Source organism: Roseburia inulinivorans DSM 16841, assembly GCF_000174195.1.
GTDB classification, from domain to species: domain Bacteria; phylum Bacillota; class Clostridia; order Lachnospirales; family Lachnospiraceae; genus Roseburia; species Roseburia inulinivorans.
The window spans coordinates 1-53285 of sequence record NZ_ACFY01000095.1 but is presented as its reverse complement, the minus strand read 5'-3'; the positions used below and the strand labels follow the sequence as shown (position 1 = coordinate 53285).

Sequence of the window (53285 nt, the reverse complement as noted above, 5' to 3'; positions counted from 1 at the left end):
CAGGAATATCATATTTCGTCTGTACGATTTTTCGTTATAATAGCCAATAATATTGACTTGTTCTAGTTATCCCATAATAATCTTAACGTGAACCTCTTTTTTGCTAGCGTCCACAGGGATAAGATTTCCCTCAATTGCATTGCCATCCACGGTAACGGAAGCAATACCTTTTTCTACATGATTCGGGTTTTCAACCTCAATGTGGTAAGTCGTGCCACGGAAATCACGTTTTGCGGTGAAGCCGTCCATAAAGGAAGGAATACAAGGATCTACGATCAAACCATCATAATCAGGGCGGATACCGAGGATATACTGGGAAGCATTTAAGAATGTCCATGCAGCAGTACCGGTCAGCCAGCTATTTTTTGCCTCTCCGAAGTTTGGAGCGTCTTTACCGGCAATCATCTGGGAGTATACATATGGCTCTGTGCGATGAATTTCACTGATATCTTCGATATATGCCGGACAGGTTCTTGTGTAGACCTGCCATGCACGGTTTCCACGGCCAACAACAGTTTCTGCAATGGAGATCCATGGGTTGTTGTGACAGAAAATACCGGCATTCTCTTTGTATCCTGGTGGATAAGAAGAGATTTCACCGAGCTCAACATGATATCTGTGATAAGGTGGCTGCAATAATACAATACCGTATTTGGTATCCAGATATTTTTCAACAGATTCCATTGCTTTTAAGCAGTTGCCTTCTTTTAAGCCAATCTCTGCCATGACACAGAAGCCCTGTGGCTCAATGTAAATCTTGCCATCTTCGCATTCTTTGGATCCGATTTTATTTTTATAATGATCGTATGCACGCAGGAACCACTCTCCGTCCCAGCCGGCATCCAAAACTGTTTTTTCCATATCTGCAATGGCTTCTTCTGCAAGCGCAGCCTCCTCAGCCATGCCACGGTGTCTGCAGATTTCCACGTAATCTTTTCCATAGCGGACAAACATTCCGGCAATAAAAACAGATTCTGCATTAGGCCCTTCCGATGGACCAAAGGTCTGGAACGATTCGCCTGGCTCTGTAGAGAAGCAGTTTAAGTTCAGACAGTCATTCCAGTCAGCACGTCCGATCAGCGGAAGTTTGTGTGGACCACGGTGTTCCATGGTATAGTGGAAGGATCTGCGTAAGTGTTCCATAAGATCCGTTGCTTTGGAATCATCATTATCATAAGGTGTGCGCTCATCCAGAATGGAGTAGTCGCCGGTTTCTTTGATATAGGCGGCAGTTCCGGCAATAAGCCACAGTGGATCATCGTTAAAACCGCTTCCAATGTCCGAGTTTCCTTTTTTTGTAAGTGGCTGGTACTGATGATAAGCGCTTCCATCTTCAAACTGTGTGGAAGCGATATCTAAAATTCTCTGACGTGCGCGGTCTGGAATCAGATGAACAAAGCCCAAAAGATCCTGACAGGAATCACGGAATCCCATTCCACGTCCGATGCCGGATTCGTAATAGGAAGCAGAACGGCTCATATTAAAGGTTACCATACACTGATACTGATGCCAGATGTTTACCATGCGGTCAAGCTTTTCCTCTTTGGAAGAAACAGTAAAATGGCTGAGCAGTTTTTCCCAGTAAGCTTTCAGATCAGCAAGTGCCTGGTCTGCTTTTTCTGTTGTGTTGAATTTTTCTAATAATTTTTCAGCAGGAGTGCGGTTGATGATACCATCTTCCGGTCTGCCAACCCATTTTTCTGCTGCCAGATTCTCCACATAACCGAGAACAAATACATAAGTTCTGGATTCGCCCGGAGCAAGGGTTACATCTAACTGATGGCTGCCGACCGGAGCCCAGCCGCTTGCAACAGAATTTTTGCAGGAGCCGGATACGACAACGTCAGGAGCCGAATTTTCACCGTACGCACCAAGAAATGCATCACGACTTGTATCAAATCCGGCAATTGGAGCATTGACGGAGTAAACAGCGTAATGGTTTCTTCTTTCCCGGTACTCGGTTTTATGATAGATGGCGGAACCATGGATTTCAACCTCGCCGATGGAGTAGTTACGCTGGAAGTTTGTCATATCGTCCATTGCATTCCAGAGACAGAACTCTACATAAGAAAAAATGGAAAAATGTTTTTCTTCTTTACTGTGGTTGGTCATGGTCAGCTTATTGATCTCGCAGGTGCTTCCAATCGGAACGAAGTCTGTCAGCTCTGCGGCAAGATCATTTTTGTTTCCTTTAAAAATGGAATAACCGATACCGTGATGACATTCATAGGAATCCAGATCAGTCTTGGTTGGCATCCAGCCCGGATTCCAGATGGTATTTCCTTCTTTAATATAGTAGTAATGTCCGTTGCTGTCTCCGGGAACATTGTTGTAACGGTATCTGGTAAGACGTAACAGCTTTGCATCTTTATAAAAGCTGTAGCCGCCGCATGTGTTTGAAACTAATGAAAAGAAATCTTCACAGCCGAGGTAATTAATCCAAGGCAGTGGTGTTTTTGGGGAAGTGATGACATACTCTTTTGCATTATCATCGAAATATCCGAATTTCATATAAATCCTCCTTGTTTTGCGAAGCAAAATCCGAGTTCCTCTGAACGAGGAGAGGATTTAGCCTCCTTGTTTTGCATATTACTTAACGAAAACGATTAAGTAAATATTCCTTATCTAAAATTATATCTTGCAGAATTATAAAAAATCAACAAAAAATCCTTTAAAATAAGCAAAAACAGCACTTTCAACAAAAATTACAGCCTAATATGGAAGAAAGCAACAAAAGAGGGTTAAGCTGGATGATTAAACTTAAAATACGAAAACGTATAAGACTTTGCTGCGCAAACGGTTAAAAAACATAAGTAATCATAAAAAATGCACAAAAAATCAGAGAAAAAAATGTAAAATTAGCCGAAATGTCAAAAAAGTATTGCAATCCGTTTGCATAAGAGCTATATTAAAGATGCGAAAACGATTAAGTAAAAACTTCGAAAGACTTAAGCAGCAAGACAACAGGTCATACATAATAAAGTCTGGAAGAAGTACCTGGAGGATTCAATGGTATCTTTAAAAACAATTGCCGAAAAGTGTGGAGTATCAACTGCCACCGTCAGTAAGGCATTAAATGATCAAAAAGATATCAGTGAAGAGACAAAGAGTCGTATCCGGACGGTAGCAGAGCAATTAGGATATTTTCCGAATGCAGCAGCAAGATCACTTAAGACCAACCATTCATACAACCTCGGAGTTCTATTTGAAGAGGAAGCAGGAAGTGGTTTACAGCATGAATATTTTTCAGGAGTATTAAATGGTCTGAAAGTTCAGGCGGAGAAGCAGGGTTATGACATTACATTTATCAATACCTGTTTTGAAAACCGGAAGATGTCTTATCTGGAACATTGCAAATACCGGAATTTTGAAGGAGTTGCAATTGTGTGTGCGGATTTTAACGACGCTGGCGTCATGGAACTGATGAATAGCGAAGTACCGGTTGTTACCATCGACTACCTGCATCACAACTGCACGGCGGTCAGCTCGAACAACATTCAGGGCATGGAAGATCTGGTCAGATATATTTATTCTCAGGGACACAGGAGGATCGCTTACATCCACGGACAGCAGAATGGTTCGGCAGTTACCAAAGACCGGTTGACCAGTTTTTACCGGACAATGGATGAACTGAAGCTGGAAGTCCCGGATGAGTACATCCGCACAGCAGATTACCTGGAGACAAGGGAAGCGGCAAAACAGACGAAGGAACTTCTGAATTTGGAAAATCCGCCAACCTGTATCATTTATCCTGATGACACCGCACTGATCGGTGGAAGAAATGTCATTATAGAGATGGGACTTCGGATACCAAAAGACATTTCGGTAGCAGGATACGACGGAACAAGGATGTCACAGCTTTTGCATCCGAAGCTTACCACAATTAAGCAGGACACAGAAGAGATTGGCAGAGAGGCTGCAAAACGGCTGATCGGATCCATTGAAAAACCAAAAACAACTCTCATAGAGAGAGTCGTTATAGAAGGAATCCTCATACCGGGACAATCGGTAGGAAAGATTCCGGAACAAAAATAACAATGCAAACAAGGCGGAAGCCAAAAAATTAAGGAGGAGGGTTTTCTATGAAAAAGAAAATCATTAGCGCATTATTATGTGCATCCATGGTAGCAACTATGGTAGCAGGATGTGGTGGATCATCAGACACAACATCCACAGACAACAGCAACTCAGGTGCAGCAGCACCGGCAACAGAATCTGGATTTGATGCAGCGGAGACAGATACAACAGGTGATGAGGGAAAAGTTCTTAACATTTATTGCTGGAATGAAGAGTTTAAGAGCCGTCTGACAGATCACTATCCTGGATATGAGGAAGTGGATGCTACATCAGGTAAGATTGGGGATGTTACCGTAAAATGGAATATCACACCAAACGATGACAACGCATATCAGAACAATCTGGATGCGACATTATTAAAACAGGAATCAGCAGCAGCCGATGACAAGATTGATTTATTCTTAGTAGAAGCAGACTACGCATTGAAATATGTTGATACAGATTACACAATGCCAGTCGCAGATCTTGGAATCACAGATGCAGATCTTGCAAATCAGTATCAGTATACAAAAGATATCGTTACAGATTCTAACGGCGTATTAAAAGGTGTTTCATGGCAGGGCTGCCCGGGTGTATTATTCTATAACCGTGATGCAGCAAAAGAGGTTCTTGGAACAGATGATCCTGACGAAGTTCAGAAATATGTTTCTGACTGGGATACATTCAATGATACAGCAGAGACAATGAAAGCTGCCGGATATAAGATGACATCTTCCGTCAATGATACTTACCGTGTATATTCTAACAACGTTACTTCTAAGTGGGTAGAAGATGGCAAGATCAATATTGATGATAACATTATGAAATGGGTATCTGACTCAAAAGAACTTTATGATGCAGGCGAGACAGAAACATATGAACTTTGGAGTGATGACTGGAAGAAAGGCTTCTATCCGGAAGGAAAAGTATTCTGCTACTTTGGACCAGCATGGTTCGTGAACTTCTCTATGGCAGCTGACACCGAAGGATCTATCGGTTACAACGGTGGATGGGGCGCTACACCAGGACCTCAGGGCTTCTATTGGGGCGGTACATGGATCTGTGGAGCAACAGGTACAGATAACGCAGGTCTCGTAAAAGATATCATCTTAAAGATGACAACAGATGAGACAATCATGAAAGATATCGTAGTAAAAGATGATGATTTCGTTAACAATAAACCAGCTATGGAAGCAATGGCAGCAGATACAAGCTACCAGAGTAAAGTATTAGGCGGACAGAACCCATTGGCTATGTACTGTGCAAGTGTAGAAAAACTTGATTTAAGTAACCTTTCTGCATACGATCAGGGATGTAACGAAGAGTTCCAGAACGCAATGAAGAACTACTTTGAAGGCAATGCTTCACTTGATGATGCACTTGACTTATTCTACAAAGCAGTTGTTGAGAAATATCCGGACTTAACATACTAAAATAATAAGCCGCGCCTGCCAGACCGGCGGGTGCGGCTATCTTTATATCTATCTCCGGACGGAGAGAAAGCAGTCAGCGGCGTAAAGCGCAGAGCTGACAGCAGATTTGCACAAAAAGATGTCCGTGAAGGGATGCTGTGAACTCTGTGAAAAATAAAAAGAAGGGGGCAAGAGGCGTTATGAAGAAGAAAAGCAGTAAAGCAGTCAGATATAACAAATGGGGTTACATTTTTCTGATTCCTTTTATTCTGGTGTATGTTGTATTCCAGCTTATACCACTGTTTAATACCATTTATAACAGCTTTTTTGAAAATTATTTATCAGGTCTGACACAGATCGGACCAAACTTTGTGGGACTGGAGAACTACAAAACGCTGTTTACACAGGGCGATATCTGGATTTACGCAAAGAATACCATGATTTTATGGATCATGTGTTTTGTGCCACAGATTATTTTGTCATTACTGTTAGGTGCATGGTTTTCTGACGTGCGTTTGAAATTAAAAGGAAGCAGATTTTTCAAGACCGTGATCTATCTGCCAAACCTGATCATGGCATCCGCATTTTCCATGTTGTTCTTTACACTGTTCTCAGATGGTGGACCGATCAACTCGATTTTAATGCAGATCGGAATCATTTCAGAGCCATATAAGTTTCTGGCAAACACAGGAAGTGCGAGAGGACTGATCGCCCTTATGAACTGTCTGATGTGGTTTGGTAATACGACCATTCTTTTAATGGCAGGCATGATGGGTATCGATACTTCCCTATTTGAAGCGGCAGAGGTGGATGGAGCAACTTCCACACAGGTATTCTACAAAATTACATTACCGCTGCTCCGGCCGATTTTAGTATATGTTGTGATCACATCGCTGATCGGTGGATTACAGTTATTCGATGTACCACAGATTTTGACCAATGGTACCGGTGATCCAATGAGATCGACCATGACATTGATCATGTTCTTAAATAAACATCTGTACAGCAAGAACTACGGAATGGCTGGTGCAGTATCCGTAATCCTGTTCATCATCACCGCAATTTTAAGTCTTATTGTCTTTAAGGTAACTGGAAACGATAAGAGAAAAGCATGAGTAGAATAGAAAGGTGAGGTGTTATTATGAACGAAAATAAAAATCTGAAAAAAGGACTTGGAATCCATGCAAGAAGATTTATCGCTTATATAGTCCTGATTCTTGTTACATTTGCCTGCCTGTTCTGGTTCTATGTGCTGTTCATTAACGCGACCAGATCGAACGGTGAACTGCAGGCCGGATTTACACCACTGCCAAGCACACATCTGCTGGAAAACTGGAACAATCTGGTACACGGAACACTTCCGGTATGGCAGGGTATGATAAACAGTCTGATCGTATCGGTACTGTCAGCAGCGTTATGTACTTATTTTTCAACCATGACAGCTTATGCGATCCATGCATATGATTTTAAACTGAAAAAATACATCTATGCATTTATCTTAGCAGTTATGATGATCCCTACACAGGTAACTGCACTTGGATTTGTAAAATTAGTCGGTACATTAAAAATGGAAGATACATTTATCCCTTTGATCGTCCCAACGATCGCTGCACCGGTCACATTCTTTTACATGAAACAGTACATGGAAAGTACATTGCCGGTATCTCTGATCGAGGCAGCCAGAATTGATGGTTCCGGTGAGTTCCATACATTTAACAATATTGTACTTCCATTAATGAAACCTGCCATTGCAGTACAGGCAATCTTTACATTTGTAAGCAGTTGGAATAATTATTTTGTACCGGCTTTGATCTTACACAATGACAAGAAAAAGACACTGCCAATCTTAATCGCACAGCTTCGTGCAGCTGACTGGCTGAAGTTTGATATGGGTCAGGTTTATGTGATGATCGCATTTTCTATCTTCCCAGTTATTATCATTTATCTGATCTTATCCAGACACATCGTACAGGGTGTTGCCCTCGGCAGTGTAAAAGGATAAATTAGAATATAGCTACAAATGAAAAAACCTTCCCTGAGAACCGCCGTGATTCCCCATATCACGGCGGTTCTCCTTTGATGTAGCAGAAAAAGATTACAATATTAAAAAACATCAGAAAAATTGTCTGAAATAATCAAACATAGGCTCTTTTTTTCCAGTTGCTAATGTGCTATAATAAGCACAGATTTTGGAAAAAAAGAAATGGTTGAGAAGTGAATCTGCACAATCCTTTCAGAACGGAGGAAGACATGACAGAAGGCGGTTTTTTAGTTTTCATGGGAATTTTATTACTTTTGGTAGTCATCGTTGTTGTGATAGCGGTTGTTTCATCTGTGGCAGGTGCGGCAGCAGCGATCGTTGATGATGAAGACGGTGAAGATGAATAGAATAGGGTGAGAACAGAATAGTGGGGCGGTACTTTTGTGCCAGTCCCCTTTTTGCAGGTCTTATGGATACTGCGAAATGTCCCGAGATCGAATCATAAGAAAGGAGACAGAGATTATAATGCAGTTACTTACATTTTTGTTAAATGGAGTGAAGTTTGGTATTCCTGTCAATGATGTGGAATCCATTGAAACAAGAATGAATGTGGTGAATATTCCAAATTCACTGCCACAGGTTCATGGGATCATGAATCTGCACGGAGAAGTTATTGCAGTGTACAGTCTGGCAGAACAGTTTCATTATCCGGAACAGGAAATCAACAATATCATCGTTGCATCCATGAATGGTACAAAGATTGGGCTTGAGGTTGGAAACGTGGATGAGATTATTGATGTCCCGGATGAGAAGGTTATTTCCATGCCAGTCATTATGAAAGCAGTAGAAAATTGTTTTGATGAGGTTGCTTCCTATGCAAAAGAACTGATCGTTCTGATCGAGGTATCAAAGCTGATGCCGGAAGCAGAGCAGCAGGCAATACAGAAATTGGTAGAACAACAGTCATAAACAAAAAAGAGTAAAGCCTCTGTTATTATATATTGGAAAGATACAGTCTCGTGGGATGGAGTACCGATAGGTACTCCATTTTTGCGTAAATAGGAAATTTTGTTCCATTTCTAAAATAATTCTAAATTCTGTCCGATTTTCCTTGCATTTTGATGAGAGAGGAGTAAACTGATGATTGCCGACCGACTGGTCAGTTCTGGCTTGCAGGAATACAGCAGCCAATCAGATATATCATGTTTCAGGAGGTAAGAGAATGATTCCAAAGTATAGTGTAAAACGTCCGTACACAGTGTTAGTGGCTGTTGTACTGGTGATCGTTTTAGGAGTTGTTTCGCTGACGAGGATGACAACAGATCTGCTGCCGGCAATGAATCTGCCGTATGTGATCGTTGTCACAACAGATGTGGGGGCAAGTCCGGAGGAAGTGGAAAAAGATGTGACATCGCCGATCGAAGCGGCAATGGCGACGACTTCCAATATTAATAATGTAAGTTCCATGTCCTATGATAACTATTCTATGGTTGTTTTGGAGTATGAACAGAGCACAAACATGGATTCTGCCATGATTGAGATCCAGCAGCAGCTGGATCAGTTGACCGGACAATTTCCGGATTCAGTGGGCACACCAATCATTATGCAGATCGATCCGGATATGATGCCGGTCATGATCGCATCCGCAGATGTGGATGGAATGGATCAGGCAGAGGTATCTGATTATGTGGACAATGAATTATTACCGCTGTTTGAGAGTATCGAGGGTGTGGCATCTGTGACGGCAACAGGTGTGCTGGATACGGACCTTCAGGTAACCATGAATCAGGAAAAAATAGATGCTTTAAACGAACAGATTTTAAGCAAAATAGATGCCCAGTTTACAGATGCACAGGCAGAGTTAGACAAGGCATCTTCCCAGATCGACAGTGGGAAAAAGAAGCTTTCCGATGGTGAAAAAGAGATGGGAAGCCAGCTCGGAGCAGGTGAAAATGAGATCATTAATAATAAAATCCAACTGTTTAACACCGAAGCAGATCTGACCACACAATTATCAGATCTTCAGAAATCACAGTCGTCCATGGATGGTGCAATCAAGTCGTTACAGTCAGCTTATGATGGAGCAACGCAGTTACAGAGCGCGATTGACGGTTTACAGAAAGCAAAAGACGGTGTCAGCCAGGCGAAGAGTGGGGCAAAGCAGTTATATCAGGCGCACAATGGTGTAATGGCAATTTTAACAGCAAAAAATCCAATGACAGGTGCAGACATGACAGTGGAGGAAGCGCTTGCAGCAGCGGTTCAATATGGTCAGATGACACAGGAACAGGCGAATCAGTTGAAAACAGTGATTTCAACTTTACAGGCAGATCCTAAAATGTTAGAAGCATATAAAAATGCGGCCAGTGAATCCGATTTCATCGCATACATGGAATCCACAGCCATTGCCCAGATCAATGCACAGGCAGGGACTTCCTATACAAGTGAGAGTGACATTGCCAGCCAGATCGTGACATTACAGTCCAAACTGGATGATATCAATGTGATGCTGACGAGTCAGGCATCCTCTTTTGCAGATGCAGGCGTGACGTTGACTTCTTACAAAGACATTCCTGCTGCAATCTCAAAATTAAGTGAGAGCAAGACGCAGATTGCGACGGGAATTGCGACGATCGAGTCTGCCCAGACACAGGTGGCAGACGGTAAAACGTCTTTAGATGACGCATTAGTGACTTTAAATGAATCCCAGATATCCGGTATCATGGAGATGAGCAAGGGATATGCGGATCTTGCTGTTGCAGCAAATAAGATCGAAGAGGGACAGAGCCAGTTAGATGATGCAAAAGAACAGGCAAAAGATTCAGCGGATCTGAACACGATCCTCACAATGGATACCTTAAAAAATCTTCTGACAGCGCAGAACTTCTCCATGCCGGCAGGTTATGTGACAGAGGGGAATGAGCAGTATCTGGTGCGAGTCGGAGATGAGGTGACATCCAAAGCTGATCTTGAAAATCTCGTTCTGATGGATCTTGGTATGGATGGTATCGAGCCGATCAGACTGTCAGATGTGGCAGATATCGAATACATTGACAATTCCGGAGATTCCTATTCCAAAGTAAATGGAAATCCGGCGGTGATGCTTTCGATTGAAAAGCAGACCGGCTATTCCACCGGAGATGTGACAGACCGGTTATTGGATAAATTTGACAGCCTGGAAAAAGAAAATACAGATTTACATTTGAGCGTTCTCATGAATCAGGGTATTTACATTGACATGATCGTGAAATCAGTCGTAGAAAACATGATCGTGGGAGCCATCCTTGCAATTATTGTATTGTTATTATTCTTAAAAGATATGAGACCTACACTTGTAATAGCATGTTCCATTCCGCTCAGTGTTGTTTTTGCAGTGGTACTGATGTACTTTACGCATATTACGTTAAACATCATTTCGCTGTCGGGGCTGGCACTCGGAATTGGTATGTTGGTGGATAACTCCATTGTCGTGATCGAGAACATCTATCGATTGCGGGGAGAGGGATATTCCATCCGGAAAGCAGCCGTGGAAGGTGCTTCACAGGTGACAGGAGCAATCATAGCATCCACACTTACAACCGTCTGTGTATTTGCACCGATTATTTTTACAGAGGGTATCACAAGACAGTTATTTGTGGATATTGCACTGACAATTGCATTTACGCTTGCAGCCAGTCTTCTTATGGCATTGACTTTCGTGCCGATGATGGCAGCAGGATTATTAAAAAATACAAAAGAGATCAGGCATAATTTCTTTGACAAAGTAAAAGATTCTTATGGAAAAATTTTAGCGGTATGTCTGCGTTTCAAGCCGGTCGTATTTATCGCGGTGATCGTACTGCTTGGAACAAGTGTTGTGGCAGCATTTTCCAGAGGATATTCTTTCATGGATATGAATATGGAAACGAACCAGATCAGTGCGACGATTTCAGCAAAAGAGGATCAGACACTAACGTTTGACGAACTGACAGAAATGGCAGATGAAGTCGTGGAAAAAGCATTGACGATCGATGGCATTGAGACCATTGGTGCCATGGCAGGCGGAAGTGCTCTTTCCATGATGGGAAGCAGTTCTACAGACAGTATTTCCATGTATATGATTCTGGATGAAGAATCTGAAGTGAGCAGCGCAGATGTGACCGCACAGTTGGATGAACTGACCAAAGATATGGACTGTGAGGTGACAACCGATACTTCAGCTTCCGATATGACAGCGTTAATGGGAAGTGGACTGACGATCAATGTAAAAGGAAATGATCTCGATAAACTGCAGGAACTTGCAGGAGAAGTTGCAAAAGTAGTAGAGAACACCGAGGGAACTGTGGATGTGGATGATGGACTTGACAATACGACACCGTCTTTCACCATTTCTGTAGACAAGGAAAAAGCTGCGAAATACGGCATGACCGTTGCACAGGTATTCCAGCTTGTTTACGGTGAGATGGCATCCTCAACATCTGCAACGACAATCTCTACCGATGTAAATGATTATCAGGTTTATGTACAGAGCGAGGAGCAGTCCGATGTTACATTGGATGATATCAAAAAACTGACCTTTACCTATACAGACAGAGAAGGAAACGAGACAGAAACAGCGCTTTCTGATATTGCACAGTTTGAGGAAGGTTACACATTAGGAACGATCAACCGTGATGCGCAGACCAGATATATCAGTGTGACCGCAGGAGTGGATGATGACCATAATGTCAGTCTGCTGAGTAATGAAATCCAGAAAGAGTTAGATAAGATCAATCTGCCGGAAGGATACTCCATTGAGATGGCAGGTGAGGATGAGATGATCGCAGATGCGATGAATCAGTTGTATCTGATGCTTCTTTTGGCGGTAATCTTCATTTACCTGGTCATGGTAGCACAGTTCCAGTCGCTGTTGTCGCCGTTTATCATTATGTTTACGATTCCGCTGGCATTTACAGGCGGTCTGTTCGCACTTTACTTTACCGGTAACGAAGTCAGCGTTGTGGCAATGATCGGATTTGTCATGCTCGCCGGAATTATCGTAAATAACGGTATCGTTATGGTAGACTTTATCAACCAGCTCCGCCGTGGCGGAATGGAAAAAAAAGATGCCATTATCGAATCCGGAAAAACAAGGCTTCGTCCGATTCTTATGACTGCACTCACCACGATCCTGTCCATGTCCACGATGGCAGTCGGACTTGGAGAAGGTTCAGAAATGATGCAGCCAATGGCGATCGTAACGGTTGGCGGTTTGTTATATGGTACACTGTTAACTCTGATCGTTGTTCCATGTATTTATGATGCATTCAACCGCAATAAGAGCATGGTCGAGGAGGACTTATAATGGATGAGCAGAAACTGATCCACGATCCACCACAGAAAGTGCTTGCCCTGTATCAGGCAGTCATTGAGTTCATTAATGAAGGCTGTGATATCAACACTTTAAAAGTAGCTGATATCACAGGCCGGGCAGGCATTGGAAAAGGAACGGCATACGAATATTTTTCTTCAAAGGAAGAGATAATCTCTTCTGCAATTTTATATTATGTGAAAGTGTGCTTTGAAAAACTGCAGGTAATTTCTACAGATAACAGAACGTTTCAACAGAAAATTAATGAGGTCATGGATTTTATTGATGAGCATGTAAAAGAAAAGCAGGGTGTCTTTTTCCTGATAAAAATGGTATTGGAATCATACGAGATACCAAAGAATCTGAAAGATGAGTATGAGCGTATGAAACAGCAGTGCTGTGATAAGGAGAAAAACGAGATTATCGACTGCATTGTGGAGGAGGGTGTCCGCGAAGGTCTGATCCGGGAGGAGAATGTTTTCCTGCGAAGAGCCGCGGTCGAAACCCAGCTTTCGGTCTATTTTATGTACCGCATCGCAGCAGAGAAAAAAATCGAACTTGACCTGGAGGCAGATTTTCTGAGAGAATATGTCTATCAGAATCTGTTGAAATTATTAGGATAGGAAGAAGGAATGAATATGTTAACATTTTTATTTATCGTGCTAATGCTGGGCGTTTTTGGAAAACTGCTTGTTTTTGCAATCAAGGCAACATGGAGCATTACCAAGATTATTGTTAATATTGTATTTTTGCCATTAGTCATTATTGGATTATTTGTGAGTGGTCTGGCATATGCAGCGCTGATCGTACTTGCAATTGTAGGAATTGTTTCACTGATCAAAGATCACATGTAAAAACTGATCAAAGATCACGTGTAAAAAATCAGTTGACAAATGCCACTTTAGCTTTTATGATGAAAAAAGATATAAAAAGGTGATGAGAAAGAGGAGTACACACAGACACCTGAAAGAGAATGACATTCACCGGCTGAGAGATGTCACCAGAACATGTTGTGTGGAAGGTAGCTTTTGAACCGTCGCGCTGAACCTGTCTGTTGCAGATAAGTGGCAGAACTTGCAAGTTGATCATGCGGAGAAAATTTTCGTATATCGCCAGAAGCAGTCAGAAGTAAGCGAGAACGAGTTGTCCCCGTTACCGGACAGTGGCTTAGGAATGAGCCGGCAGAGATATGTTGTTTTTACAACATAACAAAGGTGGTACCGCGTTGACACGCCCTTTGCATCCGTAAGGATGTGAAGGGCTTTTTTGCACGCTTGCTCTCGAGTGTGCACGTCGGGAGAAAAGATGAATTAATTAGTTAGGCAATTTCGAAACTCGTAGAAAATATGAATTGAGTTGTGGAAATGTAACGAAAGCTTGAGAAGACACTGGGGAGCCGCCGGTTCTTGCTTGGCAGTCATAGCGCTAGCTGTGGCTGGCATGCTAGCACCGTTGCGAGCGACACGTAGCGGAAGCGTGTTTTCGAAAATTTTGTTACGGTTTCACAACGTTCGTAATGTAAATTCGAGTTTCGCAATGCCGAAGCAAAAAGAAAGGAAAAGACAAATGAAGGAATTAGCAAAGACCTATGACCCAAAGGGCATTGAAGAACGCCTTTATAAAAAATGGGAAGACAACGGTTACTTCCATGCAGAAGTAGACCGCAGCAAGAAACCATTCACGATTGTGATGCCTCCACCAAACATTACTGGACAGCTTCATATGGGACATGCATTAGACAATACCATGCAGGATATTTTGATCCGCTACAAGAGAATGCAGGGTTACAATGCATTATGGCAGCCTGGAACTGACCATGCTTCCATTGCAACCGAAGTAAAAGTGATCCAGTCCTTAAAAGAAAAAGGAATCGATAAGGCAGACCTCGGAAGAGAAGGTTTCTTAGAGAAATGCTGGGAGTGGAGAGAGGAATACGGCAATCGTATCATCAACCAGTTAAAGAAAATGGGATCTTCTGCTGACTGGCAGAGAGAGCGTTTTACCATGGATAAAGGATGTTCTGATGCCGTACAGGAAGTTTTTATTAAATTATATGAAAAAGGATATATCTACAAGGGTTCCCGTATCGTAAACTGGTGTCCGGTGTGTAAGACATCTATTTCCGATGCGGAGGTAGAGCATGAAGAACAGGATGGATTCTTCTGGCACATCAACTATCCGGTAGTTGGTGAAGAAGGAAGATTCGTTGAGATCGCAACAACAAGACCGGAGACTTTATTCGGAGATACTGCTGTTGCTGTAAACCCGGATGATGAGAGATACAAAGACATCGTTGGAAAAATGTTAAAACTTCCGATGACAGACCGTGAGATTCCGGTGATCGCTGATCCATATGTAGACAAAGAGTTTGGAACCGGATGTGTGAAGATCACACCAGCCCATGACCCGAACGACTTTGAGGTTGGAAAACGCCACAACCTGGAAGAAATCGTTGTCATCAATGACGATGCAACCATGAACAAGTTAGCAGGAAAATATGAGGGAATGGATCGCTACGAGTGCAGAAAAGCATTAGTAAAAGATTTAGAGGAAGCAGGACTTTTAGTAAAAGTTGTTCCACATTCCCACAACGTAGGTACACATGACCGCTGTGGCACAACAGTTGAGCCAATGATCAAACAGCAGTGGTTCGTTAAGATGGATGAGATGATCAAACCGGCCGTTGAAGGCGTTAAGAACGGAGAGATCCAGTTACTTCCAAAACGTATGGAGAAGACATACTTCAACTGGACAGACAATATCCGTGACTGGTGTATTTCCAGACAGTTATGGTGGGGACACAGAATCCCGGCATACTACTGTGATGAGTGTGGCGAGATGGTAGTTGCGAAAGAAGCACCTCATAAGTGTCCGAAATGTGGATGCACCCATATGACACAGGACCCGGATACCTTAGATACCTGGTTCTCCTCTGCTTTATGGCCATTCTCAACACTTGGCTGGCCGGAAAAAACAGAAGACTTAGATTACTTTTATCCAAATGATGTTTTAGTAACCGGATATGATATTATCTTCTTCTGGGTAATCCGTATGATCTTCTCCGGTTACGAGCAGATGGGAAAAGCGCCATTCCATACCGTATTATTCCACGGTCTGGTACGTGACTCCCAGGGACGTAAGATGAGTAAGTCTCTTGGAAACGGTATCGATCCGTTAGAGGTTATTGACAAATATGGTGCTGACGCACTTCGTCTGACACTGATCACAGGCAATGCACCTGGTAACGATATGCGTTTCTACTGGGAGAGAGTAGAGTCTTCCAGAAACTTTGCCAATAAAGTATGGAATGCTTCCCGTTTCATCATGATGAACTTAGAGGGCGCAGAGATCAAAACCCCTGCTCTCGATGAATTAAAGGCAGCCGACAAATGGATTTTATCCAGAGTGAACACACTTGCAAAAGATGTGACAGAGAACATGGATAAATTCGAGATGGGTATCGCCGTACAGAAAGTTTATGACTTTATCTGGGATGAATTCTGTGACTGGTACATCGAGATCACAAAAGTTCGTACCTATAACAAAGAGAATGATCCGGCATCTGCAAATGCAGCATTCTGGACCTTAAAGACGGTACTGACAGAGGCATTAAAGCTGTTACATCCATTTATGCCGTTTATCACAGAGGAAATCTTCTGTACGCTTCACCCGGAAGAAGACACCATTATGCTCGCAAAATGGCCGGAATACAAAGCAGAATGGAACTTTGCAGCAGAGGAAGAGATGGTAGAGCACTGCAAAGACCTTGTAAAAGGTGTTCGCAACCTCCGTACTGAAATGGATGTTCCACCATCAAGAAAAGCAAAGATTTTCATTGTATCTGACGATGCGAAAATCAGAGACACGTTTGAATCAAACAAAGAAGTTTATGTAAACCTTGCAGGTGCAAGTGAGATCGCAGTACAGGCAGATAAGACAGGAATCGAGGAGGATGCTGTTTCCGTTGTAATTCCTGGAGCAACACTTTACCTTCCACTGGAAGATTTAGTAGACTTTGAAAAAGAAAAAGAACGTCTGTTAAAAGAACAGGCACGTCTTGAAAAAGAACTTGCGCGTTCCAAAGGAATGCTTTCCAATGAGAAATTCTTAAGCAAAGCTCCGGAAGCAAAAGTGCAGGAAGAAAAAGAGAAGCTTGCAGGCTATGAGCAGATGATGGCTCAGGTCAAAGAGCGTCTTGCACAGATGAAATAGAACAATAACCGTCCAGTCTCCCTAGCCGGTGGCGTGGACGGTTATTTTTATGGCAGGGTGTGTCATTGGTTTGTTCAACATGCACAAATTACAGAGCGAAAATGTGCGAAAAAGCAGAAAACTTGCTTGAAAAAAAGACTGGAAACGAGTATTATATAGTATATATACGATTTTTTGTAGGAAGAAGGGAGTTGGAAGAATGGCATTACCAAGTATTTCTACACCAAAAGTGAAGACCGTGAATAAAGACTTAGAGGCATGGATCAGACTTCCGGCATTAGAAGAAGGAGAACATTATACGATCGAATATCTGCATGATGTATTGCGGGTGAACCAGATTAATTATGGAATCGATGAAGCACAGCTTCAGAAAATCATCGATGAGGAGATATATGAACAGGATGTACTGGTGGCGAGAGGAGTACCGGCAGTAGAGGGACAGGATGGATTTTATGAATATAAGGTGAATATGAACCTTGAGAAAAAACCAAAGATCCTGCCGGACGGATCGGTAGATTACTGGTCCATGTACAGTGTACAGTCGGTTCAGAAGGATCAGGTCATTGCAATATATCATCCGGCTGTACAGGGAACAGACGGAACCGGAGTTTCCGGAAAGCCGATTCCTGCAAAGGTGGCCAGAGAACAGGGAGCACTTCGCGGAACTGGTTTTGGACGAAGTGAGGATTTCCTTACCTATTTTTCGCTGATGGATGGGAAGATTGATATTGAGAATGATAAGATCAGGATCCAGCCAATCTATGAGGTGAGCGGAGATGCGAATCTTACTACCGGAAGCATAGATTTTACAGGAGATATTGTGATCCACGGCAGTGTGGAATCCGGAGTTACGATCAAGGCAACCGGAAGTATCACGATTGATGGAAACGTGGAAGCCTGTAATCTGGAAGCCGGTAAGGATATCATTTTAAGAAGTGGAATGGTCGGAGGGAACAAGGCACATGTCAGAACCAAAGGAAATCTGTATGCAAAGTTTATTGAGTATACAGTCATCCAGGTAGAGGGAGATATGGAGGCAGACGTATTGCTCAACTGCACAGTTGCGTGCAGAGGATCTATTCTGATCCAGGGCAGAACAGCGAAGATCATCGGTGGAGATGTCAGCGCAGTCAAGGGAATCAGGGCTACCACGATCGGAAATGAAGCGGAGATGCGGACAGCTGTGACCGTTGGAGTAAGTGCGGACTGTATTTCAAGACTGAATCTGCTGAAGAAGAAGATGGATATTACCAAAATGGAACTTGATAAGATCGAACAGGGACTTGCCAAGTTCGAAGAGATGGAGAAGGAGCGCGGAGTAAGCTATAAGGAAGATCCGAGAAGAGTGGCACTCTTGCGTACCAGAATCCAGAATACGGCTACACTTGCAGGAGATGAGGGCGAAGTGAAGCGGCTTGAGCGCATGATTTCAGATGGGGCGAATGCAACGGTCTGTGTGACAAGAGATGTATTCCCTGGGGTATCCATAGCGATCAGGGATCAGGTTTTAAATGTGAAGAACAATGCAAAATGCGTGGAGTTCTATCATCTGAACGGAAAGATCTGTACGAGAACAGCTGAGGATTAACGGACAATAACAGGCAGAAGGTAAAAAGATAAGATAGCATTTCAGGAGAAACGGGTTACAACCGTAAATTTCCTGAAATGCTATTTTTATATTTTATATTATTGACGAAAAACTACTTTATTTTAATGGAAATTTCATAATTTGACATTGAAAGTGAATTCTTCCTATATTATAATCAATCAGTGAGAAAGAAATGATCAGCCAGTCTGCAGTTAAGCATGTACAGGCGGATCAGGAGAGAAATGATCAGTCAGTACAGGAAAGGTACGGGAATTAATATGATAAATTTTGAAGAAGAATTGAAAAACTTTAAACCAAGTCTGGAAGTGGAAGAGGCAGAGCAGGCAATCTATAATCATGAGCTGACAGACATGACGGATGTTATGCAGGAAATGCTGCAGGAATTAAAGCAGCAGAACAGATAACAGGTAGATCACATGCACAGTGGCATGACAGATAGAGAGGTTTTTCATGAGATGTTATAATTGCGGTGCAGAGCTTGGCAAGGGAGATAACTGCCAGAACTGCGGAACGAATGTAAAAGTATACAAAAAGATTTTGATGGCATCCAATGCCTATTACAATGATGCATTGGAGAAAGCCGGTGTCAGGGATTTGTCAGGGGCAATTGAGAGCCTGAAAATCAGTCTGCGTTTTAATAAATTAAATATTGATGCAAGAAATTTGCTTGGATTGATCTACTACGAGATGGGAGAAGTGGTGACTGCCCTCACGGAGTGGGTGATCAGTAAGAATTATCAGCCGAAGGATAATCTTGCGAGCAGGTACTTAGATGAAGTGCAGAAGAATCAGGTAAGACTGGATTCTGTCAATCAGACGATCAAGAAATACAATCAGGCATTGCTTTACTGCAAGCAGAACAGCCGTGATCTTGCAATCATTCAGTTGAAAAAAGTATTGTCGCTGAATCCAAAGCTGGTGAGTGGACATCAGCTTCTGGCGCTTTTATATATTCAGGAAGGACGCTATGATCTTGCGAAGAAATCACTGCGGAATGCCGGAAAAATTGATGCCAATAATACTGTGACACTGCGCTATCTGAAAGAAGCCAATGCAGCCTTAAGAGAGCAGAATCCGAGCAAGAAGCAGAAGAATGATGAACTCATTTCCTATCAGAGTGGCAATGAGACAATCATCCAGCCAAAATATCTGAAGGACAATTCTGCAGTCGGTACGATCATTAACATGGTGATCGGAATCGCAATCGGAATTGCAATCACCTGTTTCCTTGTGGTTCCTGGCGTGAGAAGAACCGTGATGAACAATACGAAAGCAGAAGTGCTGGATGCAAATAATACGATTTCTTCCAAGAATCAGACGATCACAAGCCTGCAGAGTCAGGTGGATGACCTTACCAGTCAGATTACGGATGCGAAGAACAGCGAGGAAGAATCTGCCAACAAACTGGAAAGCTATGACAAACTTCTGACTGCATATGAGACATACACCACAGGAGACATTGAGAAGGCAGGAGATGCATTGAGCAGTGTCAATGTGGATGACCTGAGTGCAGATGCAAAGAGTATTTATGATACCATCAATGCACAGGTGAATGCCGAATACATGGCTGCATTATATAAGGAAGGTTATGATGCATATTCCGGCAAAAAGTATGATGATGCCGTGAGTGCACTTTCCAAAGTCGTCGAGATGGATGAAAACTATGAGAATGGAAATGCACTGTACTATCTTGCACAGGCATACCGCAAGAACGAGGATATGGAAAATGCCAAAATCTATTATCAGAAAGTGGTAGAATTGTATCCAAATACAGAGCGCGCTGCAAACTCACAGAACTATCTGGATCAGAGTGAGACAGACACCGCCCGTTAATAAAAAGACAAACTGATATTAAAAAGTACGAAGGAGATCGAACCGGAAATTCCGGGGAGACTCCTTCTTTTTTTATTCATGACAATAAAATGTCTGCGGAGCGAGCATTCTATTGTTGAAAATCATAAGCAGAATGGAAAGAGAGGAACAAGAGCATGAAAAGCCAGTATATTATGGAAAAAGGATGTTTAGTTGTCTATGTGCCGCGTGAGTTAGACCATCATCAGGCAAACCGCATCCGCACGGAGACAGATCTTCTGATCGACACCTACCATGTCAGACATCTTGTGTTTGATTTTACAGAGACAGAGTTTATGGACAGCTCCGGGATTGGGGTGATCATCGGGCGGTGCAAAAACTTAGGCTATTCCGGTGGGGATGTGAGTGCGTGCCATCTGAACGAGCGCGTGGACAAGATATTTACCGTATCCGGGTTGAAAAAAATCATTCAGGTAAAAGAATAGGAGATAGTGGAGGAAGTAAAAATGAGCAGTCAGAACGAGATGAAACTGATATTTGATGCCAGGTCGGTGAATGAGAGTTTCGCCAGGGTGGCGGTGGCGGCATTTATAGCAGAATTAAACCCAACGTTAGACGAGATTGCGGATATCAAGACGGCCGTGTCCGAAGCGGTGACGAATGCGATCATTCATGGTTACCATGAACCGGAACAGAAAGTGGAACTCCTGTGTCAGATTTGTGGGGATGAGGTTTCCATCACCGTTTCGGATACAGGAGCAGGCATTGCGGATGTGTCAAAAGCGATGGAACCTTTTTATACGACAAAACCGGAGTTAGAGCGTTCCGGGATGGGATTCTCTTTTATGGAAGCGTTTATGGACAGGCTTGAGGTAGTATCCGAGCCGGGAAAAGGGACAAGCGTACATATGGTAAGAAGACTGGGAAATCAGGAAGGCTAGCCTATGGTGCGACAGGCGGAACTGATCAGACAGGCACAGGATGGGGATAAAAAAGCCAGGGACAAAGTCGTTTCGGACAACCTTGGATTGGTGCACGCAATTGTCCGCAGATTTGAAAAAAGAGGGCATGACAGGGAGGAACTGTTTCAGATTGGATGTATCGGGCTGATCAAGGCGATCGATCATTTTGATCTGTCGTTAAACCTTGCATTTTCCACTTATGCAGTGCCTATGATCACAGGGGAGATACGGCGTTTCCTGCGTGACGATGGCATGGTGAAAGTGAGCAGGAGTTTAAAAGAAAATGGATACAAAATCAGCAGGGCAAAAGAAGTTCTCACAACAGAGCTTGGGAGAGATCCGAGTCTTTTGGAGCTATCTGCCATGACAGAACTTGGCACAGAGGAGATCGTGATGGCATTGGACGCTAACCGTGGGGTGGAGTCCATTTACCAGCCGGTCTGCGGCTCAGACGGAGATGAACTTTTACTCATTGACCAGATTGGAGATCAGAGCGATGTCTATGAGGAGCCGGAGAAGGAGGCTGTTTTAAACAAAATGGTGATCAGGCAGCTGATGGATACGCTCGACGAGACAGAACAGCAGATCATCCGGCTGCGGTATTTTGAAAATAAAACGCAGTGCGAGGTGGCAGGAATACTTGCAGTGACACAGGTGCAGATCAGCCGGAATGAGCGTAAAATCCTTGCAAAACTCCGGGCAAAACTGGAGTTATAACGTCATTTGCCGGAAAGAAAATCTTGAAGAGCGAAACCATCAATGATATAGTGAAAGGAGGAAACTCAAACAATAACCGGCAGTGATAGCAGACTGACAGAGCGTCAGGAGAGAGGGAGTACAAGAGCAGATGAATGGAACACAGATCAGTGATACACAGAGGAATAACAGAACCGCATTGACAGGGCATACCATAGAAGCGTTGATCGTGGTCGTCTTTTATGCGTGCAGATTTATCAGGGGAGAGCGGAGTCTTGGATATTTTCTGGTGATCACGGCATTGGCACTGATCCCAGTCATACTGGGACAGTTTTTCTTTTTCAAGGACAGAGAGACAGGTATGATCAAACACACGGTAGGAATCGGATTTGCCATTACGTATTCCTTCATGGTGCTGACGACCGAGGAAGCGAACATTTATGTGCTTGTCATACCGATGATTTTACTTGTAAGTGTATTTAATGATGTAAAATTTTCCGTGCAGATCAATATAGGAACGGTTATCTTAAGCCTGATCATGACGATTGGTGGAGCTTTTACCGGAAAGTTCGGTTATCAGGGCAGCGATGAGGCAATCGTGCAGGTGACAGCCATGATACTTGTCGCAGTGTATTCTATCTATGCAGCGCAGACATCGAATGCAAACAATCAGCAGAAAATGGAGAATATTAAGGAAGCGCAGAGCAAGACAGAACTTTTGCTGTCCGATATTTCCAATATGTCACAACAGATGCAGAGTGGAATGGAAGATATCTATGGAAAAGTTGAGAACCTCAACAGTGCTTCTAAATTGACCAAAGATGCAATGTCAGAGGTTGGCAGTGGTACGACGGAAACCGCAAACGCTGTGCAGACACAGATGCAGCAGACAGAAGCAATCCAGCAGAAAGTTGAGATGGTCAGCAGTGTTGCGGAACGCATTAACCAGAGTATGCAGCAGACTTTGCAGGTACTTGAGAGCGCAGGAAAAGATATGGATGTGCTCGTATCACAGGTAGATCATTCCGTAGAAAAAGGTGACAGCGTTGCAGGACAGCTAGAGACATTAGACAAATACATTGAAGAGATGCATTCCATCGTGGAACTGATCTCCGGTATTACCTCGCAGACAAGCCTTTTAGCTTTAAACGCAAGTATTGAGGCAGCAAGAGCGGGTGAGGCCGGAAGAGGATTCTCTGTTGTTGCGACAGAGATTTCCGGTATGGCAACACAGACCAAAGAGGCAACGGTACATATTACAGAGCTGATCGAGAATATTTCCAATGCGATCAGCGAGGTGGTTTCGGTGGTGCGCGAGATGATCGGTGCAATTAATGAGGAAAAGCAGTCCACTGAGAATACTGCCAATAATTTTTCGGATATCCAGAGCAATACGCTTGATATCCAAAGCAACATGGAGCAGTTAAACAGCAATATTGAGGAATTGAAAACTGCAAATGAACAGATCGTGCATTCGATTGAAACAATCTCGGCAATCTCAGAGGAGGTATCTGCACACGCAAATGAGACAATGAGTGCACAGGAAGATAATTCGGATGTACTGAACAAGATCACGGATCGTATGCAGCAGTTGATCGAACTTACAAAGCAGGAGGCATAATAACGTGAAAGCTTACGATAATTATATTTTTGATTTATATGGAACGCTGGTTGATATCCATACCGAGGAGAATGATCCTCTGGTATGGAAAAAGCTGGCGCTTTTTTATGGCTATTATGACGCCGATTATTCATCGGAAGAATTAAAAGAAAGATATGCTGCAATCATTGCAGGCGAGGAGTATAAGATGAAATCTGAGAAAAAAGATGATGCTCATGAAGCACATCCGGAAGTTCAGATTGAAGAGGTCTTTCAGAAGCTTTTTGAGGAAAAAGGCGTGAAGGCAGATCCTACACTTGCCGTTCATGCAGGGCAGTTCTTCCGGATCCTCTCTACCGATTATGTAAAACTCTATGATGGAGTGATAGATTTGTTAGAAGCATTAAAAAAGAAGGGCAAAAAGATTTATCTGCTTTCGAATGCACAGCGCATTTTTACAGAGTATGAGATGCACACGCTTGGAATAGCAAAGTACTTTGACGATATTTTTATCTCTTCAACCTGTGGGGTAAAAAAACCGGACAGCAGATTTTTTCAATTATTGATTGATAAATATAATCTTGATATAACAAAAAGCGTCATGATTGGAAACGATGGCATAAGCGATATCGCAGGAGCGAAGAGTGTCGGACTCGATACCTTTTATATTCATTCGAACATTTCTCCAAAGCTGCCGGAAGAGACCGTCATATTACCGGATGGCACTGAAAAAAAACGGAAGGTCATGCCGGATGCAGACTTTGTGTTAGATGGAATGGACATGGAGAGAGTCAGGGAGCTGCTGCTCGGAGAATAAGAGGAGATTATCAGCGCAGATTACCTTCCATCCACAGTTCACAATTTCTTCACAAAATATTAGCACTCACATCTTGACAGTGCTAACAACTCGTGATATAACATACTCGTAACAAAGGAAAACCACTGCGAAAGAAATTTCGTAACTGACAGAAGACGTTCCAGCCAGCAAGGTGGGAAGGTCTTTTCTTTCCATCAGAAAGTTTTTCAGAAGGTTTTTCTTTTTCACATAGATCACAGAGATAAATACGAGGGAGGTAAGCGTATGAACATTCAGAAATTTACTCAGAAATCAGTAGAAGCCATTAACGATTGTGAAAAGCTCGCCTATGAATATGGAAATCAGGAGATCGAGCAGGAACACCTTTTAGTCGCCCTGTTACGTCAGGAGGATGGACTGATTCCAAAATTAATAGAGAAAATGGAGATCCAGAAAGAACATTTTGTGGATAACGCAGAGCGCCATTTAGCTGCCCGTGTAAAAGTATCCGGCGGACAGGTTTATGTAGGACAGGATCTGAATAAGGTACTTGTCCATGCAGAGGATGAGGCAAAAGCAATGGGAGACGAATATGTTTCCGTGGAACATTTGTTTTTATGCCTGATCAAATATCCGAATAAGGCAATGAAGGAAATCTTCAAGGAGTATGGAATTACCCGTGAACGGTTTTTGCAGGCGTTGTCAACGGTAAGAGGAAACCAGAGAGTAGTATCCGATAACCCGGAGGCAACTTATGATACATTGGAAAAATACGGATACGATATGGTAGAGCGTGCGAGAAACCAGAAGCTTGATCCGGTGATCGGACGTGATGCAGAGATCCGTAATGTGGTTCGTATCCTTTCCAGAAAGACAAAGAATAACCCGGTTCTGATCGGTGAGCCGGGTGTCGGTAAGACGGCTGTTGTTGAAGGACTCGCACAGAGGATTGTCCGCGGTGATGTCCCGGAGGGATTAAAAGACAAGAAATTATTTGCACTGGATATGGGCGCACTGGTTGCAGGCGCCAAATATCGTGGTGAGTTTGAGGAACGTCTGAAAGCGGTTCTCGATGATATCAAAAATTCCGATGGACAGATCATCCTGTTTATCGATGAACTTCATACCATCGTGGGAGCAGGAAAAACAGACGGTGCGATGGATGCAGGCCAGCTGTTAAAACCAATGCTTGCCCGTGGTGAGTTACACTGTATCGGTGCGACCACCTTAGATGAGTACCGTGAATATATCGAAAAAGATGCTGCTTTGGAGCGTCGTTTCCAGCCGGTACAGGTGGATGAGCCGACCGTTGAGGATACCATTTCCATCCTGCGTGGTCTGAAAGAGCGTTACGAAGTATTCCATGGTGTAAAAATTACAGACTCGGCACTGGTATCTGCGGCAGTGCTCTCAAACCGTTATATTTCCGACCGTTTCCTGCCGGATAAGGCAATCGACCTCGTGGATGAGGCGTGTGCCCTGATTAAGACGGAACTGGATTCCATGCCGACAGAGCTGGATGAGTTAAACCGTCGTGTCATGCAGATGGAGATTGAGGAGACAGCTCTGAAAAAAGAGACGGATCGTCTGAGTCAGGAGCGTCTTGCGGATCTTCAGAAGGAACTGGCAGAACTTCGTGATGAATTTAACACAAAGAAAGTACAATGGGAAAACGAAAAGAAATCAGTTGAAAAAGTCCAGAAACTTCGTGAAGAGATCGAGCAGGTCAAGAATGAGATCAAGACTGCACAACAAAATTATGATCTGGAAAAAGCGGCAGAACTGCAGTATGGAAAACTTCCACAGCTGCAGAAACAGCTGGAAGTTGAGGAAGAGGAAGTTAAGAATAAAGATCTTTCGCTGGTACATGAGAACGTCAGCGAGGAAGAGATCGCACGTATTATTTCCCGCTGGACGGGTATTCCGGTCGCAAAGCTGACCGAGAGTGAACGTAACAAGACACTGCATCTGGACGAGGAGCTGCATAAACGTGTCATTGGTCAGGACGAGGGTGTCACAAAAGTGACAGAGGCCATCATCCGTTCCAAAGCCGGAATCAAAGATCCGAGCAAACCAATCGGTTCGTTCCTGTTCTTAGGACCTACCGGTGTCGGTAAGACAGAACTTGCAAAGGCTCTGGCAGCCAGTCTTTTTGATGACGAATCCAATATGGTGCGTCTTGATATGAGTGAGTATATGGAGAAATATTCCGTGTCCCGTCTGATCGGAGCGCCTCCGGGATATGTCGGATATGATGAAGGCGGTCAGCTGACGGAGGCAGTCCGTAGAAAACCGTATTCGGTTGTCCTGTTCGATGAGGTCGAGAAAGCACATCCGGATGTATTCAATGTATTATTGCAGGTGTTAGATGACGGACGTATCACAGACTCGCAGGGAAGAACCGTTGACTTCAAGAATACGATCATCATCATGACATCGAACCTCGGATCAGCCCATCTGCTGGAGGGCATTGATGAGAATGGTGATATCAATCCGGCTTGTGAGGAAGCGGTCATGAATGAACTTCGTGGACATTTCAGACCGGAGTTTTTGAACCGTCTCGATGAGATCATTATGTTCAAGCCTCTGACAAAAGACAACATCGGCAATATCATCAATCTGCTGATGAACGATCTGAACAAACGTCTTGCTGACCGTGAGATTACGGTAGAACTTTCAGACAGTGCAAGACAGTTCATTGTTGATCACGGATATGATCCGATCTATGGTGCAAGACCTCTGAAACGTTTCTTACAGAAACATGTAGAGACATTGTCTGCAAAGCTGATCCTTGCAGATGAAGTGAGAGAGGGAGATACCATTCTGATCGATACCGAGGGCGATAAGCTTACGGCAAGAGTAAAATAATGATATAAAATAAGAATGCGGCTGTCACACAGGACATTTTGTGTGGCAGCCGTATTTTGCATGTTTTCAACTGTGAAGTAAAGCTGAAAAAAGAGAGTTTCGAAGCTATGTTACTTCTGCAAAAACGCGAGAAGCTTTCCAGACTGTGTTTTGTAATCGAAAACACCCAGATCATAAAGTTTTTGTTCAAGCGCCGCATCTTTGGAAAAAGTGCCGAGGTTTAAATGTTTACTTGGTGCGAAAACAAAAGCTTTTCCTTCTTTTTCCAGTTTGGCGGTAAGGTCAATGGACGCCTGATAATTGATGTGGCGATGGTCGATCCCTTCTATGGTCTTTGGGTATTTGTGAAGCATCCGTTTATAAATCGGGCGATGGGCTTCTGGCTGTTTTACAAAGTCCCTTGGATTGGATAAAATCACAACAAGTTTGTCGCAGCCATCATCTAAAGCGTGCTGCACCGGAATAGAATCCGCAACGCCGCCATCATAGTAGTAATGGTGATTAACCTGAACCGGACGACAGAATCCCGGCAGGGCGCAGGTTGCCATGAGTGTGCGATAATCGTCGCGCACAATATCGTATTTGGAAAAGTAAGTGGCTGTTCCGGTGACGGCATCCGTGGCAGGCATATAAAATTCTGCTGGATTTTTCATGATTGCATCGTAATCAATCGGGTCTTTGCCGTCAGAATTGGTCAGTGTTCCGTAAATGTATTGCAGACCGAACAGACTCCCGGTTCGAATCAGACTGTGTACACTTAAATACCGGGGATCACTTAAATGTTCCGTATAAAAACGGAGATTTCTTCCACGTTGTCCTGCAAGATAGGACAGCGTGTTTGCTGCACCCGCAGATACGCCGATACAGTAGTCAAACTGAATATGGTCATCTAAAAATTTATCTAAAATTCCGGCGCTGTAGGCACATTTCATGCCACCGCCTTCTACAACAAGTCCTATTTTCATAATTCACACGTATCATCCAATTTTTTAGATGATAATTGGATATTTCCTTTCTTCCAGTCATAACTTCGTTAAAATTTTATCACATTTGAAACAATTTATAAATACCAAAAAACTCGGCAAAAAACAATCATGATGCGCTCTTGCGTGATGAGACAGAAAATTATATAATAACAGACAGGTATGTTTTTATTTCTGGCAGGAGGCCCGGAATAAGAACGATGGCAGTATAGAAATAAGGAGATATTTTTAATATGGAAAATAAGAAACCAAAAATCATTTTAACAGGCGACAGACCAACAGGAAAGCTTCATGTCGGACATTATGTCGGCTCTTTAAAAAGAAGAGTGGAATTACAGAATTCCGGGGAATTTGATAAGATTTTCATTATGATCGCAGACGCGCAGGCACTCACTGATAATGCGGACAACCCGGCAAAAATCCGTGATAATATCATGGAAGTTGCATTGGATTATTTATCCGTAGGGCTTGATCCTGCAAAATCCAATATTTTTATCCAGTCTCATGTGGCAGAACTGACAGAACTGACTTTCTACTATATGAATCTGGTGACAGTATCCCGTCTGCAGCGCAATCCAACGGTAAAAGCAGAGATTCAGATGCGTAATTTTGAGACAAGTATCCCGATGGGATTTTTCAACTATCCGATCAGCCAGGCGGCCGATATCACTGCATTTAAGGCAACGACTGTTCCGGTTGGGGAAGATCAGCTTCCAATGTTAGAGCAGACGAAGGAGATCGTGCACAAATTCAATGCAGTGTATGGAGAGACTTTAGTGGATCCTGAAATCCTGCTTCCATCGAATAAAGCATGCTTGAGACTTCCGGGTATTGACGGAAAAGCAAAGATGAGCAAATCCTTAGGCAACTGTATTTATCTGTCAGAATCCGAGGCAGATGTGAAGAAAAAAGTCATGTCCATGTTTACAGATCCGGATCATATCCGTATCGAAGATCCGGGAAAACTCGAAGGAAATACCGTATTTACTTATCTGGATGCGTTCAGCAACGAAGGACATTTTGCAGAGTACTTACCTGAATATGCAAATCTGGATGAGTTAAAAGATCACTATAAACGCGGTGGATTAGGCGATGTCAAAGTGAAGAAGTTTTTAAATAACGTTCTTCAGGAAGAATTAAGCCCAATCCGCGCAAGAAGAGCCGAGTATGAGAAGAACATCGAAGGTGTTTATGAGATTTTGAAAAAAGGCAGCGAAGTGGCAGCAGAGACAGCAGCTCAGACATTAAGTGAAGTCAAAGCGGCCATGAAGATCAATTACTTTGATGATCCGGCTTTTCTGGAAGAGCAGATTCAAAAATTTAACGAATAGGAAGAAAGAAAATGGCATTTACCCATCTCCATGTGCATACAGAGTTTTCCCTTCTGGATGGCTCGAATAAAATAAAAGAATATGTTGCAAGAGTGAAAGAGCTTGGCATGAACAGTGCAGCGATCACAGACCATGGAGTGATGTTTGGTGTCATTGACTTTTACAAGGCTGCGAAGGCAGCAGGTATCAATCCAATCCTTGGCTGTGAGGTGTACGTGGCACCGAACTCCCGATTTGACAGAGAGGCAGCGCATGGGGAGGATCGTTATTACCATCTGGTGCTGTTAGCTGAGAATAATGAGGGCTATCAGAACCTGATGAAAATTGTATCCAAAGGGTTTGTGGATGGGTATTATTACAAACCCCGTGTGGATATGGAAGTATTACAGCAGTATCACAGTGGAATCATTGCGCTGAGTGCGTGCCTTGCGGGAGAGGTACAGCGCTATCTTGTAAAAGGACTTTATGATGAGGCAAAAAAAGTTGCCGAAAAGTATGAAAACTGCTTTGGAAAAGGAAACTTTTTCCTGGAATTACAGGATCATGGAATCCCGGAGCAGCAGATGGTCAATCCACAGCTTGTGCGGATGAGCCAGGAGACAGGCATTGAACTGGTTGCGACAAACGACGTACATTACACCTACGCGGAAGATGCGGAGGCACACGATATCCTGCTCTGTATCCAGACCGGAAAGAAATTGTCCGATGAGAACCGTATGCGCTACGAGGGCGGCCAGTATTATGTGAAGTCAGAGGAAGAGATGCGGAAGCTTTTTTCCTTTGCAAGTCAGGCAATCGACAACACACAAAAGATCGCAGACCGCTGCCATGTGGAGATTGAGTTCGGTGTGACAAAACTGCCACATTTCGAGGTGCCGGAAGGTTACGACTCATGGACTTATCTGAATAAGCTGTGTCATGAGGGACTGGTAAAGCGTTACCCGGACCGCCATGAGGAACTGCTTCCGAAGCTTGATTATGAGCTTAATGTCATCCGGAAAATGGGATATGTTGATTATTTTTTGATCGTATGGGATTTTATCAATTATGCGAGAACCCATGGGATTCCGGTAGGCCCGGGGCGTGGAAGTGCCGCAGGAAGCCTTGTTTCTTATACCACAGGTATCACGAACATTGATCCGATCAAGTATAATCTGCTGTTTGAGCGTTTCTTAAATCCGGAGCGAGTTACCATGCCCGATATCGATATCGATTTCTGTTATGAGAGACGAAGCGAAGTGATCGATTATGTCGTGAAAAAATATGGCAAGGATTGTGTTTCGCAGATCGTGACATTCGGTACGCTGGCAGCAAAAGGTGTGATCCGTGATGTGGGGCGGGTGATGGATCTGCCATATAGTTTTTGTGATACTATTGCAAAGATGATCCCAAATGAACTGAATATTACGATTGAAAAAGCACTGCAGATGAATCCGGAACTCCGCGGCATGTACGAATCGGACGAGAATGTACGTACACTGATCGATATGTCAAAACGTTTAGAGGGACTGCCACGGCATACTTCTATGCATGCAGCGGGCGTTGTGATCTCACAGAAAGCGATGGATGAGTATGTTCCACTGTCGAGGGCGTCCGACGGAACAATCACGACACAGTTTATCATGACGACCATCGAGGAACTTGGACTTTTGAAAATGGACTTCCTTGGACTTAGAACGTTGACGGTCATCAAGGATGCCGCAGATCTCGTATATAAGAACCATGGAATCAAAATCGATGTCAATCACATCGATTATAATGATCATACCGATCCGGATGCAGTTCTTATCGACTACAATGATAAAAAAGTATTAGACTACATCGGAACCGGAAGAACCGAGGGTGTGTTCCAGCTTGAAAGTGCCGGAATGAAAAACTTCATGAAGGAGTTAAAACCACAGAGCTTAGAGGATGTCATCGCCGGAATTTCCCTGTATCGTCCTGGACCAATGGACTTTATTCCAAAGTATATCAAAGGAAAAAATGAGCGCGACAGTATTACTTACGAATGCAAAGAATTAGAACCGATCTTAGAGCCGACCTATGGCTGTATCGTTTATCAGGAGCAGGTGATGCAGATCGTGCAGGAACTTGCCGGGTACACGATGGGACAGGCGGACAATATCCGCCGTGCCATGAGCAAAAAGAAACAGTATGTCATTGATGCAGAGCGTCAGAACTTTGTTTACGGCAACGAGGAACAGGGAATCAAAGGCTGTATTGCAAACGATATCAGCGAGCAGGCAGCGAATAAGATCTACGATTCCATGGTGGATTTTGCAAAATATGCATTTAATAAATCACATGCAGCGGCTTATGCAGTGGTTTCCTACCAGACAGCGTATTTTAAATATTACTATCCGGTAGAATTTATGGCAGCGCTGATGACATCTGTGATCGATAATACCAGAAAAGTTTCCGAGTATATTTTTACCTGCCGCCAGATGGGAATCAAAGTGCTTCCACCGGACGTAAACGAAGGGGAAGGTGTCTTTACCGCAGTTGGAGATAACATCCGCTATGGTCTGTATGCGATCAAGAGCATCGGAAGACCGGTCGTGGATCTGATCCTGCAGGAGCGTGAGGAGAATGGAACTTATAAGACACTGCAAAGCTTTTTGGAGCGTGTTTCCTGCCGTGAAGTCAACAAACGTGCGGTGGAAAACCTGATCAAAGCAGGGGCGCTAGATGGGCTTGACGGAAACAGACAGCAGATGATCACTGTTTTTTCCACGATCATGGACAACCTTGCCTCGGAGAAGAAAAAGAGTATGTCCGGTCAGATGACACTCTTTGATCTTGTGCCGGAGGAAGAGAAAAAGGACTATGAGATCCGTCTTCCACAACTGGAGGAGTACAGCAAGGAGATCAAGCTTGGTTTTGAAAAAGAGGTGCTCGGCATTTATCTGACGGGACATCCGCTGGAGGAATATGAGGAACGCTGGCGCAAGAATATTTCGGCGGTCACAACGGATTTTGTCCTGGATGAAGAGACAAATGAGGTGAAGGTAAAGGATAACCAGAAAGTCACAGTCGGCGGAATGATCACAGAAAAGACGGTCAAGTACACGAAAAACAATAAAGTCATGGCATTTCTCACATTAGAAGACCTCGTCGGAACTGTGGAAGTGATTGTATTCCCGAACAGCTATGAGAAGTACAGTTCCTTATTAAATGAGGATGAGAAGGTATTTATCACCGGACGGGCTAATGTGGAGGAAGATAAGAACGGAAAGATCATCTGTGAGCAGATCACTTCTTTTGACAGTGTAAAAAGGGAACTCTGGCTTCAGTTTTCCACGAAGGAAGAGTTTGAGGCGAAGGAGCAGGAACTTTATGGAAAGCTTCATGATTCGGATGGAAGAGATTCGGTTGTCATTTACATTTCATCCATAAAAGCAATGAAACGACTGCCAAATAACTACAATATCTGCATAAATCAGGAGATTGTGAACAATTTGACGAACTTTCTGGGTGAAAATAATGTAAAAGTTGTAGAAAAGAGCATTGAAAAGAGAGCGTAAAGATATTAAAATAGTGTAGATTAGATAAATAAATATCTGTAAATGGGTAAACAGATATTCAATGGGTATATTTATTTTTAGGAGGGAACTTATAAAATGGCAAAAGAGATCAAGACAATCGGTGTACTTACCAGTGGCGGAGATGCACCTGGAATGAACGCAGCAATTCGTGCAGTTGTAAGAGAGGCAATTGTAAAAGGATTAAAGGTAAAAGGAATTAAGAGAGGATACGCAGGACTTCTTCAGGAAGAAATCGTAGATATGGAAGCAAAGGACGTATCTGATATTATAGAGCGTGGTGGTACGATTTTACAGACAGCACGCTGTATGGAGTTTACAACACCGGAAGGTCAGCAGAAAGGTGCTGAGATCTGTAAGAAACATGGTATCGATGGAATCATCGTAATCGGTGGTGACGGATCTTTCAAGGGTGCCCAGAAGTTGGCAGCACTTGGAATCAATACGATCGGTCTTCCGGGAACCATAGACTTAGATATCGCATGTACTGAGTACACCATCGGATTTGATACCGCTGTCAATACAGCAATGGAGGCAATTGATAAAGTACGTGATACCTCTACTTCCCATGAGAGATGTTCTATCATCGAGGTTATGGGACGTGGCGCCGGATACATCGCTTTATGGTGTGGTATCGCAAACGGAGCAGAGGATATCCTGTTACCGGAAAAATATGATTACGACGAGCAGAAGTTAGTAAATAACATCATCGAAAAACGTAAACATGGCAAGAAACATCATATCATCGTAAATGCCGAGGGTATCGGACATTCTGCAAGCATGGCAAAACGTATTGAGGCAGCTACCGGTATTGAGACACGTGCTACCATCTTAGGACATATGCAGCGTGGTGGTTCTCCGACAGCAAAAGACCGTGTATATGCTTCAACCATGGGAGCACTTGCAGTAGACCTTCTGTGTGAGGGAAAGACAAACCGTGTCGTTGGATATCGTCATGGCGCTTTTGTTGATTTTGATATTGATGAGGCTCTTGCAATGAAGAAAGAGATCCCAGAGTACGAATATCAGATCGCTAAGAACTTATCCATCTAATTTGGAATCATTACGAAATACAGGAAAGAATTTAAAACTCCACGGATTTTGGTTCGTGGAGTTTTTATGACATATAAGAAAAAGATTTGTTTGGAGAAAAGTATGATCACAAGTACAAGCAATCAGCAGATGAAGAATCTGATGCTTCTGATGAAAAAGGCAAAAGCGAGAAACGAACAGGAACTCTTTGTCGTAGAGGGACGGAAAATGTTTCAGGAAGTTCCGGAAGAGTGGTTAAAACAGGTGTATGTGTCGGAGAGTTTTTTTGCAGAGAATGATAAAATGCTTGCAGGCTATACCTATGAGATCGTATCAGATTCTGTATTCAAAGCGGTATCAGATACGCAGACACCGCAGGGGATTCTCTGTCTGGTCAGAAAGCCACAGTATCGTCTGGAAGAACTGTTAAAAGGGGCAGACACGCATCTTCTGATTTTAGAGAGCATCCAGGACCCGGGAAATCTTGGGACGATGCTGCGCACCGGAGAGGGCGCAGGAATCAGCGGTGTGGTCATGAATCATACAACCGTCGATCTTTTCAATCCGAAAACAATCCGTTCAACGATGGGAAGTATTTACCGCATGCCATTTTTTGTGACCAGAGATCTGGCAGAGACCATCTGTGAACTGAAAAATGCAGGGGTAAAAACGTATGCTGCCCATCTGAAAGGAAAGATGCAGTACGATGAGCCGGACTATACAGGAGCCACTGCCTTTATGATCGGAAATGAGGGAAACGGTCTGTCGGATGAAACCGCTGATCTTGCGGATACTTATATTAAAATTCCAATGTGTGGACAGGTGGAATCTTTAAATGCTGCCATTTCAGCATCGCTTTTGATGTATGAGACAAACCGGCAGCGGCGGATAAGAAGTATGTCGCAGGATAGAATGAGTAATATTAGGAAAGTGGAAGAATGAGAATCTGGTTTAAAATGATGAAAGACAATCATCTGCTTCGGGATACAACCATCACAGACGAATCGGATGATACACGTACCCATAAAATTTTCAGGGCAATCGATGAAGTGTGCTATGCATTTGATCTTGGAAAACCAATCTGGCTTGATGCCAATGTTGCTGAATTCAAACGCCATGCAAAGACAAGATTTACCCGGGACAGTTTCATTGAGTCGATCGATTTTGATTTTCTGGAGATGCATGTGATCGAGGAAGATTAACGGAAGAAGCTGGATGGAAGAAATGCATGCATTCGAAGAAGATTAACGGAATAGATATGTGTATAGGAGATGTAGGAGGAGCGTTGCCGTGATAGAAGGGGATATCAGACGGGAAAAAATCATTGAAATAATGTCAAACCAAAAAGAACCGGTCAGTGGTTCAGACCTTGCAAAAAAATTCAGCGTGAGCCGTCAGGTGATCGTGCAGGATATTGCTCTTTTGCGTGCTACCAATAAGAATATTTTAAGCACAAACAAAGGTTATTTCCTTTACAATCCGGGAAAAGGTCCGCAGAAGCCAAAGAGAAGCTTTTGTGTGCAGCACACGACAGAGCAGATGCAGGATGAATTATACACGATCGTAGATTACGGCGGAAAGGTGTTAGACGCTGTGGTGGAGCATGACATCTATGGTCAGATCACGGTGGATCTGATGCTCTGCAACCGCATGGATGTGGATGAATTCATGGAGCGCATCAGAAAGAGCAAAAGCCAGCCGTTAAATGTGCTGACCGGTGGAAAACACTGGCACACAGTGGAGGCAGACACGGAACCGATGCTGCAGGTCATCGGTGAGAAGCTGCGTGAGAAAGGATACCTTCAGGAATAGAAAAAGGAATAGAAAAAACAGTAAAGTTTTGAAATAACTCCCCATATCATAGAAAAGTATGGTATACTTAAGGGAGCATGAGTGTTGATGGATAAAAGTTTTTTTCATGCACGGGGAATATATTGTTGGAGGAATATTATGGATAGACCATTTACCTTAAGTGAAGGGGTAGATAGTTGGAATACAATTATTTTTTTATACCGGTCAGCGTTGAAGGAGGTCAGTACCAAAGTTGAGATCTTAAATGATGAATTTCAGCAGGTACACCAGTACAACCCGATTGAATATATTAAGTCCAGAATCAAATCACCGGAGAGTATTGTCAAGAAGCTGAAACGATATGGATACGAGAGTTCCATTGACAATATGGTGGACTATATCAACGATATCGCAGGAATCCGCATTGTTTGTTCGTTTACGTCCGATATTTACAAGCTTGCGGAGATGATCGGTAAGCAGAATGATCTGACGGTGGTATCCGTGAAGGATTATATCAAGCATCCGAAGGAGAGCGGTTATAAGAGCTATCATATGTTAGTGACCGTACCGATTTTTTTGTCTGACCGGGTGGTTGATACCAAGGTTGAGATCCAGATACGGACGATGGCAATGGATTTCTGGGCAAGTTTAGAACACAAGATTTATTATAAGTTCGAGGGAAATGCACCACAATATATCAGCAGAGACTTAAGGGAATGTTCGGAGATCGTCTCTATGCTGGATGCCAAGATGCTGCAGCTGAATGAGGCGATCATCGAGGCACGTGCAGCGCAGGAGGAAGATACGGATGCAGTATAATTACAGTTTTGAAGCGGCTTCACTATTATTTATGTTATTAATATTCGTACATTTTATGGTAGTGTGGCAGTTTCCGACTGAAAAGACAAGGGTATTCCGTGCACTTTTGATCGTATGTATCGGAGAGAGTGCGTTTAATATTTTATCATCGATAGGACTGGCAAACGCTGGAGTCGTTCCGCAGATCGTGAACGAGATACTTGCGTTTGTCTTTTTTTCGTTTGAAGGCTTAAGCTCTTTGATGATCTATAAGTATATGGTCGTGATCAGTGAACTGGACCAGAGACAGAAAAAGCGGGCAGTTTCAGCTGCAATGATCCCTGCGGCATTCTTTTTTATTTTTCTGCTCTTAACACCGTTCATCGGGTTTTACTACTATTTTCAGGATGGAGTGTATCATCAGGGCAGAGGAGCAAATTTCGGATATTTTTATATCATGCTGTTTTTTGCATTGAATCTTGTTATGTCGATCGCAAGGCGGAAGATCATTAATGTGCGGGAGAAATACATCATCTATTTTTATACCGCAGCGGCATTGATTGCAATTTGGGTGCAGTATTACCACCGGGAGATCCTGCTGACCAGCCTTGGAAATTCGGTGATCGTCATAATGATCTATCTGTCGATGCAGAATCCAAACGATTATTTAGATACCGTGACAGGAATCGGAAATGAGGCGGCATTGGAGCTGCAGCTGAAGGACGAACTGATGCGGGATCAGGAAGGAACGATCATTATTATCAGAATCCGCCAGTATCAGCAGATGGGAATGCTGTTTGGGGCAGAAAACTGCAATATGCTCATGGCGGAGCTGGGACAGTATTTTTTCCATCTGGGTGGTAAGTTTCACGTATTCCGCAGTGATGCGGATACCTTTGTGGTCATGACAGACAAAGACCGGTATCAGGAGATGGTAAAGTCTGTTGAGGGGCGTTTTTCTGAGGAATGGAAGATAGAAGAAAACCATATTCTGCTGGATCACACCGTTATGATCATGCATTATCCGAAGGACTTTACGACAATCCCGGAATTTTTCGGAATCAAAAGTTACCTGTTGTCCGTTGCTTCCGGCAATGTGGGGAAAGAGCCTGTGATCGAGACGGACGAGCAGATGATCGAGGGATATTACAGACAGAATCAGATTGAAATGATCTTAGAGTGCGCACTCCGTGAGCGTTCGATTCAGGTGTACTACCAGCCGATCTATTCGCTTAAGGAAAAAGAATTGTTTCCCTCGAAGCATTGGCACGTCTGTTTGACGGGGAACTTGGATATATTCCACCGGCTGAATTTATCCCGATCGCAGAAAAAAACGGTGACATCATACGTATCGGCGAGATCGTGTTAGAAGAGTGCTGTAAGTTTTTATCCAAACATGTATTATCGAATATGTCTCTTGGAATCCGCTCGATCCAGATCAATATTTCGGTGGCGCAGTGTATGCAGCAGAATCTGAAAGAGGCAATTCTGCCGATCCTGCAGAAGTACCATATCCCAACCTCCATGATCGTGCTGGAACTGACGGAGAGCACTGCAATCAATGCACCGGCGCTTATGGAACATCATATGAAAGAATTGGGAGATGCGGGGATCTCTTTTGCGATGGATGATTATGGAACCGGAAATGCAAACTGCTCTTATCTTATGCGGTTTCCGTTCCAGGAAGTGAAGATGGACAGAGACATGACATTGGCATATTTTAATAATGAGACAGCCAGAATTGTCATTGAAAATGAGATCAGGACGATGCAGAAGCTTGGCATCCCAATGGTTGTCGAGGGAGTGGAAAAGTTAGAGCAGAGTGAGGAGATGGAGCGCCTTGGCGTGGAATATATCCAGGGGTATTATTATGGAAAACCATTGCCGGAAATGGAATGTCTGCGGTATATCCGCAACTTCAATTCGGCGCCGGAAGATTATGGAAGGTAAAAGATAAGTTTTATGAATATTATCAGTGTAACAGATATCACGAAGACATATACAGAGAGGAAGCTTTTTGAGAAAGCGTCTTTCTATTTGCAGGAAAGAGAAAAAGTGGGTGTGATCGGTATCAACGGAACCGGAAAATCAACTCTGTTAAAAATTGCAGCGGGCATTGAAGAACCGGATGAAGGACAGGTGATCCGTGCAAACCATATCGTGGTGCGTTATCTGCCGCAAAATCCGGTATTTGATCCGGAATTGTCAGTGATTGATACGGTGTTGGCGCAAAGTAGTCAGAATTTTGTCGGAGGAACATCAGAGCAAAATCAAAATGCAGGAAATCATGCAGAACATGTGGAACATTGGAATTTAGAGAGTGATGCAAAGGCAATGATGACAAAGCTTGGCATTACGAATTTTGAACAGAAGGCAGGGGAACTCTCTGGGGGACAGCGCAAACGTCTTGCGCTTGTGGCAGCACTTTTAGTGCCGTGCGATGTGCTGATCTTAGATGAGCCGACCAACCATCTGGATTCCGCTATGGCAGACTGGCTGGAAGATTTCCTGAAAAAGTGGCGCGGGGCACTTATTATGGTAACCCATGACCGCTACTTTTTAGACAGTGTCTGCAACCGGATCGTGGAGGTGGATAAAGGTTCCATCTACAGCTATGATGCGAATTACTCCGGGTATCTGGAACTTAAGGCAGAGCGCGAGGAGATGCAGCAGGCGAGTGAGCGGAAACGCCAGAATATCCTGCGGAAAGAATTAGAGTGGATCCGCCGCGGCGCAAAGGCACGTACTACCAAGCAAAAGGGCAGAATCCAGCGCTATGAGAAACTTAAGGATCAGGATGCACCGCAGACAGATGGAAGTGTGGAGATCAGCTCGATCAGTTCCCGCATGGGAAAGACAACGGTAGAACTTTCGCATATTTCCAAAAGCTATGATTCGAGAGTACTGATCCGTGATTTTACTTATATTTTTCTGAAAAATGACCGGATCGGGTTTGTCGGGGCAAATGGAAGCGGTAAGACAACCCTAATGAAGATCATTGATCAGAGAATCCAGCCGGATGAAGGAACTGTAACCATCGGGCAGACAATCAAAATCGGATATTATACGCAGGAGATCGAGAATACAAAAGACGCCGGGATCGCCTATATGGATCCGGATGAGAAAGTGATCGATTATATTAAAAATACAGCGGAGTTTGTCAGGACGAAAGATGGTCTGGTGTCAGCGTCCAATATGTTAGAGCGCTTTTTATTCCCATCCTCGCAACAGTACAGTCCAATCGGAAAACTTTCCGGTGGAGAGAAGCGCAGATTGAACCTGTTGCGCGTGCTTATGGAGGCACCGAATGTCCTGATTTTAGATGAGCCGACAAACGATCTCGATATCCGGACACTCACGATACTGGAAGATTACCTTGACAATTATGATGGAATCGTGATCACCGTCTCCCATGACCGCTACTTTTTAGACCGTGTCGTAAACCGTATTTTTGCCTTCGAGGAAGATGGAAAGATCTGTCAGTATGAAGGTGGGTACACAGATTATGTAAACCGATTGGCAGAGGAAGGAAAAGTGCCTGCGGGACATATTCTGGATGCGAAAAACGATACGACAACTTCTGTGGATTCTGTGGAGAAAGAAAACCAGACTTCTTCCATGGATACCTGGAAGAGGGAGCGTAAACTGAAATTCAGTTATAAAGAACAGAAAGAATATGAGACGATCGAAGATGATATCGCTGCACTGGAACAGAAAATAGAAGAGCTGGATGCGCAGACTTTAAAATTCAGCAGTGATTTTGTGAAATTGAATGAGATCACAAAAGAAAAAGAACAGACAGAACAACTGCTCGAAGAGAAAATGGAGCGCTGGGAATATCTGGAGGATCTGGCGGCAAAGATCGCCGGACAGCAATAAAAAATACAAAACGTTAATCTTTATGCACAAGCTTTGAAAGCCCGTTAAAGAGGCTCTGTGGAAGCGCAAAACCAAAGATAATGCCAAGCACGATCGAACCGGCAACTTTCACAGTACTGATTCCGTACTGTGAGAACCGGCTCATATCTCCCATGATAAAGTAATAGGAGGTATAGTAGATTCCGGCACCCGGAACAAGTGGGAAGATCCCGGTGAGCAGGAACACCGTGACCGGAGTTCGGCGCACTGCCGAAAGAATCCGTGCAACCAGTGTCAGTGCAAAGGTGGCGATCAGGTTTGCGATGGCATTGTCTGTGTGATACTGTAAGCAGATCAGGTAGACAATCCAGCCGAGGGCACCTGTCAGACCGCAGAAAAACAACTGTTTTTTTTCAGCAGAAAATAATACAGCAAAAGAGAGTGTCGCAGCTAAGCTGACAAGAAACTGAATGATCATCGAAGTAATGCACCTCCTGTGACAAGCTGGTAAAGCGTGATAACAGCGCCCACGCCAACGGCAATACTAAAAGCAGTTAAGATCGCATCGATCATATGGATCGCACCGGATAAATAGTCTCCGTTGAAAAAGTCGCGGATGGACGTTGTCAGTGCGATTCCCGGTACGAGCGGCATAATATCTCCAATGACAACCTTATCCTGCAGGATCGGTATCCCTGCGGAGAGCACGATCAGGCTTAAAAAAGTGACAATGCCGCTTCCTAAAATATTAGTGATAAATTTGGATTCCAGATGCCTGTCGGAAGCGATCAGGAAAATCTGTAACACGAGTCCGATAAAAAATGCAACAAAAGAATCTAAGGCAGTTCCTCCGAACAGATAGCAGAAACCGGCACTGCCAACTCCACAGAAAAATATCTCCACCCAGTTTTTATTTTTTGGAATGGATTTACATTCTTCTAAACGAACCCAGGCATCCCGCAGGGAACATTCATGGGAACAGATCTCTCTGGAAAGCTGATTTAACGCAGCAATCCTTCCGAGATGGGTAGAGCCGAGCGGTACATGACGGATCATGCTGCAGGCATCTTCTTTATTTTCATTTGCACTTGCAAAAATTCCATTGGAAAGTACATAGACATCACAGTCTGTAATCTCATATGCTTTTAAAATATGAAGCACCGTATCTTCCACGCGGTAAACTTCCGCACCATTGCGGAGCAATGCATCTCCGGTTTCGACAGCCAGAGTCAGAATTTCTTTCGTTACTGCCATAATTATCCTCTTTTATCAGTGTATCAGATAATTGCAAAACTCCCTGTTAATGTTATGAGGAATGTGGAAATTTGACAAAATTTTCACATTCTAATTTACGTTATCTAAGAGTTTTGCAATTATCCTGAATAAACGTTGTAGTCCTATGAAAAGGTATCATGTTTTAGGGGAAAATGCAATGAAATAAATCAAAGATAGTATGTATATTTTAAAGCAATCACATACATAATAAGAAGCATAGTAATGCAATATAGTATGCAGGAATGATCGGTGTGCATACTGAAAAAAAATAGCTGACGCATTTATCAAACAGAAAGGACGAAATTATTATGAATTGTAAAAAGTATCGGATCTGTCTTATGCTTCTTGTGCTTGCACTGCTGGCAGGAACAGCGTTTTATTATATGACAAACGAGAAAGAGGCAGGAGAGCCAAAGGATGGGATGCTCGTACAGGAAGTTATTTCAGAGGAAAGCAGGAACTACGCATGAGTGCAGGCGATACGCTTTATTTAAAGATTGGAAAGAATATTGTCGTGACAGACCGCCGTGTGACACTCGGTGATGTGGCAAAGATGGAGTGCACGGATCAGGCGGCGCTGCGTCAGATCAGGCAGAAGAAGTTATATTCCTTCCGGGCGGAGGATGAGCAGAAGAAAAAGAATACGCTTGTCGTGTTTTCCGTATTAAAAGTGATCGAATTGATCCATGAGGACTACCCGAATCTGGACATCAGCAATGAGGGAGAATCAGACTTTATCGTAGAGTATGTGAAGTCCCCGGAAAAACCGGTGTGGATGAATTGTCTGAAGACAGTGATTTTGTGTATCCTGATTTTCTTTGGAGCGGCTTTTACGATCATGGCTTTTAACAATGACGTAGGTGTGACAGATGTTTTTGCAAAGTTTTATCAGCAGATCACGGGAACGGAATCAAATGGCATCACAGAACTGGAAATCTGCTACAGTATTGGACTAGCCGTTGGGATTATTGTGTTTTTCAACCATGTAGGACACAAGAAAATCACGCATGATCCAACACCGATCCAGATCGAGATGCGGAAATATGAGACAGATCTGGATACCGCTTTCATCAATAACGCAGAGAGAAGAGGACACAGTGTTGATGTGGATTAAACATTTATTTCTCGGATTTATCGGACTTGCCTCCGGTGTCGGAGTGGCAGCGGGAACCTTTGCATTTATCATAGTCATCGGTGTCGTGCCAAGAATGATTGCAAAATGCAACCGGGCGGAAAGTACCATTCTTTTTGAAAATATGATCGTGCTTGGTGGGATTTTTGGCACAATTATGTCGGTATTTACAGATATCAGCCTTCCGGTCGGGCACTGGCTCTTGTATGTATATGGTTTCTGTGCAGGTATTTTTGTGGGATGTATTGCAGTGGCACTGGCGGAAATCTTAAATACATTCCCGATTATTTTCCGCAGATTTCAGGTGAAAGAGGGGCTATCCTGGATCATGCTGTTTATGGCACTGGGGAAATGTGCAGGGGCTTTCTGGTATTTTGGTCATCACATGACACCGCCCTGATGCAGAAAGGACAGTCTGGAGAAAACATTTTCACAGGCATTTGTCAGAAGGACAGCACAGAGACATTGTTATATGGTCAGCATGGTATTTGACGAAAACGTGATTATGGCATAAGATAAAAAATAAGAACAGTCAGACACAGCCCAAAGCAGTCGGGTATGTCTGTACAAGACGAAAGAGAGAATAACGGATATGGTCACATCCATCGCACGCCAGAGCGTGATTTTAAAATGTAATATGCAGAAAGCAGTGATGCTTGGAAATTATGAATTTTATTATGGAGCAGGGGTTGCCGGAAAAATCGGGGGATTTGAGATCCCCGATGATATAAAACCGCTGGAACTCCGGGAACTTTTAGAAAAAAATTTAGACCAGATCAGTCCCAGAGATGAAAAAGAGACTTATCTGATTCATATTTTAAAAGAATTCCGTCCGGATGAATTATATGATGGGCAGATGAAGGAACTGCTTTTGTGGGGGAAGGGAGAGCAGTATCTGTGGAGTGTCAATATTCCACAGTGACATCCTGCTGGGACATCAGAGGGTCTGATACTGGTTTCTTCCGTTTTCTTTGGCGGAGTACATAGCTTTATCAGCCGAAATATAGAGTTCTTCCATCTTAATATTTGGATGATCGGCAAACGAGATTCCAATGCTCGCAGAAATATTGCTCCATTCTTTTTTCATGGTGGAGAGTTCGCGGATGACCTGACACAGTTTTTCTGCAACGGCCATGGCATTTTGTCTGTCTGTGACATTTGAGAGGTACACAACAAATTCATCGCCACCGATGCGTCCTACAATATCAGAACTGCGGACAGATGTGCGGAGCGTGTCTGCAACCGCAATTAAGAGAGCATCCCCTTCTAAATGTCCATAAGTATCATTCACCTGTTTGAATTTGTCCAGATCGATACTGATCAGTGGACGTACACAGCCAGGATTTCTGCCATCTTCCTGCATCTGTCTTGTAATATGATCTTCGGCAGCCCTCCGGTTATAAAGACCGGTGAGAGCATCTGTCTCCGACATGATCCGGATCTCTTTTGTTTTCCGGCTATGGATCAGCAGAATACCAAGCAGCAGTGAGAGCAGGGTCATACTGACTGCCAGAATGATTGCAATGGAAATGCGCGGATAAGCATAAACAAGTGTTAAAAGGGATGGATCCTCCTTATAACTGCAGTTCTGAAGGATAATGGAATCCAGCTGTTCAGAGGAAATACACGCCAGTCCCTTATTGATAATGCTGAGCAGTCTTGGATCGCACTGGTCAGACAGACCAAAGGAAACATCCTCTGTCATGGCAGTGAGCGTTGTGGAGGACAAATTACGGTATTTTACCTGCGAGAGCAGATAGCTGGAATTATAGCTGTTGGCATAAGTACAGTCTGCACTGCCGGACAGCACAGCCTGAAAACATTCCTCAATTGTATCATAGTAAACCACATCCTCGGTATCATATTCCGGATTGTCCAGAATGGAATTTGTGAGATTGAAGCTGTTCGGCAGTGCAACGATATCCCGTTCATGGCTCTTGGTTTTGTTATTCCGTACAACCACAATGGACGAGTTCAGATAAGGGGTTGACAGGAACGCTTGATTCTGCTCAGACCATGCATAATCGTGTGCCAGTGCCGTAAGGATATCGATCTCATGAGACTGCAGCTTCGACAGTGCATCGGAGAAACTGTCAGACTTTATATACCGGAATTGCAGACCGGTATACTGGCTGAAAAGATCGAGAACATCCGCAGCGATGCCGGAAACGGTTTGTGTATTCTCATTGTAAAATTCAATCGGTGCTTTGGAGGGGTCACAGGTCACAGTGATCTCCGGCGCTGTGGCAAGATAGTCTAACTCATCCCGGGTAAATTCGCAGCGGTAATTCCGGATATCCTGCTGGTAAGTGGTGTAGAGGTCGTGATCAAAGTTGGGATTGACGTCTAAGATCACAGCCTGGGCATAGTTTAAGTATTCCATGATCGGATTTCCCTTAAAAGTCACAAAATAAAGTGGGAAAGAAGGAAGGCTTGCAAGGATCTTTTTTTCAGAAGGGTGGGAAACACTTGTAGCATAAATGGCATCCACAGTGTTGTCTTCAAGCGCTTTTTCCAGCTGTGCTGTGTTTTCGAAGTATTGTTTCTCAAAGGAAAAATGGTGTGCATCCGCATAGTCATCCAGAGCATCTAATTGTTTACAGCTTGCAAGAACGCCAATGCTCATTCCATCGAAATCCGCATAGTCGTTATAGTAATAGGTATCGTTATCCTTCAGCGCATACAATTCGTAATGGGTTGTGACCGCCGGCTGTGCAGAAAAGTCAAGAGTGCTTGTACGGAAGGAAGAATAGTCCACACCGCAGACAAGGTCGATATTCCTGTCATTTAAGGATTTCAGGCATGCCGAATAATTCATCTGGATAAATTCATATTCCCATCCGGTATACTGGCTGATCTCCCGGAGATAGTCCACAAAATAACCGCTGTAGTTTCCGTTCTCATCACACTCCTGATAATTATCCATTGTGTAAAAACCTACCCGGATGACTTTTTTTCCATCGCGGGCATAGCAGTTGACAGGGGAAAAAACAGTAAGAAACATCAAGGTTGAAAGAAAGAGACAAATATATTTTTTCATGGCATACTCCATTTACTTCATTCGTGATCGATCCGCAGCGTTTTCCTGGAACAGTGTATGCCGACAGATTCTATCAACATTATACTACAAATAGTAAGTGATTCAATGCATAATGTAATCTAATTCCATTAGGATTACTTATATAAAATAAAGAAAAAATAAGAGATACTTATTCTTTGATAGTAAGAAAAAATATTGTCCGGTTCATGAAATTACAGAACCTGTGTTATGCATATTTTACAGTAAAAAAGGCAAGATAAGAGAGAGAGGATTTATGCCGGACAAAAAACAGGAACATAAAATATGTGGATACAGGAGGCACAGAAAATGGCAGACAAAGAGACAGAGCAGATAAAGAAACTGAATCAGACCGTGCACAGCAAGGATACGAGGGAGCGCGATCAGGCATATAACGAGTATGTGAAGCAGGTGACACCGACACACAATCTGATCTTTCACATGGTAAAGGCATTTTTTACCGGTGGGATCATCTGCTGTATTGGGCAGTTCATTTTAAATACGTGCGAAAATTATGGACTGGACAAAGACACCTCCGGCGGCTGGTGCAGCATGCTTCTGATCCTGCTCAGCGTGATCCTGACGGGATTTAACATTTATCCGTCGATCGCAAACTGGGGAGGCGCGGGGGCGCTTGTGCCGATCACAGGTTTTGCCAACGGTGTGGCTGCCCCGGCGATCGAGTTTCAGAAAGAAGGGCAGGTTTTTGGAATCGGATGTAAGATTTTTACGATCGCCGGTCCTGTGATCTTATATGGGATAGTTTCAAGCTGGGTACTGGGGCTGATTTACTGGATATTCTGGTAAGAAGCGTATTCCGGTCCTTTCAGGGAAAAAATGATCGCTGGACCGGATGCCGTTTGCCGCATGAATGACGAAGAATAAAACGCTCCGCAGGAGTACAGCAGCCTGCGGAGCGTTTTTATATGATATTAATCATACAGTGGAGTGCCATGTTTGATCCTGCGCACAATCTTAACACCAAGAATCCAAAACATGGAGATCACAATGTAAAATGTAGAGGCAAGACCAATAATTGATCCAATAATTGCAAAAATAATTAATCCGATATTCATAATAACTTAGTTCCCTTCTTTTTCATTTCCAGAATCTGTTTTTTCATCGTGATTTTCAAACCACCACATAAAAATAGCAGCACCGATGACAGCAGCCGTTAAAACTGCAAATAAAATATGTTCAACCATAAGAACCATACCTTTCTGATACCTGCGCATTTGGGCGCAGATATCCTGTAAATGGGATTTTTGCGTACCAAAATAAGACCGCGGATAAAATGTGCGGTAAATCAGTAGGAATTATATGGTTTCATTATTTTTCTTGCCATCCTTCTTGTGGATATAACGAACGATGACATGATTGCCCGGTGCGCGATAAGTCTGACTTAAAACGCTGCATGCAAAAATGATGGGAAACAATTGTGAAAGAAGTTCCACAATCAGAAACAGACAGTTGACCGCACGGTTTGTGCGTGTGTTTATGCGTCTGCCTTCCTGACGGAGATATGCATTGGCTGAGATCATACGCTCCGTGGTATCGGTGGAAAGCTGCTCCGGTAAATCATCAACGCCGGAATTTACGAAAACACTGTCTGTGTGATGGAGAATTCCATACATCAGAGAAGAATCTGCCTGTGTGCTGCCGCAGCACATTCCGAGGAAAAACATAGAGAGAATGAGTATGAGACTGATATATTTTTGTCTGACAGACCGCATGCTATCTTTTTCCTCCTTCCTTCTTCTGACGAAAGTACCTGTGAGATTTTCCTGTTTGTACTTTACCATATGAAAAATCCGAGACTATTTTACCGCAAAAAGGTGAGCCAGACAATAGAAAATATATTTTTCCATGAAAAACAACTTTTCTTGTTTTTTAAGAATATTATGGTAAAATGAAGAAAAACAGCTTTGATCCGAAAATCCGGCTGGAAGTGAGAGAGGAACGGTTATGAACCGCTTATTTGATACATCTGTCAATGTTGGACTGAGACAGTTTTATGTGCTGGGAGCAGCAGGAAGTATTGGAAATCTGTTTGGATTTGTTGGAAATGTGTATATTTATGGACTCAGTGCGCCGACGATTTTTTGTGCCCTGTGTACATTGGTCATATTTGGAATGACATTTTGGGGTATCCGGTCAAGACATGTGAAGCGTGCAGCCTATGTCATCATTACACTGATCACTTTTTTCGAGTTTCCGATACTTTATTACATTTACCAGACGGGAACAATCGTGTATATGGTGCTCGCCATGGTGGCAATTGCAACCTTTCTTCCAACGACTGCGGCAGTGATCTTCGGATGTCTCGCTTTTCTGGTGGATATGTCAGCGGTCATCCTTGCATATTATCATCCGGTGGATGTGGAATTGGTAACGGCTGAGAGTGAGTTAAACTCTATGATCTGTTCATTGATGATCGTACTTTTCAGTGTGTTTACGATCACGATCATTTTAAATGTGCAGCAGAAAAAGCAGGCGGAAGAACTCACAAGTCTTAGCAGACAGCTGGAACAGGCGGCAGATCATGATGCGCTGACCGGGTTATATAACCGGAGATATCTGAACCGCTATCTTGAGCGGCTGGCACAGAAAGGGAAGAAAGACGTTTATGCGGCACTGATCGATCTGGATTTTTTAAGAAGGTCAATGATGAATACGGACATGCTTTTGGAGATGAAGTGCTCATTGAATTTGCGAGGATACTGGAACGTAATCTGATAGCAGATGGAATCGCAGTGAGATTTGGTGGAGAAGAGTTTATGCTGATCCTGCCGGATGTGACGGAGGAGGAGATTCGCCATATGCTGGCGAAAATGAGCGCAGACTACAGACTGTTTGGAAAACAGAAAAAGAACCGGGCATTTACATTCAGCTGTGGTGTGGAACAGTTTGCAGACGGTATGGATGTTTCGGACGTTTACCGGCAGGCGGATGAAAAACTTTATCTCGCAAAGGAGAGAGGCAGAGACCGTGTGATCATCAACAGATAAAAACAGAACATGATAAAATTTATCAATAAAATACGTTAGGCTTGTGTAACTGATATAAAGCGAATTATAATCGGTACGAAACACAGGAAAACATTGTGTTTTATGAAAAAATCATAATAAAAATGAAGACAGCGGAAGAAGAAAACTGCTTTCATGAAATACAAAAAGGAGGATTTTATCATGGTAGATTGGAAGAAAATTGCATTATTTGCAGGAGGTACATTATTTGGAACAGCTGGTGTTAAGATTTTAGCCAGTGATGATGCGAAGAAAGTATATACACAGTGTACAGCAGCGGTTTTAAGAGCTAAGGACTGTGTAATGAAAACAGTGACAACTGTTCAGGAGAATGCTGGTGACATCTATGAAGATGCAAAGACGATCAATGAAGAACGTGCAGCAGCAAAAGAGGCAGCAGTTGTTGAGGACGCAGAGAAAGCAGAGGAAGTTGTAGAAGAAGCTTCCGAGCCAGCAGAAGCATAAGAGGTGGATTCGTAAAGAGGCTGTCGCACAGGAAACGTGTGGCAGCCTCTTCCTTAAGTAAGAGGAAACAGATTGACATATGTGGTCTGGTAAGTACAGACCGCATAACTGGAAGGATGTAAGAATAATGAAATTTATGATAAAGCACGAGGCAAAAGGAAGAATGCGTATCCACGCAGTACAGAACCGCATGAGTTATGCACAGGCAGATACACTTCTTTATTTTTTACACAGCCAGAAAGAAGTAACATTTGCAAAAGTTTACGACAGAACCTGCGACGCAGTGATCTCTTATGTAGGTGACAGACAGACGATCATCGAATTACTCCGTGGTTTCCACTACGAGGATGTGGAAGTACCGGAAGGTCTGATCGAGAATTCGGGAAGGGAGTTAAACAATACCTACCAGGAAAAATTAATTGGTAAGATTGTGTTCCATTACGCAAGACGCTGGATCCTTCCTTATCCGATCCGTATCTGTCTCACTTCACTCCGCTCCGTAAAATATATCTGGAAAGGACTAACAACACTTGCAGCAGGAAAGATCGAAGTTCCGGTTTTAGATGCAACTGCCATCGGTGTTTCAGTTCTTAGAGGTGATTTTAATACCGCAGGTTCCATTATGTTTATGCTTGGAATTGGTGAATTATTGGAAGAGTGGACACATAAAAAATCTGTGGATGATCTGGCGAGAACCATGTCCTTAAATGTGGGAAAAGTATGGTTAGTAAGCGGTGGACAGGAAGTGTTAGTTTCGACTTCCCAGATCAAAGCCGGAGACAAAGTGGTTGTTCATATGGGAAATATCATTCCATTTGACGGTGTTGTTGCTGAGGGAGAGGCGATGGTAAATCAGGCTTCCTTAACAGGCGAGTCAGTCCCGGTGAGAAAGACCGTAGAGAGCACGGCTTACGCAGGAACCGTTGTGGAAGAGGGCGAACTTACCATTCTTGTAAAAGAGGTTGGAGGTTCCAGCCGTTTTGAAAAGATCGTAAAAATGATCGAGGATTCTGAAAAGTTAAAATCCGGTGCAGAGAGCAAAGCAGAGCATCTGGCAGATAAACTGGTGCCTTACAGTCTTGGCGGTACGATTTTAACTTATCTGCTCACAAGAAATGTGACAAAGGCACTGTCCATTCTTATGGTGGATTACAGCTGTGCCTTAAAACTTGCAATGCCGATCTCTGTTTTATCTGCGATCCGTGAGGCAAGTCTTTACAATGTCACAGTAAAAGGTGGTAAATATTTAGAGGCGGTTGCGGAGGCAGATACCATTGTATTCGATAAGACGGGAACGCTCACCAAGGCAAAACCAACGGTTGTAGATGTCGTATCATTTAACGGAGAAAGCACGGACGAACTGCTCCGTATTGCAGCATGCTTAGAGGAGCATTTTCCTCATTCCATGGCAAAAGCTGTTGTGGATGCAGCAACACAGAAAAATCTTGAACATGACGAGATGCACAGCAAAGTCGGGTACATTGTTGCACACGGAATCGCTTCGACGATCAATGAGAAACGTGCCGTGATCGGAAGTGCACATTTTGTATTTGAAGATGAAAATTGTGTGATTCCGGAAGGAGAACAGGCAAAATTTGACGCACTGCCGAAGGAATACTCTCATCTGTATCTTGCAATTGAAGGAAAACTTGCAGCAGTCATCTGTATCGAAGATCCTCTGCGTGAGGAAGCCTCTGCAGTTGTCCAGTCCTTAAAACGGGCTGGTTTGTCCAAGGTTGTCATGATGACAGGAGACAGTGAGCGTACTGCAGCGGCGATCGCAAAGCGTGTCGGCGTGGATGAATATTATTCGGAAGTACTGCCGGAAGATAAGGCAAGCTTTGTGGAGAGAGAAAAGGCAGCCGGAAGAAAAGTCATCATGATCGGTGACGGTATCAACGATTCCCCTGCATTGTCTGCAGCCAATGTCGGAATTGCCATCAGCGACGGAGCTGAGATTGCAAGAGAGATCGCAGATATCACGGTAAGCTCAGATGATCTGTACCAGATCGTCACCTTAAAATTATTGAGTGACAGTCTGATGGAGCGAATCAAAAAGAATTACCGCAGAATCGTAGGATTTAACTCCCTGCTCATTGTACTTGGTGTGACAGGGGTGATCCAGCCGACCACATCGGCACTGTTACATAACAGTTCTACGCTGCTGATCGGTCTTGAGAGTATGCAGAATCTGCTGGACTAAGATGACAGATGATTTTTAGAAGAGAGCAATATTTCGGAAATACAGCAATCAGGGCGATAAATACAGACTCCCGGTGTGGGTTTTTAGCAGGAATCCACACCGGGAGTCTGTGTTTATGCGGGCAACGAGCCAAAGTCTTTGCTTGCATGAGATTTTGGCGACTGCCGCGATAACTTGAGAAAAATCTTGACTTTAACAGGGGGTCAGGGGTTATCATATAGAAAAGCAGTAAAAGCAAAACCAAGGAGGAATTATGGAGAAATCGAAAGTATATTTTACATCTTTTAAGGCAACAGGCAATGAAAATCTGCTTCAGAAACTTCATCGTCTTATGAAAACTGCCGGATTTGAAAACATTGATTTTAAGGATAAGTATGCAGCGGTTAAAATTCATTTTGGAGAATATGGAAATCTTGCGTTCTTACGTCCGAACTATGCAAGAGTGGTAGCAGACTATGTAAAGGAACTTGGTGGAAAACCATTTTTAACAGATTGTAATACACTTTATGTTGGAAGCAGAAAGAATGCATTGGATCATCTGGAAACCGCTTATGTGAATGGGTTTTCCCCATATCAGACCGGATGTCATGTGCTGATCGCAGATGGTTTAAAGGGAACAGATGAAACACTTGTGCCAGTCAACGGTGAGTATGTGAAAGAGGCAAAGATCGGTTCTGCGATCATGGATGCAGATGTATTTATTTCCCTGACACATTTCAAGGGACATGAGACGGCAGGTTTTGGCGGAACAATTAAAAATATCGGTATGGGATGTGGCTCGAGAGCAGGAAAAATGGAGCAGCATTGCGAAGGAAAACCAAGTGTCGCAACCGAAGCATGTATAGGTTGTGGAGCCTGCGGCAGAATCTGTGCACACGGAGCGCCGGTCATCACAGATCACAAAGCAAAAATTGATCATGATAAATGTGTTGGCTGCGGAAGATGTCTTGCAGTCTGTCCAAAGGATGCAATTTCAGCAGATTATGCGGACTCTGTTGCAATGCTGAATTACAAAATGGCAGAGTACAGTCTCGCAGTCTGTCAGAACAGACCATGTTTCCATGTTTCGCTGATCTGTGACGTATCACCAAACTGTGACTGTCATCCAGAGAATGATATTCCGATTCTTCCGAACATTGGGATGTTAGCTTCTTTTGATCCGGTAGCTTTGGATCAGGCATGTGCGGATCTCTGCAATCAGGCAACACCGGTAGAGAGCAGTGTTCTTGGAAAGAATATTGCGCATGCACATGAGCATCATGAGGAATGTGATCATGATCACTTCCATATGACACATCCGGATACCGAGTGGAAGAGTTGTATTGAGCACGCAGTCAAAATCGGACTCGGCACCAACGAATATGATCTGGAAACAATTTAACCGGAGTTTAACGGACGTAGTGTCGCAGATTCTGTGGTGCTTTCTTAGGGCTTGAAGGGCAGATATAAGCGTCCTTT

45 protein-coding genes and 1 pseudogene are annotated in these 53285 nt (G+C 43.4%); 38 read left to right on the top strand and 8 right to left on the bottom strand.

Features of this window, described 5'->3' with window-relative positions; genetic code table 11:
* Positions 1–66: 66 nt before the first annotated feature.
* The gene (locus ROSEINA2194_RS10895; protein WP_007886762.1) at positions 67–2511 is read right to left on the bottom strand and encodes a glycoside hydrolase family 94 protein; all 2445 of its coding nucleotides are present in this window, start codon (positions 2509–2511) and stop codon (positions 67–69) included.
* A gap of 498 nt (positions 2512–3009) precedes the next feature.
* Between ROSEINA2194_RS10895 and ROSEINA2194_RS10890 the strand changes: the two genes are divergently transcribed.
* The 19 genes from ROSEINA2194_RS10890 (at position 3010) to clpB (ending at position 27333) form a co-directional block, all read left to right on the top strand.
* Positions 3010–4035, top strand: coding sequence for a LacI family DNA-binding transcriptional regulator (locus tag ROSEINA2194_RS10890; protein ID WP_007886755.1), 1026 nt, complete (start codon positions 3010–3012; stop codon positions 4033–4035).
* A gap of 47 nt (positions 4036–4082) precedes the next feature.
* Positions 4083–5489, top strand: coding sequence for a hypothetical protein (locus tag ROSEINA2194_RS10885; RefSeq protein WP_007886754.1), 1407 nt, complete (start codon positions 4083–4085; stop codon positions 5487–5489).
* 179 nt (positions 5490–5668) lie between these two features.
* Complete coding sequence (locus tag ROSEINA2194_RS10880; RefSeq protein ID WP_021924078.1) at positions 5669–6583, top strand: carbohydrate ABC transporter permease; 915 nt, start codon at positions 5669–5671, stop codon at positions 6581–6583.
* A 26-nt stretch (positions 6584–6609) separates the two neighbouring features.
* Complete coding sequence (locus ROSEINA2194_RS10875) at positions 6610–7470, top strand: carbohydrate ABC transporter permease (RefSeq protein WP_007886750.1); 861 nt, start codon at positions 6610–6612, stop codon at positions 7468–7470.
* A gap of 248 nt (positions 7471–7718) precedes the next feature.
* On the top strand, positions 7719–7856 hold the full coding sequence (locus ROSEINA2194_RS21140) for a hypothetical protein (protein WP_172727098.1): 138 nt from the start codon (positions 7719–7721) through the stop codon (positions 7854–7856).
* Between the two features lie 118 nt (positions 7857–7974).
* Entirely contained in the window at positions 7975–8418 is a 444-nt protein-coding gene (locus tag ROSEINA2194_RS10870; RefSeq protein WP_021924075.1) for a chemotaxis protein CheW, read from the top strand.
* Between the two features lie 253 nt (positions 8419–8671).
* Positions 8672–12772 carry an efflux RND transporter permease subunit gene (locus ROSEINA2194_RS10865; protein ID WP_007886744.1) on the top strand — a complete coding sequence of 1367 codons (4101 nt, stop codon included), beginning with the start codon at positions 8672–8674 and terminating at the stop codon, positions 12770–12772.
* Positions 12772–13401, top strand: a complete 630-nt coding sequence (locus ROSEINA2194_RS10860) for a TetR/AcrR family transcriptional regulator (protein ID WP_007886741.1) — start codon at positions 12772–12774, stop codon at positions 13399–13401. Before ROSEINA2194_RS10865 ends, ROSEINA2194_RS10860 begins: the two co-directional genes overlap by 1 nt.
* 9 nt (positions 13402–13410) lie before the next feature.
* Positions 13411–13632, top strand: coding sequence for a hypothetical protein (locus ROSEINA2194_RS10855; protein WP_007886740.1), 222 nt, complete (start codon positions 13411–13413; stop codon positions 13630–13632).
* Positions 13633–14344: 712 nt separating this feature from the next.
* Entirely contained in the window at positions 14345–16990 is a 2646-nt protein-coding gene (locus ROSEINA2194_RS10850) for a valine--tRNA ligase (RefSeq protein ID WP_044927684.1), read from the top strand.
* Positions 16991–17189: 199 nt separating this feature from the next.
* Complete coding sequence (locus ROSEINA2194_RS10845) at positions 17190–18578, top strand: flagellar assembly protein A (protein WP_007886737.1); 1389 nt, start codon at positions 17190–17192, stop codon at positions 18576–18578.
* Positions 18579–18820: 242 nt separating this feature from the next.
* Positions 18821–19003 carry a hypothetical protein gene (locus ROSEINA2194_RS10840; protein WP_007886736.1) on the top strand — a complete coding sequence of 61 codons (183 nt, stop codon included), beginning with the start codon at positions 18821–18823 and terminating at the stop codon, positions 19001–19003.
* Between the two features lie 46 nt (positions 19004–19049).
* Entirely contained in the window at positions 19050–20432 is a 1383-nt protein-coding gene (locus tag ROSEINA2194_RS10835) for a tetratricopeptide repeat protein (protein ID WP_007886732.1), read from the top strand.
* Positions 20433–20587: 155 nt separating this feature from the next.
* Positions 20588–20896: an STAS domain-containing protein gene (locus ROSEINA2194_RS10830; RefSeq protein WP_007886731.1), complete on the top strand. Its 309-nt coding sequence runs from the start codon at positions 20588–20590 to the stop codon at positions 20894–20896.
* Positions 20897–20917: 21 nt separating this feature from the next.
* Entirely contained in the window at positions 20918–21352 is a 435-nt protein-coding gene (spoIIAB, locus tag ROSEINA2194_RS10825; RefSeq protein WP_021924069.1) for an anti-sigma F factor, read from the top strand.
* A 3-nt stretch (positions 21353–21355) separates the two neighbouring features.
* The gene (locus ROSEINA2194_RS10820) at positions 21356–22090 is read left to right on the top strand and encodes a SigB/SigF/SigG family RNA polymerase sigma factor (RefSeq protein ID WP_007886729.1); all 735 of its coding nucleotides are present in this window, start codon (positions 21356–21358) and stop codon (positions 22088–22090) included.
* Between the two features lie 130 nt (positions 22091–22220).
* Entirely contained in the window at positions 22221–23690 is a 1470-nt protein-coding gene (locus ROSEINA2194_RS10815; RefSeq protein WP_007886728.1) for a methyl-accepting chemotaxis protein, read from the top strand.
* Positions 23691–23694: 4 nt separating this feature from the next.
* Positions 23695–24486, top strand: a complete 792-nt coding sequence (locus tag ROSEINA2194_RS10810; protein ID WP_007886727.1) for an HAD family hydrolase — start codon at positions 23695–23697, stop codon at positions 24484–24486.
* Positions 24487–24750: 264 nt separating this feature from the next.
* Entirely contained in the window at positions 24751–27333 is a 2583-nt protein-coding gene (gene clpB, locus ROSEINA2194_RS10805) for an ATP-dependent chaperone ClpB (protein ID WP_007886726.1), read from the top strand.
* A gap of 110 nt (positions 27334–27443) precedes the next feature.
* Here the strand turns inward: clpB and ROSEINA2194_RS10800 are convergent, their stop codons facing one another.
* Positions 27444–28298, bottom strand: coding sequence for a patatin-like phospholipase family protein (locus ROSEINA2194_RS10800; RefSeq protein WP_007886725.1), 855 nt, complete (start codon positions 28296–28298; stop codon positions 27444–27446).
* A gap of 251 nt (positions 28299–28549) precedes the next feature.
* Here ROSEINA2194_RS10800 and trpS point away from each other — a divergent pair, with 251 nt between their 5' ends.
* The 10 genes from trpS to ROSEINA2194_RS10755 all read left to right on the top strand — a co-directional run bounded on the left by trpS (position 28550) and on the right by ROSEINA2194_RS10755 (position 40689).
* Positions 28550–29647, top strand: coding sequence for a tryptophan--tRNA ligase (trpS, locus tag ROSEINA2194_RS10795; protein ID WP_007886724.1), 1098 nt, complete (start codon positions 28550–28552; stop codon positions 29645–29647).
* A gap of 11 nt (positions 29648–29658) precedes the next feature.
* Positions 29659–33171, top strand: coding sequence for a DNA polymerase III subunit alpha (locus ROSEINA2194_RS10790; RefSeq protein ID WP_007886723.1), 3513 nt, complete (start codon positions 29659–29661; stop codon positions 33169–33171).
* Positions 33172–33267: 96 nt separating this feature from the next.
* Positions 33268–34242, top strand: coding sequence for a 6-phosphofructokinase (gene pfkA / locus ROSEINA2194_RS10785; RefSeq protein ID WP_007886721.1), 975 nt, complete (start codon positions 33268–33270; stop codon positions 34240–34242).
* A gap of 102 nt (positions 34243–34344) precedes the next feature.
* Positions 34345–35163, top strand: a complete 819-nt coding sequence (locus tag ROSEINA2194_RS10780) for a TrmH family RNA methyltransferase (protein WP_044927692.1) — start codon at positions 34345–34347, stop codon at positions 35161–35163.
* Complete coding sequence (locus ROSEINA2194_RS10775; protein WP_007886717.1) at positions 35160–35423, top strand: hypothetical protein; 264 nt, start codon at positions 35160–35162, stop codon at positions 35421–35423. Before ROSEINA2194_RS10780 ends, ROSEINA2194_RS10775 begins: the two co-directional genes overlap by 4 nt.
* A gap of 88 nt (positions 35424–35511) precedes the next feature.
* Positions 35512–36033, top strand: coding sequence for a transcription repressor NadR (locus tag ROSEINA2194_RS10770; protein WP_007886715.1), 522 nt, complete (start codon positions 35512–35514; stop codon positions 36031–36033).
* 138 nt (positions 36034–36171) lie between these two features.
* A complete protein-coding gene (locus ROSEINA2194_RS10765) occupies positions 36172–36831 on the top strand; it encodes a GTP pyrophosphokinase (RefSeq protein ID WP_021924061.1) in 660 nt (219 codons plus the stop codon).
* A complete protein-coding gene (locus tag ROSEINA2194_RS10760; protein WP_007886711.1) occupies positions 36821–38179 on the top strand; it encodes a diguanylate cyclase in 1359 nt (452 codons plus the stop codon). The genes ROSEINA2194_RS10765 and ROSEINA2194_RS10760 overlap by 11 nt, the downstream gene beginning before the upstream one ends.
* Positions 38074–38760: an EAL domain-containing protein gene (locus tag ROSEINA2194_RS22045; RefSeq protein ID WP_252832596.1), complete on the top strand. Its 687-nt coding sequence runs from the start codon at positions 38074–38076 to the stop codon at positions 38758–38760. Before ROSEINA2194_RS10760 ends, ROSEINA2194_RS22045 begins: the two co-directional genes overlap by 106 nt.
* Before the next feature lie 12 nt (positions 38761–38772).
* On the top strand, positions 38773–40689 hold the full coding sequence (locus ROSEINA2194_RS10755) for an ABC-F family ATP-binding cassette domain-containing protein (RefSeq protein ID WP_007886706.1): 1917 nt from the start codon (positions 38773–38775) through the stop codon (positions 40687–40689).
* A 13-nt stretch (positions 40690–40702) separates the two neighbouring features.
* Here ROSEINA2194_RS10755 and ROSEINA2194_RS10750 read toward each other — a convergent pair whose 3' ends face one another.
* Positions 40703–41146, bottom strand: coding sequence for a threonine/serine exporter family protein (locus ROSEINA2194_RS10750; protein ID WP_007886704.1), 444 nt, complete (start codon positions 41144–41146; stop codon positions 40703–40705).
* Positions 41143–41922: a threonine/serine exporter family protein gene (locus ROSEINA2194_RS10745; protein ID WP_007886702.1), complete on the bottom strand. Its 780-nt coding sequence runs from the start codon at positions 41920–41922 to the stop codon at positions 41143–41145. The genes ROSEINA2194_RS10750 and ROSEINA2194_RS10745 overlap by 4 nt, the downstream gene beginning before the upstream one ends.
* Positions 41923–42251: 329 nt before the next feature.
* Between ROSEINA2194_RS10745 and ROSEINA2194_RS21135 the strand changes: the two genes are divergently transcribed.
* The 4 genes from ROSEINA2194_RS21135 to ROSEINA2194_RS10730 all read left to right on the top strand — a co-directional run bounded on the left by ROSEINA2194_RS21135 (position 42252) and on the right by ROSEINA2194_RS10730 (position 43997).
* Entirely contained in the window at positions 42252–42413 is a 162-nt protein-coding gene (locus ROSEINA2194_RS21135) for a membrane-spanning protein (RefSeq protein WP_118093337.1), read from the top strand.
* Positions 42410–43057, top strand: a complete 648-nt coding sequence (locus ROSEINA2194_RS10740; protein ID WP_007886688.1) for a stage V sporulation protein AA — start codon at positions 42410–42412, stop codon at positions 43055–43057. The genes ROSEINA2194_RS21135 and ROSEINA2194_RS10740 overlap by 4 nt, the downstream gene beginning before the upstream one ends.
* The gene (locus ROSEINA2194_RS10735; RefSeq protein WP_007886680.1) at positions 43047–43475 is read left to right on the top strand and encodes a stage V sporulation protein AB; all 429 of its coding nucleotides are present in this window, start codon (positions 43047–43049) and stop codon (positions 43473–43475) included. The genes ROSEINA2194_RS10740 and ROSEINA2194_RS10735 overlap by 11 nt, the downstream gene beginning before the upstream one ends.
* Before the next feature lie 192 nt (positions 43476–43667).
* Positions 43668–43997: a DUF3837 domain-containing protein gene (locus tag ROSEINA2194_RS10730; RefSeq protein ID WP_007886678.1), complete on the top strand. Its 330-nt coding sequence runs from the start codon at positions 43668–43670 to the stop codon at positions 43995–43997.
* Positions 43998–44012: 15 nt separating this feature from the next.
* Here ROSEINA2194_RS10730 and ROSEINA2194_RS10725 read toward each other — a convergent pair whose 3' ends face one another.
* The gene (locus ROSEINA2194_RS10725; protein WP_172727097.1) at positions 44013–46115 is read right to left on the bottom strand and encodes a diguanylate cyclase domain-containing protein; all 2103 of its coding nucleotides are present in this window, start codon (positions 46113–46115) and stop codon (positions 44013–44015) included.
* A 327-nt stretch (positions 46116–46442) separates the two neighbouring features.
* On the opposite strand from ROSEINA2194_RS10725, the gene ROSEINA2194_RS10720 reads away from it, so the two are divergent.
* Positions 46443–46940 carry a SpoVA/SpoVAEb family sporulation membrane protein gene (locus tag ROSEINA2194_RS10720; protein WP_044927679.1) on the top strand — a complete coding sequence of 166 codons (498 nt, stop codon included), beginning with the start codon at positions 46443–46445 and terminating at the stop codon, positions 46938–46940.
* Positions 46941–47065: 125 nt separating this feature from the next.
* Here the strand turns inward: ROSEINA2194_RS10720 and ROSEINA2194_RS21130 are convergent, their stop codons facing one another.
* From ROSEINA2194_RS21130 to ROSEINA2194_RS10715, 3 genes are all read right to left on the bottom strand, one after another.
* On the bottom strand, positions 47066–47209 hold the full coding sequence (locus tag ROSEINA2194_RS21130; protein WP_007886672.1) for a hypothetical protein: 144 nt from the start codon (positions 47207–47209) through the stop codon (positions 47066–47068).
* 6 nt (positions 47210–47215) lie between these two features.
* Positions 47216–47338, bottom strand: coding sequence for a hypothetical protein (locus ROSEINA2194_RS22515; RefSeq protein WP_261292263.1), 123 nt, complete (start codon positions 47336–47338; stop codon positions 47216–47218).
* A 111-nt stretch (positions 47339–47449) separates the two neighbouring features.
* A complete protein-coding gene (locus ROSEINA2194_RS10715) occupies positions 47450–47866 on the bottom strand; it encodes a hypothetical protein (RefSeq protein ID WP_044927677.1) in 417 nt (138 codons plus the stop codon).
* A gap of 232 nt (positions 47867–48098) precedes the next feature.
* Between ROSEINA2194_RS10715 and ROSEINA2194_RS10710 the strand changes: the two are divergent.
* The 4 genes and pseudogenes from ROSEINA2194_RS10710 to ROSEINA2194_RS10690 all read left to right on the top strand — a co-directional run bounded on the left by ROSEINA2194_RS10710 (position 48099) and on the right by ROSEINA2194_RS10690 (position 53208).
* A pseudogene (locus tag ROSEINA2194_RS10710) lies at positions 48099–49141 on the top strand (GGDEF domain-containing protein).
* 180 nt (positions 49142–49321) lie between these two features.
* On the top strand, positions 49322–49624 hold the full coding sequence (locus ROSEINA2194_RS10700) for a DUF6110 family protein (RefSeq protein ID WP_044927688.1): 303 nt from the start codon (positions 49322–49324) through the stop codon (positions 49622–49624).
* Between the two features lie 127 nt (positions 49625–49751).
* Entirely contained in the window at positions 49752–51827 is a 2076-nt protein-coding gene (locus ROSEINA2194_RS10695) for a heavy metal translocating P-type ATPase (protein WP_044927686.1), read from the top strand.
* Positions 51828–52080: 253 nt separating this feature from the next.
* Positions 52081–53208, top strand: a complete 1128-nt coding sequence (locus tag ROSEINA2194_RS10690) for a DUF362 domain-containing protein (protein ID WP_007886660.1) — start codon at positions 52081–52083, stop codon at positions 53206–53208.
* Positions 53209–53285 lie beyond the last annotated feature (77 nt).

What these genes read in the sequence shown, in the direction of transcription:
- ROSEINA2194_RS10895 (WP_007886762.1), bottom strand. Translation starts at nt 2,511, where the DNA reads ATGAAATTCGGATATTTCGATGATAATGCAAAAGAGTATGTCATCACT.
- ROSEINA2194_RS10890 (WP_007886755.1), top strand. Translation starts at nt 3,010, where the DNA reads ATGGTATCTTTAAAAACAATTGCCGAAAAGTGTGGAGTATCAACTGCC.
- ROSEINA2194_RS10885 (WP_007886754.1), top strand. Translation starts at nt 4,083, where the DNA reads ATGAAAAAGAAAATCATTAGCGCATTATTATGTGCATCCATGGTAGCA.
- ROSEINA2194_RS10880 (WP_021924078.1), top strand. Translation starts at nt 5,669, where the DNA reads ATGAAGAAGAAAAGCAGTAAAGCAGTCAGATATAACAAATGGGGTTAC.
- ROSEINA2194_RS10875 (WP_007886750.1), top strand. Translation starts at nt 6,610, where the DNA reads ATGAACGAAAATAAAAATCTGAAAAAAGGACTTGGAATCCATGCAAGA.
- ROSEINA2194_RS21140 (WP_172727098.1), top strand. Translation starts at nt 7,719, where the DNA reads ATGACAGAAGGCGGTTTTTTAGTTTTCATGGGAATTTTATTACTTTTG.
- ROSEINA2194_RS10870 (WP_021924075.1), top strand. Translation starts at nt 7,975, where the DNA reads ATGCAGTTACTTACATTTTTGTTAAATGGAGTGAAGTTTGGTATTCCT.
- ROSEINA2194_RS10865 (WP_007886744.1), top strand. Translation starts at nt 8,672, where the DNA reads ATGATTCCAAAGTATAGTGTAAAACGTCCGTACACAGTGTTAGTGGCT.
- ROSEINA2194_RS10860 (WP_007886741.1), top strand. Translation starts at nt 12,772, where the DNA reads ATGGATGAGCAGAAACTGATCCACGATCCACCACAGAAAGTGCTTGCC.
- ROSEINA2194_RS10855 (WP_007886740.1), top strand. Translation starts at nt 13,411, where the DNA reads ATGAATATGTTAACATTTTTATTTATCGTGCTAATGCTGGGCGTTTTT.
- ROSEINA2194_RS10850 (WP_044927684.1), top strand. Translation starts at nt 14,345, where the DNA reads ATGAAGGAATTAGCAAAGACCTATGACCCAAAGGGCATTGAAGAACGC.
- ROSEINA2194_RS10845 (WP_007886737.1), top strand. Translation starts at nt 17,190, where the DNA reads ATGGCATTACCAAGTATTTCTACACCAAAAGTGAAGACCGTGAATAAA.
- ROSEINA2194_RS10840 (WP_007886736.1), top strand. Translation starts at nt 18,821, where the DNA reads ATGATCAGTCAGTACAGGAAAGGTACGGGAATTAATATGATAAATTTT.
- ROSEINA2194_RS10835 (WP_007886732.1), top strand. Translation starts at nt 19,050, where the DNA reads ATGAGATGTTATAATTGCGGTGCAGAGCTTGGCAAGGGAGATAACTGC.
- ROSEINA2194_RS10830 (WP_007886731.1), top strand. Translation starts at nt 20,588, where the DNA reads ATGAAAAGCCAGTATATTATGGAAAAAGGATGTTTAGTTGTCTATGTG.
- spoIIAB (WP_021924069.1), top strand. Translation starts at nt 20,918, where the DNA reads ATGAGCAGTCAGAACGAGATGAAACTGATATTTGATGCCAGGTCGGTG.
- ROSEINA2194_RS10820 (WP_007886729.1), top strand. Translation starts at nt 21,356, where the DNA reads ATGGTGCGACAGGCGGAACTGATCAGACAGGCACAGGATGGGGATAAA.
- ROSEINA2194_RS10815 (WP_007886728.1), top strand. Translation starts at nt 22,221, where the DNA reads ATGAATGGAACACAGATCAGTGATACACAGAGGAATAACAGAACCGCA.
- clpB (WP_007886726.1), top strand. Translation starts at nt 24,751, where the DNA reads ATGAACATTCAGAAATTTACTCAGAAATCAGTAGAAGCCATTAACGAT.
- ROSEINA2194_RS10800 (WP_007886725.1), bottom strand. Translation starts at nt 28,298, where the DNA reads ATGAAAATAGGACTTGTTGTAGAAGGCGGTGGCATGAAATGTGCCTAC.
- trpS (WP_007886724.1), top strand. Translation starts at nt 28,550, where the DNA reads ATGGAAAATAAGAAACCAAAAATCATTTTAACAGGCGACAGACCAACA.
- ROSEINA2194_RS10790 (WP_007886723.1), top strand. Translation starts at nt 29,659, where the DNA reads ATGGCATTTACCCATCTCCATGTGCATACAGAGTTTTCCCTTCTGGAT.
- pfkA (WP_007886721.1), top strand. Translation starts at nt 33,268, where the DNA reads ATGGCAAAAGAGATCAAGACAATCGGTGTACTTACCAGTGGCGGAGAT.
- ROSEINA2194_RS10780 (WP_044927692.1), top strand. Translation starts at nt 34,345, where the DNA reads ATGATCACAAGTACAAGCAATCAGCAGATGAAGAATCTGATGCTTCTG.
- ROSEINA2194_RS10775 (WP_007886717.1), top strand. Translation starts at nt 35,160, where the DNA reads ATGAGAATCTGGTTTAAAATGATGAAAGACAATCATCTGCTTCGGGAT.
- ROSEINA2194_RS10765 (WP_021924061.1), top strand. Translation starts at nt 36,172, where the DNA reads ATGGATAGACCATTTACCTTAAGTGAAGGGGTAGATAGTTGGAATACA.
- ROSEINA2194_RS10760 (WP_007886711.1), top strand. Translation starts at nt 36,821, where the DNA reads ATGCAGTATAATTACAGTTTTGAAGCGGCTTCACTATTATTTATGTTA.
- ROSEINA2194_RS10755 (WP_007886706.1), top strand. Translation starts at nt 38,773, where the DNA reads ATGAATATTATCAGTGTAACAGATATCACGAAGACATATACAGAGAGG.
- ROSEINA2194_RS10750 (WP_007886704.1), bottom strand. Translation starts at nt 41,146, where the DNA reads ATGATCATTCAGTTTCTTGTCAGCTTAGCTGCGACACTCTCTTTTGCT.
- ROSEINA2194_RS10745 (WP_007886702.1), bottom strand. Translation starts at nt 41,922, where the DNA reads ATGGCAGTAACGAAAGAAATTCTGACTCTGGCTGTCGAAACCGGAGAT.
- ROSEINA2194_RS21135 (WP_118093337.1), top strand. Translation starts at nt 42,252, where the DNA reads ATGAATTGTAAAAAGTATCGGATCTGTCTTATGCTTCTTGTGCTTGCA.
- ROSEINA2194_RS10740 (WP_007886688.1), top strand. Translation starts at nt 42,410, where the DNA reads ATGAGTGCAGGCGATACGCTTTATTTAAAGATTGGAAAGAATATTGTC.
- ROSEINA2194_RS10735 (WP_007886680.1), top strand. Translation starts at nt 43,047, where the DNA reads ATGTGGATTAAACATTTATTTCTCGGATTTATCGGACTTGCCTCCGGT.
- ROSEINA2194_RS10730 (WP_007886678.1), top strand. Translation starts at nt 43,668, where the DNA reads ATGGTCACATCCATCGCACGCCAGAGCGTGATTTTAAAATGTAATATG.
- ROSEINA2194_RS10725 (WP_172727097.1), bottom strand. Translation starts at nt 46,115, where the DNA reads ATGAAAAAATATATTTGTCTCTTTCTTTCAACCTTGATGTTTCTTACT.
- ROSEINA2194_RS10720 (WP_044927679.1), top strand. Translation starts at nt 46,443, where the DNA reads ATGGCAGACAAAGAGACAGAGCAGATAAAGAAACTGAATCAGACCGTG.
- ROSEINA2194_RS21130 (WP_007886672.1), bottom strand. Translation starts at nt 47,209, where the DNA reads ATGAATATCGGATTAATTATTTTTGCAATTATTGGATCAATTATTGGT.
- ROSEINA2194_RS22515 (WP_261292263.1), bottom strand. Translation starts at nt 47,338, where the DNA reads ATGGTTGAACATATTTTATTTGCAGTTTTAACGGCTGCTGTCATCGGT.
- ROSEINA2194_RS10715 (WP_044927677.1), bottom strand. Translation starts at nt 47,866, where the DNA reads ATGCGGTCTGTCAGACAAAAATATATCAGTCTCATACTCATTCTCTCT.
- ROSEINA2194_RS10700 (WP_044927688.1), top strand. Translation starts at nt 49,322, where the DNA reads ATGGTAGATTGGAAGAAAATTGCATTATTTGCAGGAGGTACATTATTT.
- ROSEINA2194_RS10695 (WP_044927686.1), top strand. Translation starts at nt 49,752, where the DNA reads ATGAAATTTATGATAAAGCACGAGGCAAAAGGAAGAATGCGTATCCAC.
- ROSEINA2194_RS10690 (WP_007886660.1), top strand. Translation starts at nt 52,081, where the DNA reads ATGGAGAAATCGAAAGTATATTTTACATCTTTTAAGGCAACAGGCAAT.